Origin of the sequence: Arthrobacter globiformis (assembly GCF_046536215.2) — a bacterium.
Lineage (GTDB): Bacteria > Actinomycetota > Actinomycetes > Actinomycetales > Micrococcaceae > Arthrobacter > Arthrobacter globiformis_E.
The window spans coordinates 2,123,062-2,180,732 of record NZ_CM143421.1 but is presented as its reverse complement, the minus strand read 5'-3'; the positions used below and the strand labels follow the sequence as shown (position 1 = coordinate 2,180,732).

Sequence of the window (57,671 nt, the reverse complement as noted above, 5' to 3'; positions counted from 1 at the left end):
GTCTCACCCGGTGTTGCAGTGTGCTCACCCGGCGTTGCAGTGTGGCTCGGAGTGGCGGACTCGGTGGGCGCGCCGCCCGGCAGGTAGGCGGCGTATTCCTTCAGCGTGCCGTCCACGACAGGAATCTTCACGGTCTTGTTGACGTTGGTTCCGCTCTCGGTCACCTGGACGTCCACGAGGGTTCCGGGCTTGCCGCCGGACGTGCTCAGGGTGGCGGCGTCCGTGGACTGGTTCAGCAGGGTGTAGGAGTTCTGCTTGACCGGAACTTCGGTCTGTGCGCCCTCGGCTCCCTTGAGGGTGACCTTGACGTCCTTCGAGGAGGAGTTGTAGACGGCGCCAATGACGCGGCCGGGCTGGTTCTCGCCGGCGGAAACGATCAGCATGTTGCGGAGCTGGACCGGTCCGACGTCGGCGCGGATTCCGTCCGAAGAAGAGTACTGGTGAGAGGTCTGCTGGGCGTTGACGTAGCCGCAGCCCGTCAGGCCCAGCAGGCCGATGCTCAGGGCGGCTGCTGCCATCGCCATCTTGCCGCTCTGGCCCCGGTTCATCGCAGTGAAACGCACGTCACGCACTCCTAGAAAAGTCTCTGAAACAGTTTTCAGGCATAGCCTATCGGCAAAGAGGGTCAAACAAGGATTCGGCCCCTCCACATGACTGCCCCCTCGGACGCCTGCCGGGGTGCTGGGCAGGCCGTCCCCAGGGGCCGCAACTACCCGGGCGTAACGCTTGTGGGGGCGTGGGCGATGCACTATTGTTCGCATTCGTCAAGGGGTCTGAGCCGCTGATTTTGGCCATTTTCCGCGGATTTACGGGGTTCCCGGGCCGTATCCATGCCAGTCATATGCCTTAATCGTGATAAACTGGTCTGCGGGAAAGGGGAAAGTCCACATGGTTTTTGAGGTCGGCGAGACAGTAGTTTACCCTCACCACGGTGCAGCAAAAATTGAAGAGATCAAGATGCGCACTGTCAAGGGCGAAGAGAAGATGTATCTCAAGCTCAAGGTGGCTCAGGGTGATCTGACCATTGAAGTTCCAGCAGAGAACGTTGACCTTGTTGGGGTTCGCGACGTAGTGGGCAAAGACGGTTTGGAGCATGTTTTTGACGTGCTTCGTGCCGAGTTCACTGAAGAGCCCACCAACTGGTCGCGTCGTTATAAGGCAAATCTGGAGAAGCTTGCTTCCGGTGACGTCATCAAGGTTGCAGAGGTCGTCCGCGACCTGTGGCGCCGGGATCACGACCGCGGCCTTTCCGCAGGCGAGAAGCGTATGCTGGCCAAGGCCCGGCAGATTCTGATCTCAGAATTGGCTCTGGCTGAAAAGACCGACGAAGAGAAGGCCGCGAGCGTTCTCGACGAGGTCCTGGCTTCCTAAGTAAAGGAGCTTCCTAAGCAGTAGGAGCTTCCAAACAAGAATTGAACCCCGGTGGCAAAGTGCCGCCGGGGTTTCTTCTTGCCCAAAATCGGCCAGCCCGGGTTCCCATGTAGGTAGCAGCTGAGGGCGTTCCCGGCGCTGGGAACGCCCTCAGCTGCTACTGGGTTGGGAGATGGAGGGGGAGTGCGGCTGGGACGTAGGCTAGAGCGCATGAACACTGCACCCAAGCGCCCCGTGACCGCCGTGATCCTCGTCGCCGCCGGTTCCGGGCAGAGGCTGGGGTATGGCATGCCGAAGGCCGCGGTGCCGCTGGGCGGTGAGCCCATCCTGATGCATGCACTCCGCGGGATCGTCGCGGCAGGCATCGCCAGCCAGGTATGCATCGCGCTGCCGGCCGGCGATGAGGAGCTCCGCCGGCTCTGTGAAGACTTTCGGGTGGAACTGGTCGACGGCGGCCCGCTCCTGACCATGGTCGACGGCGGTGCCTCCCGGGCGGATTCCGTCCGTTCCGCACTGGCCGCCGTGGAGGACGGCACGGAGGCGGTCCTGGTCCATGACGCCGCGCGTGCCCTGACGCCCGAACCGGTCTTCCATCGGGTGGCCCAGGCCCTGGCGGCCGGCGCCGATGCGGTGATCCCGGTGATCCCGGTGGTCGACACGGTCAAGACGGTTGCCGCGACCGAGGGCCCAGGCGCGGACATCGCACCGGAACTCGTTACCGGGACCGCGCCCCGCGAGGAGCTCCGAGCTGTCCAGACCCCGCAGGGCTTCAAGCTCTCCGTGCTGCGGCAGGCACACCAGGCAGCTGAGGGCTTCGACGAGCGCCAGGCCGCCACCGTCACCGATGACGCCATGCTGGTGGAGCTTCTGGGCGTGCCGGTACATGCCGTCCGCGGAGCCAGCCAGTCACTGAAGATCACCACACCGCTGGACGTCATCATCGCCGAGGGCCTGCTCGAAGGCCCCCTCGGCGCCCGCTGGGTGGAGGGCTGACAACCCACATGACGGAAGGCGCCATGACAGACAACGCTTCGCGGACCCCGGTGCTCCTGCCCCGGACGGGCATTGGCATCGACGTGCACGCGTTTGCCCCGGACAGCGACCCCCAGCCGCTCTGGCTCGGCGGTCTTTTCTGGGAGGGAGAGCGGGGCCTCGCCGGCCACTCCGACGGCGATCCCGTGGCCCACGCCGCGGCCGACGCGCTGTTCTCCGCCTGCGGGATCGGCGACCTGGGCACCCACTTCGGCACGGACCGGCCAGAGTTCGCCGGAGCCTCCGGGGTCACGCTGCTGGCCGAAGCCGCCCGGATCGTTCGGGCAGCCGGCTTCGAGATCGGCAATGTCGCGGTGCAGTTCGTGGGCAACCGGCCCAAGTTCGGCCCGCGCAGGGAAGAGTCCCAGCGCGTGCTCACCGAGGCCGCGGGTGCCCCGGTCAGCGTTACCGCCACCACCAGCGACGGGCTCGGCTTCACCGGCCGCGGCGAAGGCATCTCCGCGGTGGCCACTGCCCTGGTCTACCCCGCCGGGTAGCTGCCCGGGCGTAACAGGCCAGCGCCCCGCAGATCGGGCTCCGCAGCCGAATCGCCTAGGCTGGAATATGCATCAGTACCGCAATCCCAGGAGACCTTCCGTGAAAAAGCTGCTTCCCGCCGTCGTGATCGCAGGGATGCTTCTGGCCGGCTGCGCCGGCAGCCCCCGCATGAGTGTGGAGGAGAGCTGCAAGTTCCTGCAGGGCGACACGTTCAAGCCCACGGGCAACCAGCAGCAGCAGGCAGACCAGATCGCCAAGCACTACCAGGAGGTCGCCGACAAGGTGGCCCAGGACGTCGCCGACCCCATCCAGAAGATGGCCGACATCATGAAGCAGGTGGCCAGCACCTCCCTGGGCACCAAGAGTTCGGAGCAGACAGCGGAACTGGCCAAACAGAACAACCGGATCGGCGAGGTCTGCAAGTAAGCGGGGACAATGGCATCGGCTAATCTGGAGCGGTGACCCTGCGCTTTTACGACACTGCATCCGCCGAAGTCCGCGACTTCGTTCCCCTGGTACCGGGCAAGGTAAGCCTGTATTACTGCGGTGCCACGGTGCAGGGCATGCCGCACGTGGGGCACATCCGCTCTGCCATCGCCTTCGACCAGCTCACCCGCTGGCTCGAGTACCGCGGCTTCCGCGTCACGGTGGTCCGCAACGTCACCGACATCGACGACAAGATCCTCGCCAAGTCCGAGGCCTCCTTCCACCCCGATTTCGAGCAGGAGCCCGGCTCCGTGCCGGAAGAGGAATGGTGGGCACTGGCCTACCGGTATGAGCAGGAGTTCCTCAAGGCGTACGACACCCTCGGCGTCTCCCGTCCCACCTACGAGCCGCGGGCAACCGGCCACATCCCGGAGATGCACGCGCTCATCCAGCTCCTGATCGACCGCGGGCACGCCTATCCCGCCCTCGACGGGTCAGGGGACGTCTACTTCGACGTGCGCTCGTGGAACAAGTACGGCGCCCTGACGCGGCAGAAGATCGACGACATGCAGGGTGCCGCCGACGCCGACCCGCGCGGCAAGAAGGACCCCCGCGACTTTGCCCTCTGGAAGGGCTACAAGGAAGGGGAGCCGACGACGGCGAGCTGGGTTTCGCCGTGGGGCACCGGCCGTCCGGGCTGGCACCTCGAATGCTCGGCGATGGTCACGAAGTACCTCGGCACCGAGTTCGACATCCATGGCGGCGGACTTGACCTGCGCTTCCCGCACCATGAAAACGAGATGGCGCAGTCACAGGCGGCGGGCCACGGCTTCGCGAACTTCTGGATGCACAACGGCATGGTCACGTACCAGGGCGAAAAAATGTCGAAGTCCGTCGGCAACACGATCAGCCCGGCAGAGATGCTGGAGCTCGCACCGCCGCGCGTGGTCCGCTACTACCTCGGCCAGGCACAGTACCGTTCTGTGCTGGACTACCAGCCGACGTCGCTGCAGGAGGCGGCGGCCGCCGTCGAGCGTATTGACGGCTTCATGGCCCGCGCGGTCCGCGCGCTGTCCTCCGACGGCGCCCTGCTGTTTGGCAGCCACGGCACCGTGCCGGACGCGTTCGCCGCTGCGATGGACGACGACCTCAACGTCCCGCAGGCCCTCGCGGTGCTGCACGACACCGTCCGCGCCGGCAACTCGGCCCTCACCGACGGCGACGCGGAGGCGACGCGGCAGGCGCTGGCCGGCGTGACCGACATGCTGCGGGTCCTGGGCATCAGCGCCGCCGCGCAGCCCGCCGTCGACGACCAGGCCACCAATGCCCTCGGGACGCTGATCGAGGCGCAGCTCGCGGCCCGGGCCGAGGCACGCTCCAGGAAAGACTGGGCCGCTTCGGACGCGATCCGGGACACCCTCGCGGCAGCCGGCGTCCTGGTGGAGGACAACGCCGACGGCGCCACGTGGAGCCTGCAGCGCAGCTAGCTTCCGCGCTTCCTGGCCCGCCCGGTCAACGATTTAACGCCAGTCAGTAGACTGGAGTGCAGACTTACTCATTACAAACAAGGTGGAATCATGGCCAACAACGGTCGCCCGGGCGCAATCCGCAAGAACAAGAAGGGCCCCACCACCGGAACCGGTGGCCACGGCCGTAAGGCACTCGAGGGCAAGGGGCCAACCCCCAAAGCCGAGGACCGTCCGTACCACAAGGCTTACAAGAGCAAGCAGCTTGCCGAGCGCTCGGCGGCCAAGCGCTCCGGCGGTGGTGCCCGCAGTGCCGGTGCCCGCTCGGGCCCGAAGGGGCGCGCCACCGAAGAGGTTGTCACCGGCCGCAACTCCGTCGTCGAGGCGCTCCGTGCCGGCATTCCCGCCAAGGCGCTGCACGTCGCCATCCGCATCGAGATGGACGACCGCGTCAAGGAATCCCTGAAGATCGCCGCCGAACGCGGCATCCCGCTGCTGGAAACCGGCAAGCCCGAGCTGGACCGGATGACCGACGATGCCGTGCACCAGGGACTCGTCCTGCAGATTCCGCCGTACGAGTACCAGGACGCCTACGACCTGGCCGAAGAGACCGTTGAAGGATGGAAGAAGGGGCACATCGCGAATGCCCCGCTCTTCGTTGCGCTCGACGGCATCACCGACCCCCGCAACCTCGGCGCGATCATCCGCTCCGTCTCGGCATTCAGCGGCCACGGCGTCATCGTCCCCGAGCGCCGTTCCGTCGGCGTCACTGCCGCCGCATGGAAGACCAGTGCCGGCGCGGCCGTCCGCGTCCCGGTGGCCCGCGCCTCCAACCTGAACAACGCCCTCAAGCAGTTCAAGGACATGGGCGTCTTCGTGCTGGGGCTCGACGGCGACGGCGACGTCTCGCTGCCGGACCTCACCCTCGCCACCGAGCCCGTCTGCATCGTGGTCGGCTCCGAAGGCAAGGGCCTCAGCCGCCTCGTCCGGGAGAACTGCGACCAGATCGTCTCCATTCCGATCGACTCCGCCATGGAATCCCTGAACGCCTCCATGGCCGTCGGCATCTCCCTCTACGAAGTCTCCCGCCAGCGCTCCGCCAAGTAACCCACCCCAAACGCTCTACCAGTTCCTGCAGGAAATTCCGGAACGCTCCATCAGTTCCTGCAGGAAATTGACCAACGCTCTCTCAGGTTTCGCAGCGAAACGGGAAACGCTCCTTCACTTCGAGTGAAGGAGCGTTTCCATTTTTCCGGCAGGATCTGCAGGAGGGTTGGTGGATTTCCGGCAGGATCTGAGAGAGGGTTTGGTCCCTAGAAGTCGCGGCGGTTGGCCAGGACCGGGAGTTTGGTGCGGGCTTCCTGGACCAGGGCGGGATCCAGGTCGGCGAAGATGAGGCCGGGGGCGCCGTCGAGCTCCTGGAGCACCTCGCCGAAAGGTGAGACGACGGCGCTGTGCCCGACGCCCGTGGGTGCCGCACCGCGGGGCTCGATGCCTTGGGTGGCGGGGTCGCCCTGGCCGCAGGCGAGAACGTAGGTGGTGGTGTCCACGGCGCGGGCCCGGGCCAGGAGCTTCCACTGGTCCACCTTGCCGGGGCCCGAACCCCACGAGGCGCAGACGATGTTGGCGACGGCTCCGCGGTCGGCGTTGGCCGTGAAGAGGGCCGGGAAGCGGATGTCGTAGCAGGTGGCCAGGCCAAAGGTGACGCCGCCGATGTCGAACGTCACGGGACCTGTCCCGGCGTCCACGGTGTCGGACTCCAGGAATCCGAACGCGTCGAAGAGGTGGACCTTGTCGTAGCTGGCGTCAACGCCCGGCCCGGTCACCAGCAGCGTATTGCGGACTTTCGGCTGCCGGTCGGAGGCCGATGAACCCGGAGTGAACATTCCGGCAACAATCACAATCCCCAGTTCGTCGGCAATCGAGCGGACGCGGCTTGCCCAGGGGCCGTCCAACGGCTCGGCGATGTCCAGCAGGGAGTTGCCGAAGGCGCGCATGGTGGCCTCGGGGAAAACGACGATGTCGGCCCCGCCGTCCTTGGCGCGGCGGGCATATTCCTCCACCACGGTGAGGTTCCCGGCAACATCCCTTCCGGTGATGATCTGGGCTAATGCAATTTTCACGAAAACCTCCAGTCGGTGCGTCCTTACAGCATTCAGCAGTGCCGTCACAGCGCCGCACGCGTAACATGCGGGACAAGACTAGCTATTTGGACGTGACGGCTAAGCTTTAATTGATGGTAATGCCCCTTTTAGACACAGCCCTGACGGTGGATGACTCCCAGGCCTTTCCCCTCGGGGTCAGCGAAGCGCGCCAAAGCCCGGGGGGTACATCAGGCAGCCGCGCAAACGTCGCCGTTTACGCTCCCGGCATCGCCACGCTCGAGGTGGCCTATCAGGCTCCCGGCCAGAACTGGCGCCTTCAGACCCTGTCCAGCCTCACGAACGGGGTCCACCACGGGGTGGTCGACGGTTTTCCCGTGGGGTCACGGTACGGCTTCCTCGCGGCCCCGAGCGACGAATCGGCCCCCAAGGGCGATGAGGTGCTGCCGCTTGCGGTTCCCACCGTTGATTTTGACGACGACGGCAGCCGGCAGCCGCTGTTGCTGGACCCTTACGGCCGGGCTGTCGATGAACGCGACGGATTCCTGACCTGCGTCAGGATGTCGTCCGACTTCGACTGGGCGGAGGACCGGAAGCCCGATACGCCGTGGCGCAACACCATCGTCTACGAGGCGCACGTCCGCGGACAGAGCATGCTCCATCCGGACATCCCGGAGGCGCTGCGCGGCACTTACGCCGGCATGGCCCATCCTGCGATGATCGAGCACCTGACCGGGCTGGGCATTACGGCCCTGCAGCTGCTGCCGGTGCATTTCCACCTGGACGAGCCGCACCTCCAGAACCTCGGCCTCACCAACTACTGGGGCTACAACACCGCGGCATTCTTTGCCCCGCATCCCGCGTACGCCACAAAGTCGGCACAGGAAGCCGGGCCCCAGGCGGTCCAGGACGAGTTCAAGGGCATGGTCAAGCTGCTGCACGCGGCCGGCATTGAAGTCATCCTCGACGTCGTCTACAACCACACGGCCGAAGGCGGGCCGGACGGCGCCACCCTGAGCTTCCGGGGCCTGGGCGAGCAGAAGTACTACCGCACCGACGGCAACGGAAAATACGTCGACACCACGGGCTGCGGCAACACACTCAACTTCGCAGAGCCCCGCGTTGTCCAGATGGTGCTGGACTCGCTGCGGTACTGGGTGGACGAGTTCCACATCGATGGCTTCCGCTTCGACCTGGCCGTCACACTCTGCCGGAACGCAGCCAACGAGTTCGATCCCCGCCACCCCTTCCTCGTGGCTCTCGCCGCGGACCCCTTGCTCTCCCGGGTCAAGCTGATCGCCGAACCGTGGGACGTGGGCTACGGCGGCTGGCAGACCGGACGGTTTCCCGGCGGCTGGGTGGACTGGAACGACCACTACCGCGATGCCGTGCGCACCTTCTGGGTAGCCGACCGTGCAGCGCTGGACAACGGCGGCCGGGGCGGGTCCGTGGCCCGGCTGGCGGATGCCCTGTCCGGCTCGGCGAGCCTCTTCGAACCCTCGGGCCGCTCCAGGCTGGCGTCGCTGAACTTCATCACCGCGCACGACGGCTTCACCATGACCGACCTTGTCTCCTACGACCGCAAGCACAACGAGGCGAACGGCGAACAAAACCGGGACGGGCACGGCGACAACCGCAGCTACAACCACGGCTTCGAGGGACGCACCGAGGACGAGGGCATCCTGAGCCGCCGCGCCCAGAGCAAGCGCAACGTCATGGCCTCGCTCATGATTTCCCTCGGCGTCCCCATGATCACGGCAGGCGACGAGCTCGGCCGCACCCAGCAGGGCAACAACAACGCGTACTGCCAGGACAACCCGCTCACGTGGATTGACTGGACCAGCACGCCCGAATCCCACGCCATGCTGCGCAGCACCAAGCGCGTCATCCGGCTCCGGGGGGAGTTCCTGACGGCGCAGCCGCACGACTACCCCATCCGGGACGCCCGCTCCTACCTGTACTGGTACGACCGGGCCGGCCAGCCCATGTCCATGGAACGCTGGAACGACAACGGGAACCGCGTGGTCCAACTGCTGCTCGGCTCCGACGACGGTCACGTGGCCGGGCTCATCGTGGTCAACGGCAGCCCCGAGGACATCGAGGTCACCCTTCCCCAGGTCACCAACGACGACGGCACCGGCAAGCGGCTGTTCGATCTCCGCCTCACCACGTCCGAGCTTCACGACCGCCGCCAGGGCACCCTGGTCGAGTCCGGCGAGCCTGACGAGGTACAGGCCTACTCCATCAACATCTACCGCACATAAACTTCGGGGAATCAGGCATGCGCAGGCGTTGGACCGTCGGAACGCTGCTGCTGGGGCTCGCCGTCGTGGCCCTCGCGGCCTTCAACCTTTTCATCTCGCCGGGCGGCACGCCGCCCGCTGCGGGACCGCAGGGAACAACGGCGGCACCCGGCTTTTCGACGTCGGCACCCTCCTCAGCCCCGACGTCGGCACCCGCCCCGGCTCCGCCGTCGTCGGCCGGCAAGGCCACAGGGGCGCCGAACGCATCCGGCCTTCCCACGATCCGGGAGTCACAGCTGCCGGCCGAAGGCCGGCGCACCCTCTCCCTGATCCGGCAGGGCGGGCCCTACCCGTACACCCGCGACGGCGTGACGTTCGGCAACTTCGAGCGCATCCTGCCGCGCAAGGCCAGCGGGTACTACAAGGAATACACGGTTCCGACCCCGGGCGAGTCGGACAGGGGAGCCCGCAGGATCGTGACAGGACAGGCCGGGGACAAGTACTACACGGCAGACCACTACGCATCGTTCAAGTTCATAGCAGAAGGCAAATAGCACCATGAAGATCTACTCCGGCGACACCTGGACCCTCGAGGAACTGAAGGACCAGGTGGCGGACGCCGGGCGCCGCAGCCTGCTGGTGCCTGCCGCTGACTCGAGGAAGTCCGTGCTCGCCGCATTCGGCGAGGCCCTGGACTTCCCGGAGCACTTCGGCGTGAACCTGGATGCGCTCAACGACTCACTGCATGACTTCGCCGACGCCATTTCCGACGACGGCGCCAAGCCCCTGACCGTGATCTGGCAGGTCCCGGCCGCCTTCCGCGGCGACCGCTCCTTCGGCATAATCTGCGAGATCCTGCAGGACGCCGAAAGCTATGCAGGCAAGGACCTCGCAGTCATCGCGGTGATGCTCTAGGGACACAGCGGCGCAACCCAAGGATTTACGCGTTGACGATCAGCCCCAGCTCGGCCTTGGAGGCGAGGGCGTCGTGCGTGGGGAGGACCCGGACGGTGTAGCCGAAGGATCCGGAGCGGTCGATCACGATGGACCCGGCGAAGAGGTAGCGGCCGTTGCCGAGTTCCTCCTTGGCCTCCAGTTCCACCTTCGTCACGTTGGCCAGCTCGTCATTGTCGGCGGCCTGGCCGTACGCCACCTCCACCGACACGTCCTGCGGGGACAGGTTGTGCAGTCCCACGTAGGCGTGGACCTGGAGGGTGTCGCCGATCTGCGGGTCCTCCGAGACGCCCAGCGAGTCCACGTGCTCCACGTGCAGCTGCGGCCAGGCCGCGCGGACCTTGGCCACCCATGCCGCCAGCGCCTTGGCCTGTGCGTAGGAGCCTGCCACCGTTTCGCGTCCGGCAACCGCTGCGGGCCGGTACAGGACGTTGACGTAGTCCTGCAGCATCCGCTCGGCCGAGACCGCCGGGCCGAGGTGGGACAGCGTGTGCTTGATCATGGACACCCAGTGCGTGGGGATCTTCTCGTGGCCGGACTCCGACGGGCCGGCGGCACCGGCCGCTTCGGAGACGGTGTTGCCATAAAACCGTGGGGCCACCTGGGTCTCGAGCAGCTCGTACAGCGCCGCGGCCTCGATGTCGTCCCGCTCGTCGGCGGACGCGCCGTTGTTGGCGGTGGGGATCGCCCAGCCGTTTTCGCCGTCGTACATCTCATCCCACCAGCCGTCCAGGACCGACAGGTTCAGGGAACCGTTGATCGCGGCCTTCATACCGGAGGTGCCGCAGGCCTCGAGCGGCCGCAGCGGGTTGTTCAGCCAGACGTCGCAGCCGGGGAACAGCGTGCGGGCCATCGCGATGTCGTAGTTCGGCAGGAACACGATGCGGTGCCGGACGGCGGGATCGTCGGTGAAGCGGACCAGGTCCTGGATCATCTTCTTGCCGGCGTCGTCCGCGGGGTGGGACTTGCCGGCGATGACCAGCTGGATGGGGTGTTCCTTGTGCAGCAACAGGGCCTTCAGGCGCTCCGGGTCACGCAGCATGAGCGTCAGCCGCTTGTAGGTGGGCACGCGCCGGGCGAACCCGATGGTCAGGACGTCCGGGTCCAGCACCGAGTCGGTCCATGCCAGCTCGGCATCGGCGGCGCCGCGCTTCTTCCATGCGGCCCGGAGCCGGCGCCGCACGTCCTCAACGAGCGAGACGCGCATCTCGCGCCGGAGCGCCCAGACCTCGGCGTCGGAGACGTTGTACGCGAGGTCCCAGCGGCCCATCACCTCTGCCTCGGGCCCGAACCGCTCCCGGGCCAGCTTGGCGATCCGGGGATCCACCCACGTGGGCACGTGCACGCCGTTGGTCACGGAGGTGATGGGCACCTCCGAGTGGTCGAATCCCGGCCACAGCGCCGAGAACATGCCCCGCGAGACTTCGCCGTGGAGCTTGGCAACGCCGTTGGCGCGCTGCGCGAGGCGCAGGCCCATCACGGCCATGTTGAACACGAAGGGGTTGCCTTCGCTGAAGTTCTCACGGCCCAGGTCGAGGATGCGCGAGGTGGGGACGTCCGGCGCCAGGCCGGCTTCGAAGAAGTGCTGGATCTGTGCGGCTTCGAAACGGTCGATGCCGGCGGGCACGGGCGTGTGCGTGGTGAAAACGGTGGACGAACGTCCGGCGGCGAGGGCCTCGTCGAAGGTGAGCGCCTGCTCGCCGGCCATCAGCTCCTGGATCCGCTCGATGCCGAGGAAGCCGGCGTGGCCCTCATTCGTGTGGAACACCTCGGGCGCCGGCGTGCCGGTGAGCTTCTGGTAGGCGTGCAACGCCTTGACCCCGCCCATGCCCAGCAGCAGTTCCTGCTGCAGCCGGTGGTCGCCGCCGCCGCCGTACAGGCGGTCGGTGATGCTGCGGGCGGCGTCGTCGTTGCCGGGGACGTTGGAGTCCAGCAGCAGAAGGGGGACGCGTCCGACGTCGGCACGCCAGATGTGTGCCGCAAGGCGCCGCCCGTTGGGCAGCGGCAGGGAGATTTCCAGCGGTTTGCCGTTGCCGTCCGCGGCGGGTTCCCGGAGCAGGGTCAGGGGCAGGCCGTCGGGGTCGATGACCGGGTAGGTCTCCTGCTGCCAGGCGTCCCGGGAGAGGGACTGCTTGAAGTAGCCGGCCTGGTAGAGCAGGCCGACGCCGATCAGCGGCACGCCCAGGTCGGAGGCGGCCTTCAGGTGGTCGCCGGCGAGGATGCCGAGGCCGCCGGAGTACTGCGGCAGGACTTCGGTGATGCCGAATTCGGGGGAGAAGTAGGCAATGGAGGCGGGGGCGTCGCTGCCCAGGCCCTGGTACCAGCGGGGTTCGGTGAGGTACCTGTCCAGGTCCGCGGCTGCCGCCTGGACCCTGGACACGACGTCCTGGTCCGTCGCGAGCCGGTGCATCTCCTCGCGGCCCACCAGGCCCAGGAAGCTGACCGGGTCGTTGCCGCACTGGGCCCAGACCCGCGGGTTCAGGCTTTCGAACAGTTCCCGGGTGGGCCGGTGCCAGGACCAGCGGAGGTTGGTCGCCAACCGGGCCAGCGGCCGGATCGGCTCGGGGAGAACGGTACGGACTGTAAATCTGCGGATTGCCTTCACCTGCGCCACACTAACCGACTAGGTGAACGGCAGGAACCGCTTTTGATTACTTTCCGGTAAATGACGAATCGCTTCATTATTTAAGTTCGCAGGCTTAGCAATCCGCCCCATTTCTCGCTAACGTCGAGCCTGTGACGACAAACACGCGAACCAGTGCCCCAGCAAAGCAAACGCCGAAAGTTTCGATCACGGAAGGCCTTCGGTTTGGCCGTTTCCCAATCACGGGCGTTCAGCCTGTTGTCGAAGGGGGGAAGTTCCCGGCCAAGGCGCTGCCCGGTGAAGGAATCGTGGTCAGCGCCAGGTCCTTCCGGGAGGGCCACGACCAGTTGGGCGTCAGTGCGGTCCTGCTTGACCCCCAGGGCAACGAGCGCCAGCGGACCCGGCTCCAGCCGCCGTCAGGTGACCGCGGCAAGGGAACCGACCTGTGGGAAGGCCTGCTCACCCCGGATTCCACCGGTAACTGGTCCTTCGTCATCGAGGCCTGGCACGACCGCTACGGCACGTGGCACCACAACGCCGAGGTCAAGGTGGACGCGGGAATCGACGTTGAACTGATGCTCGCAGAGGGCGCCGCGCTGCTGTCGCAGGCCGCCGAGGAGTCCGCCCGGAACGACGCGGACCGCCAGACGCTTCGCTCCGCAGCCACCATCCTTGCGGACGGCTCGCTGTCGCCCGAGGACCGCCTGGCCGCCGGCTTCAGCCGCGACGTCGCCGCCGTGGTCGACCGCGAACCGATCCGTGAGCTCGTCACCGTCTCCGAGCCGTTCCCCCTGCTGGTTGAGCGGGACCGCGCCGGCCGCGGCTCCTGGTACGAGTTCTTCCCGCGTTCCGAGGGCGCAGTGCGCGACCCCGGCACCGGCGCCTGGACGTCCGGCAACTTCCGGACCGCCGCCAACCGGCTCGACGCCGTGGCCGGCATGGGCTTCGACGTCATCTACATGCCGCCGATCCACCCGATCGGCGTCCAGCACCGCAAGGGCCCCAACAACACCCTGATCGCCGGCCCCAACGATCCAGGGTCGCCGTGGGCCATCGGCGCAAAGGAAGGCGGGCACGACGCGATCCATCCGGACCTCGGAACCTTCGAGGACTTCGACGCCTTCGTGGCACGGGCCAATGAGCTCAACCTCGAGGTGGCCCTCGACCTGGCGCTCCAGGCCGCGCCGGACCACCCCTGGGTCGCCGAGCACCCGGAATGGTTCACCACCCGCGTGGACGGCAGCATCGCGTACGCGGAGAACCCGCCGAAGAAGTACCAGGACATCTACCCGCTCAACTTCGACAACGACCCCGAGGGCCTGTCCAGGGAAATCCTGCGGATCGTCCGGCTGTGGGTCAGCCACGGCGTGAAGATCTTCCGGGTGGACAACCCGCACACCAAGCCGGTGTGGTTCTGGGAATGGCTCATCGCCGAGGTGAACAAGAAGGACCCCGACGTCGTCTTCCTCGCCGAGGCCTTCACCCGCCCCGCCATGATGCACGCGCTCGGCCGGGCAGGATTCCAGCAGTCCTACACCTACTTCACGTGGCGCAACACCAAGAAGGAGCTGGAGGAGTACTTCCACCACGTCAGCCACGAGTCGGCTGCCTTCTTCCGGCCCAACTTCTTCGTCAACACCCCGGACATCCTCACCGAGTACCTGCAGTACGGCGGACCGGCCGCGTTCAAGATCCGCGCGGCCCTGGCGGCAACAGCCAGCCCGCTGTGGGGCGTGTACGCCGGCTACGAACTGTACGAGCACGTGGCCCGGCCCGGTGCCGAGGAGTACATCGACAACGAGAAGTTCGAGTACAAGGCCCGGGACTGGGACGCTGCCAACGCCTCCGGCCGGACCCTCGCCCCGTACCTCACCAAGCTGAACGAGATCCGCAGGGCCCACCCGGCGCTCGGCGACCTGCAGAACCTCACCCTGCACCAGTCCACGGACGACGCCACTGTCGTTTACTCCAAGCACAAGACCCTTCCGGACGGCACCAGGGACACCATCATCGTGGTGGTCAACGTGGACCCGCACAGTGCGCGTGAAGGCATGGTGTCGCTGGACCTGGCCGCGCTGGGACTCGAGCCGGCCGACCTCACCCCCAACGGCGGGTTCTGGGTGGAGGACCTCATCTCCGGCCAGTCGTGGGAATGGGGGGAGTACAACTACGTGAGGCTGGATGCACATGTTGAACCTGCACACATCCTGAGCATCCGGAGGTAGCCGCCCGTGGCCTTCAGTCCGCAGAGCCCCACCCAGCACTTCACCCCCAAGAGCACATTCGAGCTCAATGCGCCGGGTTTGCAGCACGATCCGCTGTGGTACCGGAAAGCAGTGTTCTATGAAGTGCTGGTCCGGGGCTTTGCGGACGCCAACGGCGACGGTTCAGGTGACTTCCACGGCCTGATCGAGAAGCTGGACTACCTGCAATGGCTGGGCGTGGACTGCCTCTGGCTGCCGCCGTTCTTCCAGTCACCCCTGCGGGACGGCGGGTACGACATCTCGGACTACAACTCCGTCCTGGACGAGTTCGGCACCATCAGCGACTTCAAGCGGCTGGTGGCCGAGGCGCATGCCCGCGGCGTGCGGGTCATCATCGACCTGCCGCTGAACCACACGTCGGACCAGCACCCCTGGTTCCAGGAGTCCAGGAAGGACCCCGACGGTCCGTTCGGCGACTTCTACGTGTGGAGCGACACGGACGAGAAATACCAGGACGCGCGCATCATCTTCGTGGACACGGAGGAATCCAACTGGACCTTCGACCCCATCCGGCGGCAGTTCTTCTGGCACCGGTTCTTCAGCCACCAGCCTGACCTGAACTTCGAGAACCCCAAGGTGATCGACGCCGTGTTCGACGTCGTGCGGTTCTGGCTGGACCAGGGGATCGACGGGTTCCGGGCGGACGCCATTCCGTACCTCTTCGAGGAGGAGGGGACCAACTGCGAAAACCTCCCGGCGACACACGAGTTCCTGCGCCAGCTGCGGAAAATGGTGGACGAGAGCTACCCGGGCCGCGTCATCATCGCGGAGGCCAACCAGCCGCCCAACGAGGTGGTGGAGTACTTCGGCACGGTGGAGGAGCCGGAATGCCACATGGCCTTCCACTTTCCGATCATGCCCCGGCTGTACTACGCGCTGCGTGACCAGAAGGCCGCGCCCATCATCGAGACAATGCACGATACCCCGGACATTCCGGAGGGTGCGCAGTGGGGCACGTTCCTGCGCAACCACGACGAGCTGACCCTTGAAATGGTCACTGCGGATGAGCGGGCCGCCATGCTCGGCTGGTACGCGCCGGACCCGCGCATGCGGGCCAACATCGGCATCCGGCGCAGGCTGGCGCCGCTGCTGGACAACTCCCGGGCGGAAATCGAGCTCATCAACGCCCTGCTGCTGTCCCTGCCGGGCAGCCCCTTCCTGTACTACGGGGACGAGATCGGCATGGGCGACAACATCTGGCTCGAGGACCGTGACGCCGTCCGCACCCCCATGCAGTGGAACCCCGACCGCAACGCCGGCTTCTCCAACGCCGACCCGGGCAAGCTGTACCTGCCCGTGATCCAGTCGCTGGTCTACAACTACGCCATGGCCAACGTGGAGGCCGAGGCTGCGCATTCCGGATCGCTGCTGCGCTGGACCAGACAGATCCTGAGCGTGCGGAAGAACCACCCGGCGTTCGGGCTCGGGGCGTTCAAGCATGTGGAGGCCGACCACGAGGTGGTGCTCGCCTATCTCCGCGAACTGCCGGAGGGCAACGCGGCCGGCGAACCGGCGGAATCCATCCTGTGCGTCTTCAACCTCTCCCAGCACCCGGTGTCCTCCACCCTGAGGCTTCCGGACTTCTCCGGCCGGGGCCTGCGGGACGTGTTCGGCGGCCAGCCGTTCCCCGGCGTCAGCGACGACGGGCAGCTGACGCTGACGCTGGGCAGCCATGACTTCTTCTGGCTGCGCCTGCGGTCCGCTGCTTCCAACCCCGCTTCACCCTTTACCCAAGCGATGCCGATATTGTCGATTGAGGGATGAGATGACACAAACCACACTGACACCCACACTCGAGCAACTGCTCCGCGACTGGCTGCCGGCCCAGCGGTGGTTCCCGGTGAAGACCCCGGACTTCACCCTGGCGCCGGTGGGCGGCCTGGTCCTGGACGACGCCACCGGCCAGGCCGGCCTGGAGGTGTTCCTCGCCTCCGTTGAGTCCAAAACGGCCGACGGCGTCTCCCGCACCGACGTCGTGCAGATCCCGCTCAGCTACCGCAGCCAGCCCCTTCCGGGCGCCGAACGGGCCCTCATCGGGGAAAGCGACGACGCCGGGCTCGGGCACCGCTGGGTCTACGACGCCGTCCATGACCCCGCCTTCATTGCCGCCTGGCTGGAGCTCATCCGGTCGCAGGAAACCGCCGGCACTGCCAGCGGCCACCTCTCCGGCGCGGCCCAGCCGCTGCCGCAGGCCACCGGAACAGTCCGGGTCCTGTCCGGCGAACAGTCCAACACCTCGGTGATAGTGGACGACGGCGACTCCGCGGCCATCGTGAAGTTCTTCCGTGTGCTGTCGGCCGGCCGGAACCCGGAGGTGGAGGTCGGGGCCGCGCTGTCCGCCGCCCGCACCGAGGAGGTCCCCGCCACTCTGGGCTGGGTCACGGGCGAGTGGTATCCGCAGGGGCAGCTTTCCCCTGCCCACGGCACAGCCGGGTCCGCCGCGGGCGGACCCGCCCAGGGCGAACTGGCGGTGGCCCACGAATTCCTGGCCGGCGGCAGGGACGCGTGGCGGCTCGCCGTTGACGCCGCCGCCGGGGGAGTGGACTTCACCGCCGAGGCCTATGCCCTTGGCCATGCAACGGCCACTGTCCACCGCAGGCTGGCCGAAACGCTGGGTGTCTCGGCCGAAGCGGTTCCGGGCGCGGAAATTGCCCCCGGAGTAGCCCAGCGCGTGCGCCAGATGTGGGCAGAGGCGGGACCCGCCGTCGGACCCTACGAAGAGGGGCTGGAACGCCTGCTGGGCCGCCTGGAAGGCACCCCCGCCGGTGCGCTTCAGCGCATCCACGGCGACCTTCACCTCGGCCAGATCCTCCAGGTTCCCGGGGCCGAAGGCGGCCACGACCGGTGGGCCATCCTCGACTTCGAGGGGGAGCCGCTCCGGCCAATCTCCGAGCGCAACTTCCCCGACGCCCCGCTCAGGGACGTGACGGGCATGCTGCGCTCCTTCGACTACGCGGCGGGCGCCGCCGAGCGCGAACAGCCGGACGTCCGCGTCCCCGAGTCCTGGGTGGACGACTGCACCGAGGCCTTCCTGGCAGGCTACGCGGAAGTAACTCCCGGAACGGTGGACCGAAATTCGCCGCTCTTTGTGGCATTGTGGCTGGACAAGGCGCTCTACGAAGTCGTGTACGAGTTGCGCAACCGCCCGGGCTGGCTGGCCATCCCGGTGAATGCGGCCAGGCGGCTCCTCAGCACTACAAGCTCCGGCGAACCGGCCGGAGCAGCAGCGGAAGGTAAAAAGATGACAGGCTCTGCACACACCGACAGCCCCCACGCACCGTTGCACGTGGACGCGCACACGCTTTCACGCGTCGCGGCCGGTGAACACCACGCCCCACACTCGGTGCTTGGTGCCCATTTGGACGATTACGGCCACGTGACCATCCGCACCGTCAAGCACCTTGCGGAGGCGGTCAACGTGGTGACCCAGGCCGGAACCGTGCCCATGACCCACGAGGCCGAAGGAGTCTGGGTGGCCGTACTGGAGCCGTTGCAGCACGGCCACGTGCCGGACTACCGGCTCGAGGTGACCTACGAAGGTGCCGAACCCACCACGGTGGACGATCCGTACCGCTACCTTCCCACCGTTGGCGAAGTGGACCTGCACCTGATCGGCGAAGGGCGCCACGAGAAGCTCTGGACCGTGCTCGGCGCCCATTTGCAGCACTACAAGTCGTCGATGGGCGACATTGACGGCGTGTCCTTTGCCGTGTGGGCCCCCAACGCCGAAGCGGTCCGGGTCAAGGGCGACTTCAACGCCTGGGACGGGCGGGAAAACTCGCTGCGGTCCCTCGGCTCCTCGGGTGTCTGGGAGCTGTTCATCCCGGGTGTCCCGTCCGGCGCCTGCTACAAGTACGAAATCAAGACCAAGGGCGGCTACTGGGTGGAGAAGGCCGACCCGCTGGCCTTCGGCACCGAGGTTCCCCCGCTCACCGCGTCGAGGGTGGTCGAGTCCCACTACCAGTTCCAGGACGCGGACTGGATGAAGGAACGCGCCGCACGGGATCCGCACAACTCGCCGATGAGCGTCTACGAGGTCCACCTCGGATCCTGGCGGCTGGGCCTCAGCTACCGCGAGCTGGCCAAGGAACTCGTGGAGTACGTGAAGTGGCTCGGGTTCAGCCATGTGGAGTTCATGCCGGTGGCCGAGCACCCCTTCGGCGGCTCCTGGGGCTACCAGGTCACTTCCTACTACGCGCCGACGTCCCGCTTCGGGCACCCCGACGAGTTCCGCTTCCTCGTGGACTCGCTGCACCAGGCAGGCATCGGCGTGATTCTGGACTGGGTGCCTGCGCACTTCCCGAAGGACAACTGGGCCCTGGCGCAGTTCGACGGGCAGCCGCTCTACGAGCACGCCGACCCGAACCTCGGCGAGCACCCGGACTGGGGCACCCTCATCTTCGACTTCGGGCGCACCGAAGTCCGGAACTTCCTCGTGGCCAACGCGCTCTACTGGCTGGACGAGTTCCACATTGACGGCCTGCGCGTGGACGCCGTCGCCTCCATGCTGTACCTGGATTACTCGCGGGAGCACGGCCAGTGGCAGCCCAACCGCTTCGGCGGCCGCGAAAACCTGGAGGCGATCTCGTTCCTGCAGGAGGCCAACGCCACCGTGTACAAGACCCACCCCGGCGCGGTCATGATCGCCGAGGAATCCACCGCGTTCCCTGGCGTCACCGCGCCCACCAGCCACGGCGGCCTCGGCTTCGGCCTGAAGTGGAACATGGGCTGGATGCACGACTCGCTCAAGTACGCCTCCGAGGACCCGGTCAACCGCAAGTGGCACCACGGCACGGTCACGTTCTCCATGGTCTACGCGTTCACCGAGAACTTCCTGCTGCCCATCAGCCACGATGAGGTTGTCCACGGGAAGGGCTCCATGCTCCGCAAGATGCCCGGTGACCGCTGGCAGCAGCTGGCCAACCTCCGCGCGTTCCTGGGCTACCAGTGGGCGCACCCGGGCAAGCAGCTCATCTTCATGGGCACGGAATTCGGCCAGGAAGCCGAGTGGTCCGAACAGCACGGCCTCGACTGGTGGCTCGCTGACATCCCGGCGCACCGTGGCGTTCAGCTGCTGCTCAAGGACCTGAACGAGCTTTACAAGTCGACGCCGGCGCTGTACTCCCGGGACAACGAACCGGGCGGGTTCCAGTGGATCAACGGAGCCGACGCCGACCGCAACGTCCTCACCTTCGTCCGCTGGGACACCGAGGGCAACCCGCTGGTCTGTGCCGTCAACTTCTCCGGCGGCCCGCACAAGGAATATGCGCTGGGTGTGCCGTCTGGCGGAGCCTGGACCGAGGTGCTGAACACGGACTCCGAGGACTACGGCGGATCGGGCGTCCTCAACGGCGGCACGCTGGCCGCGGAGGACGAGGGGATCGATGGCCAGCCGGCCACCCTTACGGTTACGCTCCCGCCGCTGGGCGTCGCGTACTTCCGGCCGGCGGATCCCAACGTGATCACCACGCCGGCCGCTGCCAGGGCCAAGGCCACCGAGGCCAGCTCCGTCTTCGCCGGGCGCACTGCTGCTGAGAGCCGGGCTGCCGAGACGCGGGCTGCTGAACCAAAGAGTGCCGAACCGGCCGGCAAACCGACAGGCGCAGAACCGGTTGCCGCAGAACCGAATGGTGCTGCGCCGGCGGGTGGGACGGGGAAGTCGGCTCTACCCGGCGGGCCGCTCGTCTAAGGGCTGGCGTACCGCTCCACCCGGCCGGCTGTTTGACTAAGGGGAGGCCCCGGAATCCTTGAGGATTCCGGGCCCTCCCCGGCATTGCGTCGGCACAGTTGGCATTCCGCCGAAGTAGTGGTAAAGTTTATTTCCGCGCCGCTCCCCGGAGCGAGTCGGCAAGGAGATCCGGAAGCCACAGGCTGGGCCGGACGAGAACCGCCGATTTGACTCGGACGAAGCGAGCGGGTAAGTTTGAAAAGTTGCTCCGGAGCGATCCTGAATGTTTGGTTTGGGTGGTGCCGGGTGTGTCTGTTGTTTGAGAACTCAATAGTGTGCCAAGTTTGTTGATACCGATTTTTTTATGAATTGGTTGAATTGCCGGGCCATGTCACCCCCGTGGTGTGGTCTGGTGTTTTTGGCTGGTTTCAAATTTTGTGCAGCCTGGTTCCGCGTTATTTCCGTGGGGCCTGGTTGTGTCTGTTTTGTTTTCAACGGAGAGTTTGATCCTGGCTCAGGATGAACGCTGGCGGCGTGCTTAACACATGCAAGTCGAACGATGATCCGGTGCTTGCGCCGGGGATTAGTGGCGAACGGGTGAGTAACACGTGAGTAACCTGCCCTTGACTCTGGGATAAGCCTGGGAAACTGGGTCTAATACCGGATATGACTCCTCATCGCATGGTGGGGGGTGGAAAGCTTTTGTGGTTTTGGATGGACTCGCGGCCTATCAGCTTGTTGGTGAGGTAATGGCTCACCAAGGCGACGACGGGTAGCCGGCCTGAGAGGGTGACCGGCCACACTGGGACTGAGACACGGCCCAGACTCCTACGGGAGGCAGCAGTGGGGAATATTGCACAATGGGCGGAAGCCTGATGCAGCGACGCCGCGTGAGGGATGACGGCCTTCGGGTTGTAAACCTCTTTCAGTAGGGAAGAAGCGAAAGTGACGGTACCTGCAGAAGAAGTGCCGGCTAACTACGTGCCAGCAGCCGCGGTAATACGTAGGGCGCAAGCGTTATCCGGAATTATTGGGCGTAAAGAGCTCGTAGGCGGTTTGTCGCGTCTGCCGTGAAAGTCCGGGGCTCAACTCCGGATCTGCGGTGGGTACGGGCAGACTAGAGTGATGTAGGGGAGACTGGAATTCCTGGTGTAGCGGTGAAATGCGCAGATATCAGGAGGAACACCGATGGCGAAGGCAGGTCTCTGGGCATTAACTGACGCTGAGGAGCGAAAGCATGGGGAGCGAACAGGATTAGATACCCTGGTAGTCCATGCCGTAAACGTTGGGCACTAGGTGTGGGGGACATTCCACGTTTTCCGCGCCGTAGCTAACGCATTAAGTGCCCCGCCTGGGGAGTACGGCCGCAAGGCTAAAACTCAAAGGAATTGACGGGGGCCCGCACAAGCGGCGGAGCATGCGGATTAATTCGATGCAACGCGAAGAACCTTACCAAGGCTTGACATGGACCGGACCGCCGCAGAAATGTGGTTTCTCCTTTCGGGGCCGGTTCACAGGTGGTGCATGGTTGTCGTCAGCTCGTGTCGTGAGATGTTGGGTTAAGTCCGCAACGAGCGCAACCCTCGTTCCATGTTGCCAGCACGTAGTGGTGGGGACTCATGGGAGACTGCCGGGTCAACTCGGAGGAAGGTGGGGACGACGTCAAATCATCATGCCCCTTATGTCTTGGGCTTCACGCATGCTACAATGGCCGGTACAAAGGGTTGCGATACTGTGAGGTGGAGCTAATCCCAAAAAGCCGGTCTCAGTTCGGATTGGGGTCTGCAACTCGACCCCATGAAGTCGGAGTCGCTAGTAATCGCAGATCAGCAACGCTGCGGTGAATACGTTCCCGGGCCTTGTACACACCGCCCGTCAAGTCACGAAAGTTGGTAACACCCGAAGCCGGTGGCCTAACCCCTTGTGGGAGGGAGCCGTCGAAGGTGGGACTGGCGATTGGGACTAAGTCGTAACAAGGTAGCCGTACCGGAAGGTGCGGCTGGATCACCTCCTTTCTAAGGAGCACCTACAACACTGTTTCCTGGACGTATGTGCCGGGGGTGGGTGTTGTCAGGAGTAAAGGCCCGCAGCACAAACGGATGTTTTGTGGCGGGTGCTCATGGGTGGAATATCAACGGATAGCGGCTGCGTGGTTTTTGTCCTGGTTCAGTACGGTCGGGTTCCCTTTGGGGGTCTGTCCTGGAACGGCGGGGGCGGGGGTTGCGTGGTTTAGTGTTTGGCACACTGTCGGGTCCTGAGGCAACAGGACCGGGGAGGGTAACTCTTTTCCGGGACGTTTGTTTCTGGTTTCCTGGCTGCACCGATCACACGGTTGTCTGCGCTGTTGGCGCGGGGTGTGTGGGGTGTGTGGTACGGGGTTGTTGTTTGAGAACTACATAGTGGACGCGAGCATCTTTTATAAGAAGCAATTTCCAAGATATTTGAACCTGGATCTGGCTGCGCTGGTGGTGCCCTTTGGGGTGTTGTTGGTGTGGTTGGTTTCTGTGGTTCTCTCGAGAAAATGTTTTTGATCTTTTGTGGTCAAGTTTTAAGAGCACACGGTGGATGCCTTGGCATTAGGAGCCGAAGAAGGACGTAGGAATCTGCGATAAGCCTGGGGGAGTCGATAACCGGACTGTGATCCCAGGGTGTCCGAATGGGGAAACCCCGCCAGACGCGCGAGTGATCTGGTGACCCGCATCTGAACACATAGGGTGCGTGGAGGGAACGCGGGGAAGTGAAACATCTCAGTACCCGCAGGAAGAGAAAACAACAGTGATTCCGTTAGTAGTGGCGAGCGAACGCGGATCAGGCTAAACCGTTTCCATGTGTGATAGCCGGCGGGCGTTGCATGGGCGGGGTTGTGGGACTTGTTGTCCTGGTTCTGCCGGACCGGGGAGGTGTGAGTGCTGGTATAGGTGAACGGTCTTGAAAGGCCGGCCGTAGAGGGTGTGAGCCCCGTAACCGTAATGCTGTGCGCCGCCTTTGATGAGTATCCCAAGTAGCACGGGGCCCGAGAAATCCCGTGTGAATCTGTCAGGACCACCTGATAAGCCTAAATACTCCCTAATGACCGATAGCGGACCAGTACCGTGAGGGAAAGGTGAAAAGTACCCCGGGAGGGGAGTGAAACAGTACCTGAAACCGTGTGCTTACAATCCGTCGGAGCAGCCTTGTAGTTGTGACGGCGTGCCTTTTGAAGAATGAGCCTGCGAGTTAGTGTTACGTCGCGAGGTTAACCCGTGTGGGGAAGCCGTAGCGAAAGCGAGTCTGAACAGGGCGTTGCAGTGGCGTGATCTAGACCCGAAGCGAAGTGATCTACCCATGGCCAGGTTGAAGCGACGGTAAGACGTCGTGGAGGACCGAACCCACTTCAGTTGAAAATGGAGGGGATGAGCTGTGGGTAGGGGTGAAAGGCCAATCAAACTTCGTGATAGCTGGTTCTCCCCGAAATGCATTTAGGTGCAGCGTTGCGTGTTTCTTTCCGGAGGTAGAGCTACTGGATGGCTAATGGGCCTGACAAGGTTACTGACGTCAGCCAAACTCCGAATGCCGGTAAGTGAGAGCGCAGCAGTGAGACTGTGGGGGATAAGCTTCATAGTCGAGAGGGAAACAGCCCAGACCACCAACTAAGGCCCCTAAGCGTGTGCTAAGTGGGAAAGGATGTGGAGTTGCGAAGACAACCAGGAGGTTGGCTTAGAAGCAGCCATCCTTAAAGAGTGCGTAATAGCTCACTGGTCAAGTGATTCCGCGCCGACAATGTAGCGGGGCTCAAGTACACCGCCGAAGTTGTGGCATTCACATATTTTCCAAGCCTTTGTGGTTCAGGAGTGTGGATGGGTAGGGGAGCGTCGTGTGGGCGGTGAAGTCGCGGTGTAAACCAGCGGTGGAGCCTACACGAGTGAGAATGCAGGCATGAGTAGCGAAAGACGGGTGAGAAACCCGTCCGCCGGATGATCAAGGGTTCCAGGGTCAAGCTAATCTGCCCTGGGTAAGTCGGGACCTAAGGCGAGGCCGACAGGCGTAGTCGATGGACAACGGGTTGATATTCCCGTACCGGCGAAAAACCGCCCATGTTGAACAGGGGATACTAACCGCCCGAAACCTGCCCGACGCCCCTTGTGGGTGAAGGGTTTTGGTGGAGCGCGGGACCTGATCCTGGGAGGCAAGCGTATTAACAGGTGTGACGCAGGAAGGTAGCCGAGCCGGGCGATGGTTGTCCCGGTCCAAGGATGTAGGGCGAACGGTAGGCAAATCCGCTGTTCATGTGCCTGAGATCTGACGGGACTCCCGTAAAGGGGGGATTCGGTGATCCTATGCTGCCTAGAAAAGCATCGGCGCGAGGTTTTAGCCGCCCGTACCCCAAACCGACACAGGTGATCAGGTAGAGAATACTAAGGCGATCGAGAGAATTATGGTTAAGGAACTCGGCAAAATGCCCCCGTAACTTCGGGAGAAGGGGGGCCCCAACCTTGAACACCACTTGCTGGTGGGAGGGGATCGGGGCCGCAGAGACCAGGGGGAAGCGACTGTTTACTAAAAACACAGGTCCGTGCGAAGTCGCAAGACGATGTATACGGACTGACTCCTGCCCGGTGCTGGAAGGTTAAGAGGACCGGTTAGCCTCACGGCGAAGCTGAGAATTTAAGCCCCAGTAAACGGCGGTGGTAACTATAACCATCCTAAGGTAGCGAAATTCCTTGTCGGGTAAGTTCCGACCTGCACGAATGGAGTAACGACTTCCCCGCTGTCTCAACCATAAACTCGGCGAAATTGCAGTACGAGTAAAGATGCTCGTTACGCGCAGCAGGACGGAAAGACCCCGAGACCTTTACTATAGTTTGGTATTGGTGTTCGGAGTGGCTTGTGTAGGATAGGTGGGAGACGTTGAAGCCCGGACGCCAGTTCGGGTGGAGTCATCGTTGAAATACCACTCTGGTCACTTTGGACATCTAACTTCGGCCCGTAATCCGGGTCAGGGACAGTGCCTGATGGGTAGTTTAACTGGGGCGGTTGCCTCCTAAAAAGTAACGGAGGCGCCCAAAGGTTCCCTCAGCCTGGTTGGCAATCAGGTGTCGAGTGTAAGTGCACAAGGGAGCTTGACTGTGAGAGAGACATCTCGAGCAGGGACGAAAGTCGGGACTAGTGATCCGGCGGTACATTGTGGAATGGCCGTCGCTCAACGGATAAAAGGTACCTCGGGGATAACAGGCTGATCTTGCCCAAGAGTCCATATCGACGGCATGGTTTGGCACCTCGATGTCGGCTCGTCGCATCCTGGGGCTGGAGTAGGTCCCAAGGGTTGGGCTGTTCGCCCATTAAAGCGGTACGCGAGCTGGGTTTAGAACGTCGTGAGACAGTTCGGTCCCTATCCGCTGCGCGCGCAGGAAATTTGAGAAGGGCTGTCCTTAGTACGAGAGGACCGGGACGGACGAACCTCTGGTGTGTCAGTTGTACTGCCAAGTGCACCGCTGATTAGCTACGTTCGGATGGGATAACCGCTGAAAGCATCTAAGCGGGAAGCTCGCTTCGAGATGAGATTTCCATACACCTTGTGTGTGAGAGGCCCCCAGCCAGACCACTGGGTTGATAGGCCGGATGTGGAAGCGAGGACTAACGACTCGTGAAGCTGACCGGTACTAATAGGCCAACAACTTACACCACACAAGAATCAATGCATGCTTGCGTCCACTATGTGGTTCCCAACCAACAAACCCGCCCACGGGTTTCACGGGAACCAAGATAACTGAATACAACACCACAGTTGTAACACCACAGATTTCCCACACCAGGGCCCATCGCCCCACGGTGCCGGGAGCAAGGGTTACGGCGGTCATAGCGTGGGGGAAACGCCCGGTCCCATTCCGAACCCGGAAGCTAAGACCCACAGCGCCGATGGTACTGCACCCGGGAGGGTGTGGGAGAGTAGGTCACCGCCGGACACTATTTACGGCTCAGGCCCCGACGATGAACGTCGGGGCCTGAACCTTTTAAGCCCGGTTGGTCTTTCATGACTCCGACCCGTTTAGCACAGCCCTGCCAAATCCGAAGGCAACCCCCCTCTCACTTCCTGCAGGTTTTCCACCGACGCGCTCTCAGATCCTGCAGGTTTTTACCAGACGCTCGATCACTTCCTGCAGGTCTTTCCCGAACGCTTCCTCAGTCCTGCTGGAGGGAGGGCCACAAGCAGCGGCACAATCAGGGAAGGCGGGAAGTGATAGAGCGTCGGTCCAAAAGCGGTAGGAAGTGATAGAGCGTCGGGGGAAAAGCGGTAGGAAGTGAAAGAGCGTCCCATGGGAGTGTGGGGCCGGTAGAGTTGGTAGCCATGGAAAATCTCTTCAGCCACGCAGCCGGCGGCGACGTGCCTCAGCCCGTTGAGAGCCTGGACCCCGTCATCTGCACTGTGGTGGTCCCCGGTCCGGTGTCCCGGGCGTTCATGGGCTTCACCGACCACACGCACCTCTGGTGGCCCATGGAGACCAACAGCGTCTACGGGCCCGGCTCTTACGTGGAGTTCGAGGAGAACCTCATCCTGGAGAGCTCCGACGACGGCCGGAGCACCACCTGGGGAACCATTGATGACTGGCAGCCCCCGCTGTCCTTCCACGCATCGTGGTACCCCGGCAGCACGGCCCTGTGGTCCACCGAGCTGCGCGTTGTCTTCCGTGGCGTCGAGGAAGGCGCCGAAGTGCGCGTGGTCCATGACGGCTGGGAAGGCGCCGAGGACCCGGCCGGCACCCGCGCCGCCTGGGAGAAGGACTGGCCCGAAGTTCTGGGCCGGTATGTGCGGTTCATGGGCGGCGCGTCAGAGTAAGGCGGCTCTGAGACAGACTCAATGCCACGCCACGTCCGGTCCTATGCCGGAGGTACTGCAGTGCTCCGCCGGATGACAAGCCGCGTTGGGTATTCGGTGTCCGTAACAACCCGGTCCGTGCCGGCGTCGAACCCCTCGAGCAGCAGGCGCACCGCCAGCGCTCCCTGGCCGCACGGATCCTGATCGATCGTGGTCAGGCCGAACAGTTCGCCGAGCTCGTGCCCGTCCAGGCCGATCACCGACAGGTCCTCCGGCACCCGGAGCCCGAAGTCCCGGGCTGCCAGGATGGTCCCGATCGCCATCTCGTCAGAGGCGGCGAAGACTGCTGTGGGCCGTTCCGAAGTTCCGCCGAGAAGCTCGCGTGCCACGGCGTAGGCGCCCTCGACGGTAAAGTCCGCCCGGACCACCCATGAGGGCCGCAGGGGAAGGCGAGCAGCTGTCATGGCCTTCTCATAGCCGGCACGGCGGGTGCTCGGGATTTTGAAGTCCGGGTCATTCAGTGAGTCGCCGGTGATGTGCGCGATGCGTGTGTGGCCGAGCCTGATGAGGTGATTGACGGCGGACACGGCCAGCCCGTGGTCGTCCACGCGGATGGTGGAAGCCCCGGGCAGCGGTCCGCCGATCCCCACGAGCGGGCGGTCGATGGCCAGCATCTGGCTGATCTCTTCTTCCGTCAGCGCCAGCGCCACCGCGATGACCGCGTCCACGCGTTTCCGCAGCAGAAAGTCCTGGAGGATGCTCCGCCGCCGGACCGCGCCCTCCGTGATGTTGTAAAGCGTCAGGTCATAGCCGGCGTCGAGGAGGGCAGCCGAAACGCCCTCCACCACGGACGAGAAGTACCAGCGGCGGACTGTGGGGACCAGGACCCCGACGTTGCGGGTCCGGCCGGAGGCAAGGCTGGACGCCTGATAGGAGGGCACGAAGCCAAGCTCGACGGCGGCTTCCCTGGCACGCTCCCGGCTCGCCGGCGACACATGGCCTTTGCCGCTCAAGGCGCGCGAAACGGTGGCTACGGATAGCCCCGCCCGTTCCGCAACGTCCTTGATCCCGGCCATGGCTTAGCTCTCCGCGCCCTCCGGCGAAATCCGCAGCCAGACGGTTTCCCCGGAGCCCAGGGAAGGGCGCTGGTCATCTTCGCCGCCGTCCGAGGGAGACGAACTGCGGAGCACAACCTCGCCGGCGGGCAGTTCCAGCGGAACCGAACCGATGTTCATGACCACCAGAATGTCGCCGTTGAGGAATGCCAGCGATGACGCGGTGCACCATTCCTCCGCCCACGCGAGAGAACCCCGTCCCAGATCCAGTTCACGGCGGACAGTGAGCATGCGGCGGTACAGGTTCAAGTGCGACGACGGGTCCCCGGCCTGGGCGTCCCGGGCCAGTTTCGCGAAGCTCTCCGGCTGGGGGAGCCAGGGTGTGTCACCTTCGCCGAAGCCGCTGTGGCGTTCTGACGCCTTCCACGGCAGCGGGACACGGCAGCCGTCGCGGCCCAGGCGGGCGCCGCCGGTTCGCGCGAATGTCGGGTCCTGCCGCTGGTGGTCCGGGATGTCGATGCCGTCGGGCAGCCCCAGTTCTTCGCCCTGGTACAGGTAGGCACCGCCGGGGAGTCCCAGCATGAACAGTGATGCCGCGGCGGCCCGGGTCCTGCCCAGCTCCTCGTCCGGCTGGGGATCCCAAGGGCCGATGCCGTCCCCGTCACGCGGTCCGGACCAGTCGTACCCAAACCGGGTGGCGTGCCGGACGACGTCGTGGTTGGACAGCACCCAGGTGCTCGGCGCACCCACGGCGTCCAACGACGTCAGGGACTCGGTGACGATATGGCGGAGGCGCGGGAGGTCCAGCCCGGCATGGAGGTAGGGGAAGTTGAAGGCCTGGTGCATTTCGTCCGGCCGGACCCAGTGGGCCAGCCGCGGCAGCGGGTCCACATTGGCTTCGGCACAGAGAATTCGGTCCGGGCCGTACTCCTCAAGAATCTGGCGCCACCTGCGGTAGATGTCGTGCAGGGCCGGCTGGCCGAACATGGGCGCCTCGTGCCCGGGGAAACCGTCGGAGCTGCTGCCGTCGGCACGTCCGCCCCAGGCGGGCAGGCCGGGGGCCTTGACCAGGGCGTGGGCCACGTCCACTCGGAATCCGGAGACACCGCGGTCCAGCCAGAAGCGCAGGATACGCTCGAACTCGTCATGCACGTCCTGGTTGTCCCAGTTGAAGTCCGGCTGCGAGGAATCGAAGAGGTGCAGGTACCACTGTCCCGCAGTGCCGTCAGGTTCGGTGATGCGGGTCCAAGCAGAGCCGCCGAAGTGCGACTCCCAGTTGTTGGGTGGTTCGTCCCCCGCCGCGCCCTGGCCGTCGCGGAAGATGAACATGTCCCGTTCGGCGCTACCCGGACCGGCAGCCAGCGCCGCCTGGAAGTCGCGGTGCTGGTCGGAGCAGTGGTTCGGGACCAGGTCCACGATGACGCGCAGGCCCAGGCGGTTGGCCTCAGCCACCATGCCGTCGAAGTCTCCGAGCGTGCCGAAGATCGGGTCGACGTCGCAGTAGTCGCTGACGTCGTATCCGGCGTCGCGCTGGGGGGAGCGGTAAAAGGGGGAGAGCCAGACGGCATCCACGCTGAGCTCGGCAAGCTGCGGCATCTCGGCCGTGATCCCTGCCAGGTCACCGATTCCGTCGCCGTTCATGTCCCGGAAGGACCGCGGGTACACCTGGTAAATGACGGCGGACCGCCACCAGCCGTGCGCGTTGTCGGGGGCGTGGATAGGCGTCAGTGCGCCAGCCAGCGGCGACGCCGAGTGCAGAAACGAGTCAACAGACATTGAGCAATCCTAAGGGCCTGCTACCCGCAAATGAAAGCGTTTACATCATCAAATCCCTTGACAGTTGGGGTCAAGCCTGCGGGGTGTCACGTCATTCCCATCACAAAGTTGGAAACGCTTCCAGACCGACCCGAAGGCCGATCTCCGGCAAGGAAGCCGTCAAGGCAAGTGTGGCCCGGGCGACATCTAAACTGAAGCAAAGCGATTGAACGGGAGACCCATGGGCAGCATCGCCGACGAACTGACATCAATCCTGGGGCCGGGGAAAATCCTCCGGAACGAGGCTGCACTCGCCGTGTACGCCGTCGACCAGGCCCCTGTGATGCACTACCGGCTGCCCGCCGCGGTGGTGCTCGCGGAGTCTGTCGACGACGTCCAGGCCACCGTCAAGGCCTGCGCCGCCCGCAACGTGCCGCTGGTGCCCCGCGGCGCCGGGACGGGGGTCTCCGGAGGTGCCCACGCCAGTGAGGGCTGTGTTGTCCTTGGCCTGGAACGGATGAACCGCATTCTGGAGCTTAACGCGGACGACGAGACCGCCGTCGTCGAACCCGGCGTTATCAACGCCGACCTGAACGATGCCGCCGCGGCGCACGGGCTCATGTTTGCTCCGGACCCGGCAAGCTTCCGGATGTCCACCATCGGCGGCAACGTGGCCACCAACGCCGGCGGCCTCCGGTGTGCCAAATACGGCGTGACCCGGGATTCCGTGCTGGCCCTGGACGTCGTCCTCGCGGACGGGTCGCTGCTGCACACCGGACACCAGACCTTCAAGGGCGTGGCCGGCTACGACCTGACTGGGCTGTTCGTGGGGTCGGAGGGCACGCTCGGCATCGTGGTCGGTGCGACCGTCCGGCTGAAGTACCTGCCCCGCGAGGTGCACACCATCGCCGCGTTCTACCCCGGCTTCCGGGAGGCGGCGGCAGGTGTGCTCGCCGTCGGCAAGGCCCGGGTGCAGCCGGCCATCATGGAACTGCTCGACGGCGGGTCGCTGGCCCAGCTGGATGAGCTGCACGGCTCGGACCTCGCAGCCCGGGGGGCCTCGCTGCTCCTGGTCCAGACGGACGGCTTCGGGGCGGCGGCGGAAGCCGACGTGGTGCGGGAGGTCCTGGCGGCCGGCGGTGCCGTGGTGACCACCGAGGCCAGCGCGGAGGCGGAACAGCTGGTGGAACTTCGCCGCAACAGCAGGGGCGTCGAGGTGGACGACCAGTACCGCGTGGGCGAGGACGTGGCCGTGCCGCGCTCCCGGCTGGTGGACTACGTGGCGGCGCTGGAGGCGATGGCCGAGGCCCACGATGTGAAGCTGAAGGTCGTGGCCCACGCAGGCGACGGGAACCTGCATCCGACCTTCTGGATTGACCGTGTCAACGATGAGGTGGACGCCGGCGCGATGCGCCGCCTGAACACGGCGTTGGACGCGTCCATCGTCGCGGCACTGGAGATGGGCGGGACTATCACCGGGGAGCACGGCGTGGGGCAGTACAAGCTGCGCTGGCTGGGCCTGGAACAGCCCGAGCCGCTGCGTGAACTGCAGCGCCGGGTCAAGGACCTCTTCGATCCCGCCGGCATCCTGAACCCCGGCAAAGCGATCTAAGACACCGTTAGATCCGTGGACAGGACTCAGTCGTCGGCGTCGGGATACTCGTCTTCGGTCTCATCGGCCCCGTACCGCGACTCCTCGGTTTCCACAGCGAGGATCTTCAGCATCTCCGTGTCCGGGTTCAGCATGATGGCTGCCTCGTCGCGGCGGTGGCGCAGGATGGAGTCGATGTAGGACTGGACGGCCTCGGCCAGCGGGATGTGGCGTTCCTGCTTTTCGGACATGTACCAGCGGTGCTCCAGCACCTCGTGCACGGCTTCGGCGGGTTCGAGCTTTCCGGACAGGTCGCGGGGGATGGACCGGACGATCGGCTCGAAGATCTGGCTGACCCACAGGTGGGCGCTGTATTCCTCGTCCATCTCCGGGTTGTTGTCGGCCCGGAAGGAGTCCATGTCGTTGAGCAGGCGGCGGGCCTGGTTTTCCTGGGCGTCGAGTCCGGTCAGGCGCAGCAAGCGGCGCATGTGGTGGCCGGCGTCGACCACCTTCGGCTGCAGCTGGATGGTGGAGCCGTTCTGGGTGGTCTTGATCGCATACTCTTCGACGTCGAAGCCGAGCTCGTTGAGACGCCGGATGCGGGCGCCGACGCGCCAGCGCTCACCCAGTTCGAAGGATTCCTTGGCGGTCAGCTCCGTCCACAGGCGGCGGTAGCTTTCCATGATGAGTTCGCTGGTGGCCACGGGGTCCACCTTCTCCTCAATCAGTCCGCCGTCCAGTAGGTCCATGAGCTCGCCGGCGATGTTGACGCGGGCGATCTCCAGGTCATACTCGCGCTGGCCGGTGGAAAGGTCCGGGTAGAGTTCGCCGGTTTCGGCGTCCACCAGGTAGGCGGCGAAGGCGCCGGCGTCGCGGCGGAACAGGGTGTTGGAGAGCGAGACGTCGCCCCAGTAGAAGCCGATGAGGTGCAGCCGGACCATCAGCAGCGCCTGGGCGTCGATGAGCCTGGTGAGCGTGTCCTTGCGCAGCATCTGCGAGAAGAGCGCGCGGTACGGCATGGAGAACTTCAGGTGCCGGGTCACGAGGACCGGGTTCAGGGGCCGGCCGTCGGGAGTGGTGCGGCCGGTGATGACGGCGACGGGCTCCACACAGGGCACGTCCAGCCGCGCGAGCTTGCGGAGCATGTGGTATTCGTGGCGGGCCACGTGCTCGGATGTTTCCTTGATGGCGATGACGGAGCCGCCCAAGTGCGCGAACCGGACGATGTGCCGGGAGATACCGCGGGGGAGCGCGGCCAGGTTTTCCGCCGGCCAGTCTTCGAGCGCGATGTGCCAGGGCAGGTCGAGGAGCTCGGGGTCGGCGGCTGCGGCCGTGATGTTGAGGTTGCTTGCGACCGAGGCTGCCTTGTCGTCATTGGCGCTGGCCGCTTCGAACCGCGGCAACTTGCCGATCTGGCCGTAGTCGGTGGGTTCGTCGTGCCACTGCGCGCTGTGTTCCTCGGTCATGGGTCAATTCTTCCGTATTTTGCAGGGGGTGCCTAAAAGGGGACTGCGGTTAACGCCCGACGGCGGCCCTCCGGTTGGGGAGGACCGCCGCCTAAGGTTTTGGCTGGGTTTCGACAGGCTCAACCAGCGGAGCCGGTGGGGAGGATTAGTCGCCCAGGCGCTCACCGGTCTTGGTGTCGAACAGGTGCACGTGGCCGGACTGCGGACGGACCCAGATGGACTCGCCCTTCATCGGAGGACGGCGGCCGTCGACGCGTGCCACGATGTCGTGGGTCTTGCCGTCCAGCGTGGTGTGGCCGTAGACGTAAGCGTCGGCACCGAGCTCTTCGACGACGTCCACCTCAACCTGGATGCCTTCGCCCTGGGCTGCGGTCTCGAGGTCTTCGGGGCGGCTGCCCAGCGTAACGGTGCGGCCGTGGGCCTCATCGAGGATCTCGTGCGGCACGGGGTAAACGGTGCCGCCGAACTGGACACCGCCGTCGACCACGGGAAGTTCCAGCAGGTTCATGGCGGGGGAGCCGATGAAACCGGCCACGAAGACGTTCTTGGGGCGGTCGTATAGGTTGCGCGGGGTGTCCACCTGCATCAGCAGGCCGTCCTTGAGCACCGCAACGCGGTCGCCCATGGTCATGGCCTCGACCTGGTCGTGGGTCACGTACACGGTGGTGACGCCCAGGCGGCGGGTGAGGGAAGCGATCTGGGTACGGGTCTGGACGCGGAGCTTGGCGTCGAGGTTGGAGAGCGGCTCGTCCATGAGGAAGACCTGCGGGTTACGCACGATGGCGCGTCCCATGGCAACACGCTGGCGCTGACCGCCGGAGAGTGCCTTCGGCTTGCGGTCGAGGTACTGCTCAAGGTCGAGGAGCTTTGCGGCTTCGCGGACGCGCTCCGCACGTTCTTCCTTGGAGACGCCGGCGATCTTGAGGGCGAAGCCCATGTTGTCCGCCACGGTCATGTGCGGGTACAGCGCGTAGTTCTGGAATACCATCGCGATGTCGCGGTCCTTCGGTGGAACGTCGGTGACATCGCGGTCGCCAATGAGGATCCGGCCGGCGTTGACGTCCTCGAGGCCTGCGAGCATGCGCAGGGAGGTGGACTTACCGCAACCGGAGGGTCCGACGAGGACCAGGAATTCGCCGTCGGCGATTTCGATGTTGAGCTTGTCAACAGCGGGCTTTTCAGTGCCCGGGTACAGACGCGTAGCGTTGTCAAAAGTAACTGTTGCCACAGTTATCAATCCCTTCACCGGCAGGTACGTGCCGGACGATCCGTAGTGAATGGTTCATGTAATTCAGTTGTGCCCTACATGATGACTCCCCGGCCGGGGCCGAGGAGCATCCAGTGACGCCGCACGGTTCTGTGCGCCACATCACAGAGAAGAGTATGTCAGACTTATCGCGAATCGGACAAAATGTTACGGGCGTCACATATGAGATGCCGCACAGGGCGGCTACGGGGCGGTGACGGCCTTCCGGCGTTCCCGCAGCAGTGCCTCGAGGAGTTCGGCGATATGCACCGGTGCCTCCACCCGGAACTGTGCCTGGGTGAAGTCGAGCCCCACCTTCACGCCGACGTCGTCCTTCCCCAGGCGGGCCAGGGCGTCCTCGTCGGTGGTGTCGTCGCCGGCGAACAGAACCCCGGTGGCTCCGGTGGCCTGGCGGAGGAAGTCGACGCCCTCGCCCTTGGATGCGTGCACCACGGAGGTTTCCAGGACGCGCTTGCCGTTCTTGAGATAGACACCCGGGCGGTCCTGCAGCGCTGAGCGGGCGGCCGCGACTGCATCCTCGGCAACGTCGTCCGCCGCCAGCCGCGTGTGGAGCACGACGCCGGCGGGCTTCTCCTCCAGGACGGTTCCGGGGGCCAGTTCAGCGATCTCCGCCAGGATGCCCCGGACTTCCTCGAGGAGTGACAGCTGCTCCGGGTCGAGCGTCAGCGGCGCCGAGCCCGGGCCCAGCCATGCCTCGGCGCCGTGGCTTCCGATCAGCAGGGTCTCCTCCGGCGGGGAGGCGACCGCCCGCAGACTGTCCAGTGCCCGCCCGGAGATGAGTGCCGTCGTCGTACGCGGCAGTGCGGTCAGTTCGGCGAAGGCGGCAGCCGAGCGGGGGAGCGGGCGCGCGTCCCCGGCGTGGTCCACGATGGGGGAGATGGTGCCGTCGAAGTCCATGGCCACCAGCAGGTGGTCCGTGCCGGCGATGCGGCGCAGCGCCTCGAGCAGTTCGGGGGCCAGGGTCAGTTGGGTGCTGCCGGTGTGGTCTGCCTCAGGAGTCATCGCGGATTACCTTTTCGTTGAGGGCGTTCAGGAAGTCGGCTGACCAGTGGTCGACGTCGTGGTCCAGGATCTGCTTGCGCATGGAGCGCATGCGGCGGGCGGCTTCCTTGGGGGCCATCCTGACCGCCCGCATCACGGCGTCCTTGAGGCCGTCGATGTCGTGCGGGTTCATGAGCAGCGCCTGCTTGAGCTGGTCTGCGGCACCGGCGAACTCGCTGAGCACCAAGGCGCCGTCGTTGTTGGTGCGGGCTGTGACGTACTCTTTGGCGACCAGGTTCATGCCGTCACGGAGCGCGGTGACCAGCATGACGTCCGCCGCGAGGTAGAGCGCCACCATTTCCTCCACCGGGTAGCTGTGGTGCAGGTAGCGGACCGCCGTGTTCTCGATGGTGTCGTAGGTGCCGTTGATGTGGCCCACGGTGCCCTCAACCTCTTCACGCAGGAGCCGGTACTGCTCCACGCGCTCGCGGCTGGGGCTGGCAACCTGGATCAGCGTCGCGTCTCCCACCTGGAGTTTGCCCTCGTTCAGGAGCTCCTCGTAGGCCTTGAGGCGGTGGCCGATGCCCTTGGTGTAGTCCAGCCGGTCCACGCCGAGCAGGATGGTCTTGGGGTTGCCGAGGTCCTGCCGGATCTGTCGGGCGCGTTCGATGATTTCCGGCTTCTGCGCCAGTTCGGTGATGTGCTGGACATCGATGGAGATGGGGAAGGCCTGGGCGCGGGCGATGTGGGTGAGATCGCCGTCGGCGTCCTTGACGTGGACCTGCTGCTGCTTGACGCTGGCGCCCAGGAAGCGCCGGGCCGACCGCATGAAGTTGCCGGCGTCGCTGCTGCGCTGGAAGCCCACCAGGTCGGCGCCGAGCAGCCCGTCGATGATGGCCTGGCGCCAGGGGAGCTGGGCGAAGATTTCCGGCGGCGGGAAGGGAATGTGGTTGAAGAACCCGATCTTCAGGTCCGGCCGTGCCTGGCGCAGCATCCGCGGCACCAGCTGAAGCTGGTAGTCCTGCACCCAGACGGTTGCGCCCTCGTCGGCAGTGCGTACGACGGCGTCGGCGAACCTTCTGTTCACCGTGCGGTAGGCGTCCCACCAGGTTCTGTGGAACTCCGGCGGGGCGATGACATCGTGGTACAGGGGCCACAGCGTCGCATTGGAGAAACCTTCGTAATACAACTCAACGTCATCGCTGCTGAGCTGCACCGGGACGAGGTCCATGCCGCCGTGGCTGAACGGTTCGACGGTCTCATCGGCGGCACCGTGCCAGCCGACCCAGGCGCCGTCGGTCCGGGTCATCATGGGGGCGAGGGCAGTGACGAGGCCGCCGGGGGAGCGGCGCCAGCCGGAGCCGTCATCGCCGGGCTCTCCCGGGGCGCAACGGTCAACGGGCAAGCGGTTGGAGACCACCATGAAGTCGTACTTCGTGGCGTCCTTCGAGGGGCCGTTCGTGGCGTCCGAGCTGCCGCCGGGCACAGCCGAGCTTTCCGTTTTTGTGTCGGATTTGTCGCTTACGGCTCCGTGCATGGGGGCTCCCTAAGGTTGCTTGTGACTCTCATCAACCCTATCGGGCCGGAATCTTAGGGGCCATTCGTCCGTTGGTCAGGCTGAAACGAATACTTGAAAGCGCAAGCTCCAGGGTTCTCCCCTAAACTGGGGGAGTTGCCCCTGGTGGCCCGCACTTGTCCGTACGACACGAGGAACTAATGAGCCCCGCAAACGAACCCCGCAAGTCCAAAGCAGAACGCACGGCCGAGGCCCGCGAGAAGGCCCGCGAAATCCGGGAGGCGCAGCTTAAAAAGGACAAGCGGAACAAACTGCTCATTGGCTGGGGCATCGTGGTGGCCGTCGTGGCCATCCTCGCCGTCGTCGCGCTGGTGGTGACCACCAGCCTGAAGAACAACGCCCCGGTGGCGGACCAGGGCCCCACCCCGGCCAACGGCAACGTCCACGGCGGCATCACCCTGCTCAAGGGCACCGAGGTGGCAAAGTCCCCCGCTGCGAATGTGAACGTTGCGGACATCCCGTCGCCGGCAGCCTCGGCACCGGCCACCGTCACGGCGCCGGGCGCGGAGGCCGAAAAGGGCAAGCCGGTGAAGGTGGTCCTTTACATCGACTTCATCTGCCCTGTCTGCAAGAACTTCGAGGCGACGTACAACGAGACCCTGACGAAGCTGCGTGACGAAGGCAAGATCACCGTGGAGTACCGGGCCCTGGGCTTCCTGGACAGCCGCTCCACCACCAACTACTCCTCCCGCGCAGCCAACGCCGCCGCCTGCGTGGTGAACGAATCGCCTGAGAAGTACTCCGACTTCGTGAATGCGCTCTTCGACAAGCAGCCGGCCGAAGGCAGCGCCGGCCTCTCCGACGACGAGCTGAAGAAGCTGGCCAAGGACGTCGGGGCCAAGAGCATCGACTCCTGCGTGGAGAACAAGACCTACCGCCCGTGGGTCAAGTACACCACCCAGGAAGCCGCGGCCATCGGTGTGACCGGTACACCGACGGTCCTCGTGGACGGCAAGCAGTGGGGCAAGGGCGACAGCGCCCAGACCGAGTTCCCGGCCTTCGTCGACGCGGCCATCAAGGCCAAGGCCTAAGCGTTCATTCCTGGCAGTGGCCCGGCTCCCCGGATTTTTCCGGGGGCCGGGCCACTGCCCGTTAAACCCTTGGGCCCGTTTTTACGGGCGGGCGGTCCTTGGGCTAACCTTATCTAGCGCCATAGCGGCGCCCGCCCTGACGGGCACGCCTCCTTAGCTCAGTTGGCCAGAGCACCGCTCTTGTAAAGCGGGGGTCGTCGGTTCGAATCCGACAGGGGGCTCGTTCTTTTGGCTTTGGCCTGCAGTGTTAGTTCGATGCGGCCAAACATCATCGCTAGCCAGCCGGTGCCGGCTCTAACGCGTTGAGGATCAACTCCAGCCCGTAGGCGAATTCGTTTCCGTAGTCGTAGCCGGGCTGCATGACCACCTCCGTGGCGATCTCCACCATATGCGGGTATTCCCCGGTCGCGAACCGTTCCATTATGGGGCCGGCCACCTCCGCCATCGGTCCACTTCCTGCTAGGGGCAGCGAGGCTTCCTGGAGGGCGAATCCGTAGATGTAGCTGTCCAGCAGCGAGTAGGCCCGGGCGGTCTGTTGCACGGTAAAGCCCGCTGCACGCAATGTCGCCAGCGTTGCCTCGTGGTGTTTGAGGGTCGCCGGGCCGGGAGCTTTGCGGGATTCGAGAAGCCCGATCGCCCAGGGATGCCGCCGCAGCACTTTGCGCGCCGAATGGGCCCTGCGATGCATCTGTTCCTTCCAGTCCCCTCCAGCCTCCGGTGTTTCGATTTCGGTGAAAACCAGGTCCACGAGGCCGTCAAGGATCTCGTCCTTGTTGGCCACGTAGTAGTACAGGGTCATCGGCTTGGTGCCCATCTTCTGGGCGAGAGAACGTATTGACAGGGCGGCGATACCCTCCCGGTCCGCTAACTCCAGAGCCTTCTGCAGGACCTTCTCCCTGCTGAGCCCCGGCCGGTCCCCGTTGCCCGCGGCTGCGTCCTTCATTATTCGCCCTTCCCAAGTCTTCCACTTCCGTACACTGTACGATACCCTTTTCGTACAGCGTACGAAAACACCTGCAAGGAACAGAAGGGAACGTCATGAAAACGCAGGAGCGCTCTGAACAACAGGGCACCGAAACCGTGGAGGACATGCGCGCTATCGTTCGGGACACCTACGGAGGGCCGGAGGTGCTGCGCCTGGCGCGCGTGCCCCGTCCCGTTGTCAAAGGCGGCGACGTGCTCGTCCGGGTCAGGGCTGCCGGCGTCGACCGCGGGGTCTGGCACATGATGACCGGCCTGCCGTACCTGGGCCGTCTCGCGTTTGGCTTCCGGAAGCCGAGGGACCCGGTTCAGGGCCTGGATCTCGCAGGAACCGTAGAGGCCGTGGGTCCCGGCGTCACACAGTTCGCCGTCGGCGACGCGGTGTACGGCAGCGGCCGTGGTTCCTACGCGGAATACGCAGTTTCGTCCGAGGCCAAACTGGCCGCGAAGCCCCAGTCACTCTCCTTCGAGCAGGCTGCGGCGGTGCCGGTCTCCGCTGTCACTGCACTCCAGGGCCTGCGCGCCGGGAAACTCAGGGAGGGGCAAAAGGTGCTGGTGACCGGCGCGTCCGGCGGCGTGGGCAGCTACGCGGTCCAGCTGGCCAAGGCCTACGGGGCGCAGGTCACCGGAGTCTGCAGTACCGGCAAGGTCGAGTTTGTCCGCACCCTCGGCGCGGACCATGTCATCGACTACACCCGTGAGGACTTCGCCGACTCCGGCCCGTACGACCTCATCCTGGACATCGCGGGAAACCCGCCGATCCGACGCCTGCGCCGCGCCCTAACGACTACCGGAACGGCCGTCATCACCGGCGGTGAGGGCGGCGGGAAACTGACCGGAGGCCTGCACCGCCAGCTAGGCGCCCTGGCGCTCTCACCCTTCATCCGCCAACGGCTGACCACGTTCCTCGGCCTGGTCCGTGCCGCCGAACTCCAGGAACTCACCCCTCTCATCGAGGACGGCAAAGTAGCGCCGGCCCTCGACCGGACCTTTACGCTAGCTGAGGCGAAGGACGCGCTCCGCTTGCTGGAAGATGGGCAGGTGTCCGGCAAGCTGGTGCTCACCATCTGACGGCTCCAAGCCGACGGGCATGCCGTCCCCGGCATGGGAGGCCATTCACGGCCCCGCGAACGCCAAGTAACGCGCCGGGACCTCCGCTTGGTTCGAGGCATTCGTGATGGACGTACGCTTCATCCTGCCGGACCATGAAAGGGGGTCCTCGTGGTCTGGATGCTCCGGGGACACCGCCAAAGAAGCAGACGGACCGGAGCTATTCCCTTCCCGAACCGTCAGGAGTGACCAGTGCCAAACATGCGCAATGCAACTTCCCGTCGGAACGAGGCCTCACCGGCAAGCAAACGACGCTTCCTGATCAGAATGGTCACCGTGCTGGTCGGCGGCATGTTCCTTGACGGCTACGTGCTCGGCATCCTGGGGCCGGTGACCGGCAGGATGACCGAGGACCTGCAGCTCACCGCGGTCTGGCAGGGTCTGATCGCGGCGGCAGCCCTGATCGGGATCCTGGTCGGCTCCCCTCTGGGTGGCTGGGCGGCGGACAAGTGGGGCCGGAAGCCCATCTTCATGTTCGACGTCGGCCTGTTCGCCATCGCGTCCGGCATGCAGTTCTTCATCGACTCACCGGTCTGGCTCATCGTGGTCCGGCTGCTGATGGGCATCGCGATCGGCGCCGAGTATGCCGTCGGGTGGCCGCTGATGGGTGAGTTCTCACCGACCCATCTGCGGGGCCGCCTCCTGGGCGCAATGCAGATCGCCTGGTACGGCGGTTTCATGCTGGCATTCCTCATCGGGCATCTGCTGAGCGAGTACACGAACCTGAGCTGGCACTTCATCCTGGGAACGAGCACGTTCATCGCGGTGGCCCTGTTCCTCGGGCGGATCGGCCTGCCGGAGTCGCCACGCTGGCTGTGGAGCGTTGGCCGCAAGGACGAGGCCCGCGCCCTGGCCTACAAGTACATGCCGGAGGACGCGCTGGACGATGTGCAGCACGAGGATGTCCGGAAGGGCAGCTTCAGGATGCTCTTTTCCAGGCAGTACTGGCGGGCCACGCTGTTCATCTCCGGGTTCTGGTTCTGCGCCGTGACACCGTACTTCGCCATCGCGACCTTCGCCGACAGCGTCCTGAACCAGTACGGCCTCGCGGGCGGGCTCGCCGGCGGCGTCGGACTCTCGGCCCTCGCCCTGGCCGGGGTCATCATCACCTTCCTGCTGATCGACAAAGCCGGACGCCGCATCCTGACCGTCCCCACACAATGGCTGTGCGGCGTCGTGCTGGCGGTCATCGGGCTGTGGGCGGGCGCGCCTGCGCCCGTCGTGCTCATCCTCTTCCTGATCTTCTCGTTCTTCAACGCGATGTACAACGCGTTGACGGGCGTGTACCCGAGCGAGGTCCTTCCGACAGAGATCCGGGGGATCGGAACCGGCTTCGCGGCCGCTTTTAGCCGCATCGGTGCCGGAATCGGCATCTTCCTGATGCCGATATCGATGGAGAACTTCGGCCCCGGCCCGACCATGCTGATAGCCGCCGTCGTCGCACTCGCCGGCGCGGGACTGTCCCAATGGCTGGCTCCGGAAACCAAGGGCCTGAGCCTGACCGAGGCGGCAGCAGGATACTCGCACTAAGACCCGACCTACCCCGGGAGGCGCTGCATCTTCGGAAGGAGTTTTCGTCCACGTATCGCGACTTCCGGGGGCCTTAGCGGCCAATATCTGGACAAAAACTCGAGAGATTTAAGGGACGGACGACGCCGGCCGGCCATTGCGGGTGGCCGGCCGGCGTCGTTGTGGGTCAGGTCGGTCGACGCGTCCGCAATAAAGCTATTGCATTAATCATACAATGATGTATCTTTAAGTTGTGACTCGAGCCACACTCGACTCGCCGAGGCGCCCAGCCCCGCGCCCCTCATCTGCCGGCCAAACCCGCCGCAGAATAAAACCAAATCCACTCTTTCCTCCCCAACACGCAGGAGTGACGACGATGTCATCCATGAAGAATCCAACAGCCCAACGTGGCCTGGCCACGACGGCCAGCAAGCGACGCTTCCTCATCAGAATGGTCACGGTCCTGATCGGCGGCATGTTCCTGGACGGCTACGTCCTCGGCATCATCGGCCCGGTAAGCGGCACGATGGCCAAGGACCTGCAGCTCACGGCGCTGTGGCAGGGACTCATCGCCGCAGCCGCGCTGATCGGCATCCTGGTCGGTTCGCCTGTGGGCGGCTGGATCTCCGATAAGTGGGGCCGCAAGCCGATCTTCATGTTCGACATCGCCCTGTTCGCCGTTGCGTCGGGCATGCAGTTCTTCATCGACTCGCCGGCATGGCTGCTCGTTGTGCGGCTGCTGATGGGCATCGCCATCGGCACCGAATACGCCGTGGGCTGGCCCCTGATGGCGGAGTTCTCACCCACCCACCTGCGGGGCCGGCTCATGGGTGCCATGGGCATCGCCTGGTACGCCGGGTTCATGATCGCGTTCCTGATCGGCCATCTGCTCACCGAATTTACCAACCTGAGCTGGCACTTCATCCTGGGAACGAGCACCTTCATTGCAGTCGCCCTGTTCCTGGCACGGCTCGGCATGCCGGAGTCACCCCGCTGGCTCTGGAGCGTGGGCCGCAAGGACGAAGCCCGTGCCCTTGCCTACAAGTACATGCCGGAGGACGCGCTTGACGACGTCCAGCACGAGGACGTCCGCAAGGGCAGCTTCGGGATGCTGTTCTCCAAGGAATACTGGCGCTCCACGCTCTTCATCTCAGGCTTCTGGTTCTGCGCCGTGACGCCGTACTTCGCCATCGCCACCTTCGCCGACAGCGTCCTGGACCAGTACGGCCTCGCCGGCGGCCTGGCCGGCGGCGTCGGACTCTCCGCCGTCGCCCTGGCCGGTGTGGTCATCACGTTCCTGCTGATCGACAAGGCCGGCCGCCGGGTCCTGACCGTTCCCACGCAGTGGCTGTGCGCCGTCGTCCTCGCCGTCATCGGCCTGTGGGCCGGAGCGCCGGCGCCGGTGGTGCTCGTCCTGTTCCTGGTCTTCTCGTTCTTCAACGCCGGGTACAACACGCTGACCAACGTCTACCCGGGCGAGGTTCTCCCCACCGAGATCCGGGGCATCGGTACGGGCTTCGCGGCCGCCGTCAGCCGGATCGGGGCGGGCATCGGAACGTTCCTGATGCCGCTGTCGATGGAGAACCTCGGTCCCGGCCCCACCATGCTGATCGCCGCCTTCGTCGCCCTGGCCGGCGCCGCGCTGTCCCAGTGGCTCGCGCCGGAGACCAAGGGCAAGTCGCTCACCGAAGCGGCCGCCGGGTACGCACACTAACGACGGCGGCGCCCGCCCATATGAATTGAACCAGCCTTCGGGAGGAGTTTTTGTCCACGTATCGCGACTTCCGGGCGGTTTAGCGGCCATTATCTGGACAAAAACTCGGGAGAGGGCCAAGGGAAGTACGACGCCGGCCGGTCACCTCGTGAGGTGACCGGCCGGCGTCGTACTGGTGAGCTCAGCCGACGTGCCTGGCAGGGCCTCCCGTTTGGTCCTCCGTAGCACTTTTGTGCGGCCGCATAAACCGTTGACAAGGCTGGAAGGGGGCTGTTTAGCTTGCCGCCAGAAGACACCGACGTCGAAGGAGTGGCACGTGACCTCCGCTTTGCAGGCCGGGCGCGACATCCGCCCCCTATCCGAGTCCGACGCCGAAGTGTATGTGGCCTCCGTGTGCTTCAAGACCGGACCGCCGGGTGCTGCCGGCGTGGAGGTCGAGCGGCTGGTCCACGACGCAGCTGATCCACAGACCCCCGTTACGGTGGCGCGTGTTCGTGAGGCCATGGCGGCCTCGGCGGAGGAGCTGCCCGGCGGGGGAGTGATCACCTTCGAACCCGGCGGCCAGCTGGAGGTGAGCTCCGCCTGCGCCCCCGGTCTTGCCGCTCTCGTCGAAGCCACACGGAAAGACCTCGCGGCCGTTGAGACCCGGCTTTCGGATGCCGGCCTGTTCTTCGGTTCGGCCGCCCTGGATGCCGGACGCCCGGCTGTGCGGTCACTGGAGCATCCGCGGTACGCCGCGATGGAGCGGCACTTTGACGGTTTCGGTCCCGCCGGACGCACGATGATGTGCTCCACAGCTTCACTTCAGATTTCCCTGGAAGCCGGATTCGATAGTCCCGCATCCACGGGCGCCGCGCAACGCTGGGCACGGTTGCACAATCTCCTGCCGGTCCTCGTCGCCATGTTTGCCAACTCGCCCTTCCTGCACGGCGTCCCCAACGGATGGCAGAGCAACCGCCAGCGCACCTGGCTGGCCATTGACCCGACCCGGACCGCAGCGGTCCCAAGCTCGGCGGATCCCCGGTGGGCGTGGGCGCGCTACGCGCTCGACGCGCTGGTCCTCTGCATCCCGTCACAGGGGCCCTGCTGGGACCCGCCGCAGGGGCTGACGATGCGGGACTGGCTTGGCGGGCGAGGGCCCAGGCCTGCCACACTGGGCGATCTGCAATACCACCTCACAACGCTTTTCCCGCCCGTCCGGCCACGCGGATTTCTGGAACTCCGCGTGATCGATGCACAGGCGGGCCAGGACTGGGAGCCCGTCGCTGCGATAGTCGCCGCGCTCATGGACGACGAACACGCCGCCGACCTCGCCGCAGACGCCTGCGCACCCCTGACGTCGCTGCCCGACCCGATGCGGACGGCCGCCCGCGAAGGGTTGACGAATCCGGGGCTTGCCGGGGCCGCCCGGCTTTGCGCCGAGGCGGCACTCAACGCGCTGCCGCGCCTGGGGGCGGACGCCACCACCCGGAACCTGGCCGAAGACTTCGTCGAGCGCAATACGGCGAGGGGCCGGTGCCCGGGCCAGGAGCGACTGGACCTGTGGGAACGAACCGGCAACTGGTTTGCCGAACCGGAGCCAAGGGAGGCTTTCGCCGATGCCAAATGACCTGCCCGGGGCCCCTGCCGACCCCGAAACGCTCAGGACCTTCATCGCCGAAGGGCTGGAACGTGCCCGGAACCGCACCCATGCGCTGACCGACTGCGACGACGAGGATCTTCTGAAGCAGCACTCGCCGCTGATGTCACCGCTGGTGTGGGACCTGGCTCATGTAGGGAGCCAGGAGGAAATCTGGCTGGTACGCGATGTGGGCAAAATGGAACCGCTGCGGTGCGATATCGACGAGATGTACGACGCGTTCCAGCACTCCCGCAGCAGCCGGCCCTCGCTGCCGCTGCTCTCACCGGCGGAGTCCCGCAGGTACATCGCCCAGGTCCGGGACAAGGCGCTCGACATCCTGGACCGTACGCCCCTCGAGGGCGCACCGCTGGTGCACCGGGGCTTCGCGTTCGGAATGATCATCCAGCACGAGCAGCAGCACGACGAAACGATGCTCGCCACGCACCAGCTCCGGACCGGCGCGCCGGTCCTCCACGGCCGGCCCCTGGACGCCGGCAGCCGCCCCTCGGACCTGCATGCCTTGGCCAGGGAGGTGCTGGTCCCTGCAGGGGAATTCACCATGGGGACGTCGGTGGAACCATGGGCGCTGGACAATGAACGGCCGGCACATACCGTGGAGGTGCCTGGCTACTGGATCGATACCGTCCCGGTGACCAACGGCGCGTACCGGCACTTCATCGAGGACGGCGGCTACCGGAACCCCCGCTGGTGGAGCCAGGATGGCTGGAAGCATTGCGTGGAGGCCGGCTTGGTGGCTCCCAAGTACTGGGAACGCGACGGCGACGGGTGGTGCCGGACCAGATTCGGCGTCGTGGAACGCGTGCCGGACGATGAGCCGGTGCAGCACGTGAGCTGGTTCGAAGCGGACGCGTACGCACGCTGGGCGGGGCGCCGGCTCCCGACCGAAGCCGAATGGGAAAAAGCAGCGCGCTACGATCCCCGGTCAGGGCGGTCGAGGCGCTATCCCTGGGGAGACGACGATCCTGCACCACATCACGCCAACCTTGGCGGGGCAGCCCTCCGGCCGGCCCCGGCCGGTTCCTTTCCCGCGGGGGCCTCCCCGATGGGGGTGCGGCAGCTTATCGGCGACGTCTGGGAATGGGTGTCCAGCGACTTCGGCCCGTATCCGGGATTCAGCGCATTCCCCTATCCGGAATACAGCGAGGTGTTCTTCGGGTCCGACTACAAGGTGCTCCGGGGCGGGTCCTGGGCCGTGGATCCTGCCGCCTGCAGGGGTACCTTCCGGAACTGGGACTACCCGATCCGCCGGCAGATCTTTACCGGATTCCGCACGGCGCGCGACGCGTCGCCGGCGGAGGATTGCTAGCCCATGTGCCGCCATCTCGCCTACATCGGGACGCCGGTGCCGCTGGCCGAGCTGCTGCTTGTCCCCGACCATGGACTTTTGGCGCAGTCGTGGGCACCGCGCCGCCAGCGGTACGGGACTGTCAACGCCGACGGTTTCGGCGTCGGATGGTACGCCCCGGGCGATCCCGTGCCCGCCCGCTACCGCCGTTCCGTCCCGATCTGGGCGGACAGGTCCTTTGCCGACGTCGCCCGGGTCACCTCCAGTGCGGCGGTACTGGCAGCGGTGAGGTCGGCGACGCCGGGGATGCCGCCGGACGAGTCAGCGGCAGCGCCGTACGCGCACGGCCCCTGGCTCTTTAGCCACAACGGCCGGGTGGAGGACTGGCCGCATGCGCTGGAGGAACTGGCTGCTTCGCTCCCGCCCGCACGCCTGCTGGCCATGGAAGCGCAGGTCGATTCGGCGTTGCTCTGGGCCCTCGTCCAGGAGCGGCTTGCCGCCGGCGCCTCCGCCGGAGAGGCTCTGATGCAGGTGGTCAGCGCTGTCTCCTCAGTTGCCGGTGGAAGATTCAACTTTCTGCTCACCGACGGAACAGCCATCGCGGCCACAGCCGCCGGGGACAGCCTCTTTTGGCGGGCCGGTCCGGGAGGCGTGGTCGTCGCCAGCGAGCCTTCCGATGAGGGCCCAGGGTGGCAGGAGGTCCCGGACAATTCCCTCCTGACAGCCACCCCCGGCCACGTCGAAGTTTGTCCCATTCCGACTCTTACGAAGGAGCACGCAGCCACATGAGCCTCTCCGCCGACCGCAGCGACATCGTCCACCACCTGCCCCCGGACCACCTGGAGCGAACCCTGCGCGCCGATGTGTGTGCCGGGCTCGGCACGTCACCCAAAACGCTGCCGCCCAAGTGGTTCTATGACAAACTCGGCAGCGCATTGTTCGAGCGCATCACGGACCTGCCGGAGTACTATCCGACACGGGCCGAACGTGAAGTGCTGGAGCTTTTCGCCGCTGAGATGGCGGCCGCGAGCCCGGCGGAAACGCTGATCGAACTAGGTTCCGGATCGTCCAGGAAGACCCCGCTGCTGCTGGATGCGCTGCGGAAGGCGGGGCCTCTTCGCCGCTACGTCGCGGTGGACGTCAGCGACAGCGCACTGCTGGATGCGCGGAACGAACTGGCGCCCGCCTTCCCAGACCTTCGGCTGGAGGCAGTGGCAGCGGACTTCGAAACCCAGCTGCACGTGCTGCCGCACAACGGGCGCCGCATGGTGGCGTTTCTGGGCGGCACCATCGGCAATTTTGAGCCGGCGGCCAGGGCGCGCTTTCTCGTGGGGATCCGCGAGCTGCTCGGCGAAGAGGGCGGTTCGCTGCTTCTCGGAACGGACCTGGTGAAGTCACCGCACATCCTGGTTCCGGCATACGCCGACGCCGAGGGGGTCACCGCCGAGTTCAACCGGAACGTGCTCCGCGTCCTCAACGCCCAGCTGGGTGCCGATTTCGAGGTGATGGCGTTTGATCATGTCGCAGTGTGGATGCCCGAGGAAGAGTGGATTGAAATGCGGCTGCGGGCGACGAAGCCGATGCTCGTGCGCCTGCCGGGTGTGGGCCTGGAGGTCAGGTTCGACGAAGGCGAGGAACTCCGCACCGAGATTTCGGCGAAGTTCCGGCTCGAGGGAGTGGCGCGCGAGCTCGAATCGGCCGGTTTCTCCATCGCAGGGCAGTGGACCGACAGCCAGAACCGCTACGCCATGACGCTCGCGGAAGCCGTCTAGGCTGTCCGGCTGCGCAGACACCATGCGGCGGAGCGGACCTGCTCACCGGGGGAGGAGTTCCACCAGCTGCAGGATCTCGTTCTCGGTGTTGTAGTAGTGCACTGAGGCGCGGACCACCGTTTCCGCCACGTGGGAGCTTCCGGTGAGGATGGACTGGACCTCGCCTGAGGGCCGGGGAGCCACCGAGACATTTATTTGGTGCTCGCCCAACAGTGCCCTGATGTTCCCCGCCTCGTGTCCGTTCACGGAGAACGTCACGATGCCGCACCGGGTGATGCCGTGGTCGTGGACGGTAACCGCCGGAACCGCTGCCAGCTCGGTCCGCAGTTGCTCCGCCAGGGAGCCCACGCGCTCCTGCACAGCCTCCAGACCCAGGTCCAAGGCGTAGTCGACGGCGCGGCCCAGGCCCAGCCTTCCGGCGATGCTGGCCTCCCAGCTCTCAAAACGCCGGGCATCGCCGCGGATTTCAAAACCCTCGGCGCCGGAGGAATAGGCAGACAGCCCGTCCAGGGCGAGCGGGTCAAACCGCTCCAGAACCGAGGCGCGCACATACAGGAACGCGGTGCCGCGCGGGCCCCGGAGGAACTTCCGACCCGTTCCGGCCAGCACATCACAGCCCAAGGTCTCCACGTCCAACGGCATCTGGCCCACAGACTGGCACGCGTCGAGCACAAACAGCACCCCGGCGGCGCGGCAACGCCGGCCCACCTCCGCTGCCGGATTGACCAGGCCGTCCGCCATGGGCACATGCGTCAACGCGACCATGGTCACGTTTCCGCGCTCAAGCTCCCGCTGAAGATGTTCCACATCGACCTGCCCGTAGGGATCGTCGTCGAGAACCTCAATCTGCAGGTCGTTCCTGCGCGCAAGTTGCCGCAGCGCCATGGCGTTGCCTGAATACTCCGAGCGGCCTATCAGCAGCCGTGAGCCGGGGACAAACGGAAAGCTGTGCATCGCCACGGCCCACGCCCGGCTGCCGCTCTCGGCAAGGGCGATCTCTTCCGGCCGTGCGCCGATCAGCCGCGCCACGGAGGAATACACGTTCTGCAGCCGGCCGGCCGCCTCCTCCGCCGCTTCATAACCGCCGATTGCCTCCTCGCGTCGCAGATGCCCCACCACGGTCTCCGCCACGGGGCGGGGGACGAGCGCGCTTCCCGCGTTGTTCAGGTGGGCCACGTTGAGGACCCCGCGGGTCTGCTCGCGCACCGCGCGCACGTCAATCGCCATGAGTCACATCCTGCCCCAAGGGGAGGAGTTTTTGTCCACGTATCGCGACTTCCGGGCGGCTTAGCGGCCATTATCTGGACAAAAACTCGGGAGGGCTAAGGGGAGCACGACGGCGGCCCGGTCACCTTGTGAGGTGACCGGCCGCCGTCGTTCTGGTGAGGCCGGCGGACGTTCCGCGGTGGCGGTGATTCCGTCTTCTCCTCCGTAGCACTTTCGCGCATCCGCAAAAAAGCTATTGCATTAATCATACAATGATGTATCTTTAATTTGTGACTAGGGGCACACCCCGCTCCAGGACCCACATTGCCACCCACATACTTTCCCACCGCCGGACGGCAGCCGAAGTCGGCAGCCCCGGCCCCCTGGATACCTGAGTAAGAAAGTTCAAAATCATGAAAGATGTAGTCATCGTCGGCGCTGGACTCGCTGGCCTGTCAGCAGCATGGCGGCTGCGGCACTGGGACACTGTTGTTCTGGAGTCGGAGCACCGCGTCGGCGGACGGATCCGCTCGGAGCGCCGCGGTGCCTACTGGCTGAACTGGGGCGGGCACGTTTTCGCCGGCGCAGGATCCTCCACGGACGCACTGCTCAACGAGGTCGGAGTGACGGCCGTGAACATTCCGGGCTCGCTCCAGGCCCTGTCCATGAACGGCAAGTTCATCCGCAAGGGGCACATCGCCACGTACCCGTTCCGCATCCCGATGTCCCTGTCGTCCCGCATCGACACGCTGAAGGCCGGCATGAAGGTTGTCAGCGGCGTCGCCAAGTACACGGGCGTCGTCCGGAAGCGCACCGGGGAGTCCGGTGCCATGCGGCAGCAGCGCATCTACGACTTCGAGAACACCAGCTCGTTCCAGGACTTCATCGGAGACCTGTCAGAGGATGCAGCCGCGCTGTTCAAGACCACCGTCACCCGCTCGGCCGGTGACATGGACGAGATCTCCGCCGGCGCCGGCATCGGATATTTCAGCCTGGTGCTGGGCATCGGCCAGGGCCTCAGCCAGGGCATCGTCGGCGGCCCGTCCACCCTCACCGAATCGGTCGCAGCATCCCTCGGCAACCGCATCCAGCTCGGTGCCGTCGTGCAGGAAGTCGTGCACAAGAAGGATTCCGTCGTTGTCCGGTACACCCAGGGCGGAGTCGACCACGAGGTGGAGGCCCGCACTGTTGTCCTCGCGACCACCGCCGACGTGTCGCACCGGATCGGCGTGGACCTTCCGGAGGAACTGCGCGGCGCGCTCAGCCAGATCAAGTACGGCCCGCACGTCAGCACGGCGTTCCTGACCAACGAGACCTCGGCACGGCCCTGGGACGACATCTACGCCATCGCGGCGCCGAAGCGCTCGTTTGCGATCGCCCTGAACCAGGCAAGCATCGTCCGCGGCACCGAGTCCGTGCGGAAGCCCGGCGGCAGCTTCATGACGTTCTCGCCGGCCAGCCTCGGAAAGGCCCTGCTGGACAAGAGCGACGAGGAAGTCATCAAGACCCACCTCACCGACCTCGACCAGGTCCTCGGCCACGGGTTCGCCGACAGCGTCGTCGAAGCCAAGACCGACCGCTGGAAGGTTGCTTCCCCCTACTGCTTCCCGGGCCGGGCCAAGATCCAGTCCACCCTCATGCGGGGCACCGACCGGGTGTTCCTGGCCGGCGACTACCTCGGAACCCTCTACACCGAAAGCTCCATCACCACAGGGTTCTCGGCAGCGCAGGAGGCCGCCAGCCTGCTGGCCACGCACCGCCAGGCCCCGCCGCAGTCCGGCCTCTCGATCGTCGCCTGACAGCGGCCGTCGCGCGAACCAACCCCCGTTTTTCACCCGTACCTAAACCCCGTACTTAAGAAGAGGAATCTCATGTCCAACGACCTCCGCGGTGTCCTGACCGCCCTGTCCACCCCCTTCGCCCAGGATGGCGCCATCGACGTCGACACCCTGCGCCGCATCGTTGACCGCTCCATCGAGGCCGGCGTCGACGGCGTCGTCGCAGCCGGTTCCACGGGTGAGGTCGGTGCCCTCTCCTCCGAGGAGCGGCTGCTGCTCATCAACACCGTCATCGAACAGGCGAACGGCCGCGTCCCGGTCATCGCCAACACGGGCGCCACCTCCACCGACGAAGCCATTCGTCTGTCCCAGGCCGCCGAGAAGGCCGGCGCGGACGTGCTCATGCTCATCACGCCGTACTACGAGCCGCTGTCCCTGGAGGAAACGGTTTCGTACATCAAGGACGTCGCCCGCTCCGTCAGCATCCCGGTCATGCTCTACAACATCCCGGCAGTCACCGGCGTGAACCTGGACCCCGCCACCGTCCGCGCGCTCGCCGAAGAAGTGGACAACATCAAGTACATCAAGGACTCCAGCGCCAACTGGGAACAGGCACTGCAGCTGATCCACCACCACTCGGACGTCATCGGGACCTTCATCGGCTGGGACGTCTACCTCTACAGCGCACTGGTGGAAGGCGCAGCAGGCGTCATGGCCGGCACCGCCAACGTGGTCCCCAACGAGATCGTCGCCGTCAGCCGCCTGATTGCCGAAGGCGACCTGGCGGGAGCCCTGGAACTGTGGAATGGCGTGTACCCGGTCATTGACGCGCTCCTCTCCGTGCCGTTCATCCCGGCCGTCAAGGCCGGCCTGACCCTGCAGGGCCTGCCTGCCGGCTCGCCCCGTCGCCCCACCGCCGATCTCAACGCCGAGGACCTCGCACGCATTGAGCAGGCCCTTTCCTCGCTCAAGCAGACGGTGGGATAAGGGATGGGTGACTTCGCGGAGCTCCTGTCCGGCATTTCCGACGCGATCTGGGCGCCCATGGCCTACGTCGTGCTGGGGCTCGGCGTCGCCTACTCGGTTGCCACCAAGGGCGTGCAGTTCAGGAGAATCCCCGACATGCTCCGGCAGTTGAGGGACAGCGAAGGCGGCGAGGGAGGCCTGTCCTCCTTCCAGGCCCTCGTGCTGGCGCTGGCCAGCCGGGTCGGCGTCGGCAGCATCGCCGGTGTTGCCACCGCCGTCAGTGCCGGCGGCCCGGGCGCCCTCGTCTGGATGGCCGTCACCGGCCTCGTCGGATGCACCGTCGGCTACGCGGAGGCCGCCCTGTCGCAGACGTTCAAGCGCCAGGTCCAGGACGAGGACCGCCGCAATGCCAACGAGGACATCGGCGGCATGCCGTACTACATCAAGTACGGCCTGAAGCTGCCCAAGGTGGGCGCGCTCGTCGCAGTCCTGGGTGTGATCGGGTACGGGTTCGTCTTCCCCGGCCTCCAGGTCAACACCATCGCCGCCAGCGCCAAACTGGCCTTCGGCCTGGACAGCTGGATCCCCGCCGTGCTCGTCACGGTGCTGATCGCGCTGGTCATCTTTGGCGGCACCACCCGCCTGGTGAAGGTCACCCAGGCGCTGGTCCCGGTGCTCGCCATCGGCTACCTGGTCCTGGCGCTCGCCGTCATCGGCATCAACATCGGCAGTGTTCCGGCCGCTGTGGCGCTGATCTTCCAGTCCGCAGTGGGCATCCACCCGGTCCTCGGCGGCATCGCCGGTGCCGCCGTCGCCTGGGGCGTACGCCGGGCAGTGTTCGCCTCCTCCAACGGTCTTGGTGAAGCAACGTTCGCGGCTGCGGCAGCACGGACCTCACACCCCGGAAAGCAGGGCCTGGTCCAGACCTTCAGCATCTACATCGACGTGCTGCTGATCTGCATGGCCACCGGCCTCATGATGGTGGTTTCCGGCAAGTACAACGTCTCGGACGGTTCAGGCGGCTTCATCATCAACAACATGCCGGGCGTGCCGGTCGGCGCCAACTGGGTCCAGGAAGCCATCGACACGCTGGTCCCGGGCTGGGGAGCCGGGTTCGTTGCAGTCGCCGTGCTGCTCTTCGGCTTCACCTGCCTGCTGGCCTACTTCTACGTTGCCAACTCCAACCTCCTCTACCTGCTGGACGGGAAGAGCGGGCACGGCTGGAAGACCCTCCTCAAGGTCGGCACCATGGCCATCGTGTTCTTCGGATCCGTGGTGAACGCGAAGCTGGTCTGGGCGGCCGGAGACATCGGGCTCGGCCTGATCGCCTGGGTCAACCTCATCTGCCTGGCCTTCCTGTTCCCGCTGGTCCGGAAGATCTACCGCGACTACGAACACCAGCGGAAGCTGGGCCTGAACCCCGTCTTCGATCCCAAAGCCCTGGGCATCGAAGGAGCCGAGTTCTGGGAACACGAGACCGAAAAGTCGCCCGCCGCCGTCAAGTAGGCACATCGCTTAGCTAAGAAAGGACTGAAGGAAAAATCATGACCACGACAGAAACATCCTCGTTCACCGTCCGCAGGGCCGGAGACGCACCCACGCCGTCCCTGCCGCCTTTCGGCCAGTTCATCGGCGGAAAGTTCGTCGCCCCGGTTTCGGACGCCACCGCCGATGTGGTGAATCCGGCCACCGAGGAAACCATCATGCAGGTTCCCTCCGGCTCCGTTGAGGACGTCGACGCGGCCGTCGCCGCAGCCGTGGCGGCCAAGGCCGACTGGGCAGCGAAGACCCCCAAGGACAGGTCCGCGGTCCTGCTGCGCATCGCCGACATCATCGAGGACAACCGCGAACTGCTCGAAACCCTGGAAGCCGTCAACACCGGCAAGCCCGCGGCCGTGGCCGAGGACGACATCTCGAGCGCGGTCGACACGTTCCGGTTCTCGGCCGGCGCCGCCCGGGCCTTCACCACGCTCGGCGCGGACGACTACGCAGAGAACCACACCTCCGTGGTCTTCCGCGAGCCCGTCGGCGTCGTCGGCGTGATCACCCCGTGGAACTACCCGCTGCTGATGGCTGCGTGGAAGATCGCCCCGATCCTGGCCGCCGGCAACACCCTGGTGCTCAAGCCGTCGGAGCAGACGCCGCTGACCACGCTCAAGCTGGCAGAACTCATCGCCGCCGAGGTTCCCGCCGGTGTCCTGAACATCGTCACCGGCTCGGGCCGGGTGGTGGGCAACCGGATTTCGGAGCACCCGGACGTGGACCTCGTCGCCATCACCGGAAGCGTCGGCAGCGGCCAGAAGGTCGCCGAAAGCGCGGCCGCCACGGTCAAGCGCGTCCACCTGGAACTGGGCGGCAAGGCACCCGTCGTCGTGTTCGAGGATGCCGACCTGGAAGCCGCCGCCAAGGGCGTGCGCTCCGCGGGGTTCTGGAACGGCGGCCAGGAGTGCGGCGCAGCGTGCCGTGTCCTGGTCCACGAGTCCGTCGCCGAGAAGTTCACCGAGCTGCTGGTCCGTGAGGTGAGCGAGATTTCGGTCGGCGCCCCCGGTGCGGGTGACGACGTCGAGATCGGTTCCATGATCTCCAAGGCCCACTACGAGCGGGTCCTGGCGGCGCTGGAGGACATCCGCAAGGACGGGCTGACCATCGCCGTCGGCGGCAACGCCCTGGAGGGGCCGGGCTACTTCGTCGAGCCCACCGTCGTGACCGATGTGCCCGCCGGCGCTCCCATCACGAGCAACGAGATCTTCGGCCCGGTGGTGTCGGTGGAAACCTTCAGCACCGACGAGGAGGCCATCACCCGGTCCAACGAAACCGTCTACGGGCTCGCCGCGTCGGTGTGGACCACCAACTCCGCCCGTTCGCTGTCCGTGCCCCGCCGGCTCGACTTCGGCACCGTCTGGGTCAACTCGCACCTGGTCATCGCCAACGAAGTGCCCTGGGGCGGCTTCAAGGGCTCCGGCTACGGCCGCGACCTCTCCATCTATGCCCTGGAGGACTTCTCCCGCACCAAGCACGTCATGTACAACCGCGGCTGAAACCAGACCCGCGTACAACTGGAAGGGAAGATGCAGGTTGAATAGCAGCCGCACGGCGAAGTGGTTGTCGCTCGCCCAGGGGGACGTCATTACTTTCAGCCGCCAGGGACTGGATCTTTGGGGCGGCGTCATCGATGACCGCACCGAAGACGGCCACATCATCTGGGTGACTGACGAGGTGGGCACCCGCCGGCTGGTCCACTCGCAGGACGAATACGACTTCGCCGTCACCGGCAACGTCTATTTCAGGGACCCCCGGGCGGCTGAGGCACTGACCGGCTGAACCCTTACGGCTGAGCTTCAGGGCCGCAAACCCCTCCGTTCCGGCTCCTCGCCGGAACGGAGGGGTTTCCTTCGTGCAGGCCGCCGGGACGTCGGCAGCCACGCCGCTAGTCGGCGTCGATCTCCTCCAGCAGGTCCTTGGCGGCCTTGCGGATATCGTCATGGTCATACTGTGCCGCCCTGCTCTCCAGCGAAATAATGGCGCAGCGGTGGACCTTCTTGAGGTCCCCGAAAGGAAAGCTCACGCTGCCTTTCGTGCCCTCTGATTTCTCGCTGTCAATCCCGAGGTGCCACTTCGAGAACTCATCGAAGCCGTGTTTGTCGATGAAGGAATTCTCGTCGTCGGCCGAGGGAGCATGTTCGCTCCAGTCGTCACGGACGTCCTTCTGCACCTTCCCCTTCTTAATGAGGCTGCGCGCGTGGTCCAGTGCCTTGCGGTTCAGTTTCGTAGCCATGTGCCCTCCGCTGCTGGGTGGTTAGATCCAGGATGGTCAGATGCAGGAACAGATCAAGGCTAAGACCGACGACGGCGGCCCGCCAGACCGCGCCCCCAAGGACCGGCGTAAATGCCGCCGCCAACGCCGCGGAACGGCGGAAAAGACCCATTAGTGTCGCGTTGCCCACACTATTCTTGACGTTGCCGCTTAATGACCTAAACTGCTTCACTGAGGTGCCTGAATGGCGCTGTGCAGCAACGAAAGTGAACAACGCTATGGCTACCGATTACGACGCCCCACGCAAGACAGAAGAAGAGTCTCCCTCCGAATCGCTGGAGGCACTCCAGGCGTCCCGCGGCGGCGGTGCCCAGACCGCCGTTATCGACGTCGACGAGAATGACACCGCCGAGGGAATCGACCTTCCGGGCGCCGACCTTTCCAACGAGGAACTGACGGTCATCGTCGTTCCCGAGCAGTCCGACGAGTTCACCTGTGGCTCCTGCTTCCTGGTCCGCCACCGGTCCCAGGTGGCCAAAGAAAAGAACGGCATGAAGTACTGCCACGACTGCGAAGGCTAAGAGACAGCCCTCCTAGCATGTCCCGCTTTGCAGCCAGGCAGCCTTCATAGCCAGGCAGCCGACAGAGCAAAGCCACGCGAGGCGCCGGCTCCCCACTGGGGAGGCTGGCGCCTCGCTTTTGTTGTGCCCGCGTTCCCGCCCGCTTCGACGGGCTGCAAAGGCCCCGTTATCTGCGGTAACGGAAGCATGGAGAAAGGGCCACGAACGCCTCTCGATGCCCTAAAAAGGCCGCCCGGAATTACGGCCCCGTGACCCTTATTTTGCGAGATTAACAGTTGCGCCCCGAACCGGCCACATCCCTCGTTTCGGGCTTTTGGCGCTCCTACTCTGGAGCTATCCAAACACTCACTCGAAAGGGGTGGCCAAATGAAAAAAATTCCCGCCTGGCTCACAGTCATCCTCCTGGCTGTTGGACTGGGCCTGCTGGCTCCGGGCTCCGCCTCGGCAGCCTCCTACTGCGGGCAGGTGTGGGGCTCGCTGGCGAAGGCAGACAAGACCATGAGCACCGCAGCCATCACCAACGTCCGTACCGGGCAGCATTACTGCTTCGACCGCCTCGTGATCGACCTCAAGGGCAAAGCCAAGGGCTACAACGTCCGTTACGTTTCCGAGGTGGCCCAGGAGGGCTCCGGCCTGCCGCTCAAGCTGCGCGGCGGCGCGTTCCTGCAGCTCACCATCAACTCGCCGGCCTATGACAATGCCACGGGCAAGGCCACCTTCACCCCGGCCAACCGGTCGGAGGTCACCAACGTTTCCGGCTACCACACGTTCCGGCAGGTGGCGTGGGCCGGCAGCTTTGAGGGTTACACCACCCTTGGACTGGGCGTCCGTGCCCGGCTGCCGTTCAAGGTGTACACGCTGGACGGTCCCGGCTCCGGTTCCCGGCTCGTCGTCGACGTCGCCCACTACTGGTGAGCCCACTGCCGGTGAGATGCCCCCAGTAGGGGAGCAGAGTTAAAAGCAACGATGCCCCGCCTCCCGGTCCGGGAGGCGGGGCATCGCTGTACGTGGATGGGGCTATTCGGGAACCACCAGCGCGGGGGTGTCCTGGCGGATGGTGTCGCCGCGGAAGTAGCCCGGCCGCAGCCGCGACATCACCAGCATGATGACGACTCCGAGGGCCAGGATCCCCACCCCGAGCACGAACACGAGCCCCACGCCGAAGATCTCCGAGCCGCTGCCGAACTCCGGCGCCCAGCTGTCGACGGCGGTCTGGATGAAGACGACGGTGAGGACCAGCCCGCCCAGCA

42 protein-coding genes, 1 tRNA gene and 3 rRNA genes (2 of these 46 only partly in view) are annotated in these 57,671 nt (G+C 65.4%); 33 read left to right on the top strand and 13 right to left on the bottom strand.

From position 1 onward, the window contains the following. A protein-coding gene (locus tag R5O87_RS09675; protein ID WP_410555248.1) for a hypothetical protein crosses the window boundary here: on the bottom strand, positions 1-548 show its 5' portion. It extends 49 nt beyond the left edge of the window; the window shows 548 of its 597 coding nt (coding positions 1-548); it begins with the start codon at positions 546-548; the stop codon falls past the left edge of the window. Between the two features lie 340 nt (positions 549-888). On the opposite strand from R5O87_RS09675, the gene R5O87_RS09670 reads away from it, so the two are divergent. The 6 genes from R5O87_RS09670 (at position 889) to rlmB (ending at position 5,900) form a co-directional block, all read left to right on the top strand. Then, complete coding sequence (locus R5O87_RS09670; RefSeq protein ID WP_003801164.1) at positions 889-1,371, top strand: CarD family transcriptional regulator; 483 nt, start codon at positions 889-891, stop codon at positions 1,369-1,371. Between the two features lie 210 nt (positions 1,372-1,581). Continuing rightward, entirely contained in the window at positions 1,582-2,364 is a 783-nt protein-coding gene (gene ispD / locus R5O87_RS09665; protein WP_410555108.1) for a 2-C-methyl-D-erythritol 4-phosphate cytidylyltransferase, read from the top strand. A gap of 23 nt (positions 2,365-2,387) precedes the next feature. Further along, positions 2,388-2,900 carry a 2-C-methyl-D-erythritol 2,4-cyclodiphosphate synthase gene (ispF, locus tag R5O87_RS09660; RefSeq protein ID WP_410555107.1) on the top strand — a complete coding sequence of 171 codons (513 nt, stop codon included), beginning with the start codon at positions 2,388-2,390 and terminating at the stop codon, positions 2,898-2,900. A gap of 100 nt (positions 2,901-3,000) precedes the next feature. Next, positions 3,001-3,327 carry a hypothetical protein gene (locus tag R5O87_RS09655; protein WP_410555106.1) on the top strand — a complete coding sequence of 109 codons (327 nt, stop codon included), beginning with the start codon at positions 3,001-3,003 and terminating at the stop codon, positions 3,325-3,327. Positions 3,328-3,359: 32 nt separating this feature from the next. Further along, on the top strand, positions 3,360-4,814 hold the full coding sequence (gene cysS / locus R5O87_RS09650; protein ID WP_410555105.1) for a cysteine--tRNA ligase: 1,455 nt from the start codon (positions 3,360-3,362) through the stop codon (positions 4,812-4,814). A 90-nt stretch (positions 4,815-4,904) separates the two neighbouring features. Continuing rightward, entirely contained in the window at positions 4,905-5,900 is a 996-nt protein-coding gene (rlmB, locus tag R5O87_RS09645; protein ID WP_410555104.1) for a 23S rRNA (guanosine(2251)-2'-O)-methyltransferase RlmB, read from the top strand. Positions 5,901-6,106: 206 nt separating this feature from the next. Here the strand turns inward: rlmB and R5O87_RS09640 are convergent, their stop codons facing one another. Then, positions 6,107-6,916, bottom strand: a complete 810-nt coding sequence (locus R5O87_RS09640; RefSeq protein WP_410555103.1) for a carbon-nitrogen hydrolase family protein — start codon at positions 6,914-6,916, stop codon at positions 6,107-6,109. A gap of 113 nt (positions 6,917-7,029) precedes the next feature. Between R5O87_RS09640 and glgX the strand changes: the two genes are divergently transcribed. The 3 genes from glgX to R5O87_RS09625 are packed head-to-tail and all read left to right on the top strand — an operon-like array spanning position 7,030 to position 10,053. Further along, positions 7,030-9,159, top strand: a complete 2,130-nt coding sequence (gene glgX / locus R5O87_RS09635) for a glycogen debranching protein GlgX (protein ID WP_410555102.1) — start codon at positions 7,030-7,032, stop codon at positions 9,157-9,159. 17 nt (positions 9,160-9,176) lie between these two features. Continuing rightward, positions 9,177-9,692: a guanyl-specific ribonuclease gene (locus R5O87_RS09630; protein ID WP_410555101.1), complete on the top strand. Its 516-nt coding sequence runs from the start codon at positions 9,177-9,179 to the stop codon at positions 9,690-9,692. Between the two features lie 4 nt (positions 9,693-9,696). Further along, positions 9,697-10,053: a barstar family protein gene (locus R5O87_RS09625; RefSeq protein WP_377952041.1), complete on the top strand. Its 357-nt coding sequence runs from the start codon at positions 9,697-9,699 to the stop codon at positions 10,051-10,053. Between the two features lie 25 nt (positions 10,054-10,078). Here the strand turns inward: R5O87_RS09625 and glgP are convergent, their stop codons facing one another. Then, a complete protein-coding gene (gene glgP / locus R5O87_RS09620) occupies positions 10,079-12,697 on the bottom strand; it encodes an alpha-glucan family phosphorylase (protein WP_410555100.1) in 2,619 nt (872 codons plus the stop codon). A gap of 131 nt (positions 12,698-12,828) precedes the next feature. Here glgP and R5O87_RS09615 point away from each other — a divergent pair, with 131 nt between their 5' ends. The 7 genes from R5O87_RS09615 (at position 12,829) to R5O87_RS09585 (ending at position 27,422) form a co-directional block, all read left to right on the top strand. Next, complete coding sequence (locus R5O87_RS09615) at positions 12,829-14,901, top strand: alpha-1,4-glucan--maltose-1-phosphate maltosyltransferase (RefSeq protein ID WP_410555099.1); 2,073 nt, start codon at positions 12,829-12,831, stop codon at positions 14,899-14,901. 6 nt (positions 14,902-14,907) lie between these two features. Next, on the top strand, positions 14,908-16,704 hold the full coding sequence (gene treS, locus R5O87_RS09610) for a maltose alpha-D-glucosyltransferase (RefSeq protein ID WP_410555098.1): 1,797 nt from the start codon (positions 14,908-14,910) through the stop codon (positions 16,702-16,704). A 1-nt stretch (position 16,705) separates the two neighbouring features. Continuing rightward, complete coding sequence (locus R5O87_RS09605) at positions 16,706-20,629, top strand: 1,4-alpha-glucan branching enzyme (RefSeq protein WP_410555097.1); 3,924 nt, start codon at positions 16,706-16,708, stop codon at positions 20,627-20,629. A 470-nt stretch (positions 20,630-21,099) separates the two neighbouring features. After that, positions 21,100-22,623 (top strand): 16S ribosomal RNA (locus R5O87_RS09600). A gap of 523 nt (positions 22,624-23,146) precedes the next feature. After that, positions 23,147-26,273, top strand: a 23S ribosomal RNA gene (locus tag R5O87_RS09595). Between the two features lie 160 nt (positions 26,274-26,433). After that, positions 26,434-26,550 (top strand): 5S ribosomal RNA (gene rrf / locus R5O87_RS09590). The 16S, 23S and 5S rRNA genes sit together here, the layout of an rRNA operon. 383 nt (positions 26,551-26,933) lie before the next feature. Then, on the top strand, positions 26,934-27,422 hold the full coding sequence (locus tag R5O87_RS09585; protein ID WP_410555256.1) for an SRPBCC family protein: 489 nt from the start codon (positions 26,934-26,936) through the stop codon (positions 27,420-27,422). 41 nt (positions 27,423-27,463) lie between these two features. On the opposite strand, the gene R5O87_RS09580 is transcribed toward R5O87_RS09585, so the two are convergent. After that, on the bottom strand, positions 27,464-28,477 hold the full coding sequence (locus R5O87_RS09580) for a LacI family DNA-binding transcriptional regulator (protein ID WP_410555257.1): 1,014 nt from the start codon (positions 28,475-28,477) through the stop codon (positions 27,464-27,466). A 3-nt stretch (positions 28,478-28,480) separates the two neighbouring features. Next, positions 28,481-30,232 (bottom strand): glycoside hydrolase family 13 protein, encoded by a 1,752-nt coding sequence (locus R5O87_RS09575; protein ID WP_410555258.1) that lies wholly within the window; start codon positions 30,230-30,232, stop codon positions 28,481-28,483. A gap of 220 nt (positions 30,233-30,452) precedes the next feature. Between R5O87_RS09575 and R5O87_RS09570 the strand changes: the two genes are divergently transcribed. Then, positions 30,453-31,823 carry an FAD-binding oxidoreductase gene (locus R5O87_RS09570; RefSeq protein WP_410555259.1) on the top strand — a complete coding sequence of 457 codons (1,371 nt, stop codon included), beginning with the start codon at positions 30,453-30,455 and terminating at the stop codon, positions 31,821-31,823. A 26-nt stretch (positions 31,824-31,849) separates the two neighbouring features. Here R5O87_RS09570 and R5O87_RS09565 read toward each other — a convergent pair whose 3' ends face one another. From R5O87_RS09565 to otsA, 4 genes are all read right to left on the bottom strand, one after another. Next, on the bottom strand, positions 31,850-33,268 hold the full coding sequence (locus R5O87_RS09565; protein WP_410555260.1) for a DUF4032 domain-containing protein: 1,419 nt from the start codon (positions 33,266-33,268) through the stop codon (positions 31,850-31,852). Between the two features lie 145 nt (positions 33,269-33,413). Then, positions 33,414-34,496: an ABC transporter ATP-binding protein gene (locus tag R5O87_RS09560; RefSeq protein WP_410555261.1), complete on the bottom strand. Its 1,083-nt coding sequence runs from the start codon at positions 34,494-34,496 to the stop codon at positions 33,414-33,416. 222 nt (positions 34,497-34,718) lie between these two features. Beyond that, a complete protein-coding gene (gene otsB / locus R5O87_RS09555) occupies positions 34,719-35,537 on the bottom strand; it encodes a trehalose-phosphatase (protein ID WP_410555262.1) in 819 nt (272 codons plus the stop codon). Beyond that, the gene (gene otsA / locus R5O87_RS09550; protein WP_410555263.1) at positions 35,527-37,053 is read right to left on the bottom strand and encodes an alpha,alpha-trehalose-phosphate synthase (UDP-forming); all 1,527 of its coding nucleotides are present in this window, start codon (positions 37,051-37,053) and stop codon (positions 35,527-35,529) included. The genes otsB and otsA overlap by 11 nt, the downstream gene beginning before the upstream one ends. Before the next feature lie 179 nt (positions 37,054-37,232). Here otsA and R5O87_RS09545 point away from each other — a divergent pair, with 179 nt between their 5' ends. Then, positions 37,233-38,123: a DsbA family protein gene (locus R5O87_RS09545; protein ID WP_410555264.1), complete on the top strand. Its 891-nt coding sequence runs from the start codon at positions 37,233-37,235 to the stop codon at positions 38,121-38,123. Positions 38,124-38,270: 147 nt separating this feature from the next. Next, positions 38,271-38,344: transfer RNA gene (locus R5O87_RS09540), tRNA-Thr, on the top strand. Between the two features lie 53 nt (positions 38,345-38,397). Here the strand turns inward: R5O87_RS09540 and R5O87_RS09535 are convergent. Further along, a complete protein-coding gene (locus tag R5O87_RS09535) occupies positions 38,398-39,066 on the bottom strand; it encodes a TetR/AcrR family transcriptional regulator (protein WP_410555265.1) in 669 nt (222 codons plus the stop codon). 95 nt (positions 39,067-39,161) lie between these two features. Between R5O87_RS09535 and R5O87_RS09530 the strand changes: the two genes are divergently transcribed. The 7 genes from R5O87_RS09530 to egtD all read left to right on the top strand — a co-directional run bounded on the left by R5O87_RS09530 (position 39,162) and on the right by egtD (position 48,136). Next, positions 39,162-40,175, top strand: coding sequence for an NAD(P)-dependent alcohol dehydrogenase (locus tag R5O87_RS09530; protein WP_410555266.1), 1,014 nt, complete (start codon positions 39,162-39,164; stop codon positions 40,173-40,175). A 240-nt stretch (positions 40,176-40,415) separates the two neighbouring features. Then, positions 40,416-41,744, top strand: coding sequence for an MFS transporter (locus tag R5O87_RS09525; protein ID WP_410555415.1), 1,329 nt, complete (start codon positions 40,416-40,418; stop codon positions 41,742-41,744). A gap of 364 nt (positions 41,745-42,108) precedes the next feature. Then, the gene (locus tag R5O87_RS09520; RefSeq protein ID WP_410555267.1) at positions 42,109-43,437 is read left to right on the top strand and encodes an MFS transporter; all 1,329 of its coding nucleotides are present in this window, start codon (positions 42,109-42,111) and stop codon (positions 43,435-43,437) included. Between the two features lie 316 nt (positions 43,438-43,753). After that, positions 43,754-45,046, top strand: coding sequence for an ergothioneine biosynthesis glutamate--cysteine ligase EgtA (gene egtA, locus R5O87_RS09515; protein WP_462836420.1), 1,293 nt, complete (start codon positions 43,754-43,756; stop codon positions 45,044-45,046). Further along, complete coding sequence (gene egtB, locus R5O87_RS09510; protein ID WP_410555269.1) at positions 45,036-46,385, top strand: ergothioneine biosynthesis protein EgtB; 1,350 nt, start codon at positions 45,036-45,038, stop codon at positions 46,383-46,385. The genes egtA and egtB overlap by 11 nt, the downstream gene beginning before the upstream one ends. A 3-nt stretch (positions 46,386-46,388) precedes the next feature. Continuing rightward, entirely contained in the window at positions 46,389-47,153 is a 765-nt protein-coding gene (egtC, locus tag R5O87_RS09505; protein ID WP_410555271.1) for an ergothioneine biosynthesis protein EgtC, read from the top strand. Next, on the top strand, positions 47,150-48,136 hold the full coding sequence (gene egtD, locus R5O87_RS09500) for an L-histidine N(alpha)-methyltransferase (protein WP_410555272.1): 987 nt from the start codon (positions 47,150-47,152) through the stop codon (positions 48,134-48,136). Before egtC ends, egtD begins: the two co-directional genes overlap by 4 nt. Before the next feature lie 42 nt (positions 48,137-48,178). On the opposite strand, the gene R5O87_RS09495 is transcribed toward egtD, so the two are convergent. Continuing rightward, entirely contained in the window at positions 48,179-49,363 is a 1,185-nt protein-coding gene (locus tag R5O87_RS09495) for an aminotransferase class V-fold PLP-dependent enzyme (protein ID WP_410555273.1), read from the bottom strand. Between the two features lie 392 nt (positions 49,364-49,755). On the opposite strand from R5O87_RS09495, the gene R5O87_RS09490 reads away from it, so the two are divergent. The 5 genes from R5O87_RS09490 to R5O87_RS09470 all read left to right on the top strand — a co-directional run bounded on the left by R5O87_RS09490 (position 49,756) and on the right by R5O87_RS09470 (position 55,407). After that, positions 49,756-51,141 carry a protoporphyrinogen/coproporphyrinogen oxidase gene (locus tag R5O87_RS09490; protein ID WP_410555274.1) on the top strand — a complete coding sequence of 462 codons (1,386 nt, stop codon included), beginning with the start codon at positions 49,756-49,758 and terminating at the stop codon, positions 51,139-51,141. A gap of 72 nt (positions 51,142-51,213) precedes the next feature. Then, the gene (dapA, locus tag R5O87_RS09485; protein WP_410555275.1) at positions 51,214-52,107 is read left to right on the top strand and encodes a 4-hydroxy-tetrahydrodipicolinate synthase; all 894 of its coding nucleotides are present in this window, start codon (positions 51,214-51,216) and stop codon (positions 52,105-52,107) included. A gap of 3 nt (positions 52,108-52,110) precedes the next feature. After that, on the top strand, positions 52,111-53,592 hold the full coding sequence (locus R5O87_RS09480) for an alanine/glycine:cation symporter family protein (protein WP_410555276.1): 1,482 nt from the start codon (positions 52,111-52,113) through the stop codon (positions 53,590-53,592). 38 nt (positions 53,593-53,630) lie between these two features. Beyond that, entirely contained in the window at positions 53,631-55,124 is a 1,494-nt protein-coding gene (locus R5O87_RS09475; RefSeq protein WP_410555277.1) for an aldehyde dehydrogenase family protein, read from the top strand. A 37-nt stretch (positions 55,125-55,161) separates the two neighbouring features. Then, positions 55,162-55,407 carry a hypothetical protein gene (locus R5O87_RS09470; protein WP_410555278.1) on the top strand — a complete coding sequence of 82 codons (246 nt, stop codon included), beginning with the start codon at positions 55,162-55,164 and terminating at the stop codon, positions 55,405-55,407. A 106-nt stretch (positions 55,408-55,513) separates the two neighbouring features. Here R5O87_RS09470 and R5O87_RS09465 read toward each other — a convergent pair whose 3' ends face one another. Continuing rightward, a complete protein-coding gene (locus R5O87_RS09465) occupies positions 55,514-55,861 on the bottom strand; it encodes a hypothetical protein (protein WP_410555279.1) in 348 nt (115 codons plus the stop codon). Positions 55,862-56,118: 257 nt separating this feature from the next. On the opposite strand from R5O87_RS09465, the gene R5O87_RS09460 reads away from it, so the two are divergent. Further along, on the top strand, positions 56,119-56,421 hold the full coding sequence (locus R5O87_RS09460; RefSeq protein WP_076798765.1) for a DUF4193 domain-containing protein: 303 nt from the start codon (positions 56,119-56,121) through the stop codon (positions 56,419-56,421). A gap of 366 nt (positions 56,422-56,787) precedes the next feature. Beyond that, the gene (locus tag R5O87_RS09455) at positions 56,788-57,336 is read left to right on the top strand and encodes an AMIN-like domain-containing (lipo)protein (RefSeq protein WP_410555280.1); all 549 of its coding nucleotides are present in this window, start codon (positions 56,788-56,790) and stop codon (positions 57,334-57,336) included. Positions 57,337-57,438: 102 nt separating this feature from the next. Here R5O87_RS09455 and R5O87_RS09450 read toward each other — a convergent pair whose 3' ends face one another. Beyond that, positions 57,439-57,671: the final stretch of an APC family permease gene (locus R5O87_RS09450; RefSeq protein WP_410555281.1), read on the bottom strand. It continues 1,330 nt past the right edge of the window; the window shows 233 of its 1,563 coding nt (coding positions 1,331-1,563); its start codon lies beyond the right edge, outside the window; it ends in the stop codon at positions 57,439-57,441.

What these genes read in the sequence shown, in the direction of transcription:
- R5O87_RS09670 (WP_003801164.1), top strand. Translation starts at nt 889, where the DNA reads ATGGTTTTTGAGGTCGGCGAGACAGTAGTTTACCCTCACCACGGTGCA.
- ispD (WP_410555108.1), top strand. Translation starts at nt 1,582, where the DNA reads ATGAACACTGCACCCAAGCGCCCCGTGACCGCCGTGATCCTCGTCGCC.
- ispF (WP_410555107.1), top strand. Translation starts at nt 2,388, where the DNA reads ATGACAGACAACGCTTCGCGGACCCCGGTGCTCCTGCCCCGGACGGGC.
- rlmB (WP_410555104.1), top strand. Translation starts at nt 4,905, where the DNA reads ATGGCCAACAACGGTCGCCCGGGCGCAATCCGCAAGAACAAGAAGGGC.
- glgX (WP_410555102.1), top strand. Translation starts at nt 7,030, where the DNA reads ATGGTAATGCCCCTTTTAGACACAGCCCTGACGGTGGATGACTCCCAG.
- R5O87_RS09630 (WP_410555101.1), top strand. Translation starts at nt 9,177, where the DNA reads ATGCGCAGGCGTTGGACCGTCGGAACGCTGCTGCTGGGGCTCGCCGTC.
- R5O87_RS09625 (WP_377952041.1), top strand. Translation starts at nt 9,697, where the DNA reads ATGAAGATCTACTCCGGCGACACCTGGACCCTCGAGGAACTGAAGGAC.
- R5O87_RS09605 (WP_410555097.1), top strand. Translation starts at nt 16,706, where the DNA reads ATGACACAAACCACACTGACACCCACACTCGAGCAACTGCTCCGCGAC.
- R5O87_RS09585 (WP_410555256.1), top strand. Translation starts at nt 26,934, where the DNA reads ATGGAAAATCTCTTCAGCCACGCAGCCGGCGGCGACGTGCCTCAGCCC.
- R5O87_RS09580 (WP_410555257.1), bottom strand. Translation starts at nt 28,477, where the DNA reads ATGGCCGGGATCAAGGACGTTGCGGAACGGGCGGGGCTATCCGTAGCC.
- R5O87_RS09575 (WP_410555258.1), bottom strand. Translation starts at nt 30,232, where the DNA reads ATGTCTGTTGACTCGTTTCTGCACTCGGCGTCGCCGCTGGCTGGCGCA.
- R5O87_RS09570 (WP_410555259.1), top strand. Translation starts at nt 30,453, where the DNA reads ATGGGCAGCATCGCCGACGAACTGACATCAATCCTGGGGCCGGGGAAA.
- R5O87_RS09565 (WP_410555260.1), bottom strand. Translation starts at nt 33,268, where the DNA reads ATGACCGAGGAACACAGCGCGCAGTGGCACGACGAACCCACCGACTAC.
- otsB (WP_410555262.1), bottom strand. Translation starts at nt 35,537, where the DNA reads ATGACTCCTGAGGCAGACCACACCGGCAGCACCCAACTGACCCTGGCC.
- otsA (WP_410555263.1), bottom strand. Translation starts at nt 37,053, where the DNA reads ATGCACGGAGCCGTAAGCGACAAATCCGACACAAAAACGGAAAGCTCG.
- R5O87_RS09545 (WP_410555264.1), top strand. Translation starts at nt 37,233, where the DNA reads ATGAGCCCCGCAAACGAACCCCGCAAGTCCAAAGCAGAACGCACGGCC.
- R5O87_RS09535 (WP_410555265.1), bottom strand. Translation starts at nt 39,066, where the DNA reads ATGAAGGACGCAGCCGCGGGCAACGGGGACCGGCCGGGGCTCAGCAGG.
- R5O87_RS09530 (WP_410555266.1), top strand. Translation starts at nt 39,162, where the DNA reads ATGAAAACGCAGGAGCGCTCTGAACAACAGGGCACCGAAACCGTGGAG.
- R5O87_RS09525 (WP_410555415.1), top strand. Translation starts at nt 40,416, where the DNA reads ATGCGCAATGCAACTTCCCGTCGGAACGAGGCCTCACCGGCAAGCAAA.
- R5O87_RS09520 (WP_410555267.1), top strand. Translation starts at nt 42,109, where the DNA reads ATGAAGAATCCAACAGCCCAACGTGGCCTGGCCACGACGGCCAGCAAG.
- egtB (WP_410555269.1), top strand. Translation starts at nt 45,036, where the DNA reads ATGCCAAATGACCTGCCCGGGGCCCCTGCCGACCCCGAAACGCTCAGG.
- egtC (WP_410555271.1), top strand. Translation starts at nt 46,389, where the DNA reads ATGTGCCGCCATCTCGCCTACATCGGGACGCCGGTGCCGCTGGCCGAG.
- egtD (WP_410555272.1), top strand. Translation starts at nt 47,150, where the DNA reads ATGAGCCTCTCCGCCGACCGCAGCGACATCGTCCACCACCTGCCCCCG.
- R5O87_RS09495 (WP_410555273.1), bottom strand. Translation starts at nt 49,363, where the DNA reads ATGGCGATTGACGTGCGCGCGGTGCGCGAGCAGACCCGCGGGGTCCTC.
- R5O87_RS09490 (WP_410555274.1), top strand. Translation starts at nt 49,756, where the DNA reads ATGAAAGATGTAGTCATCGTCGGCGCTGGACTCGCTGGCCTGTCAGCA.
- dapA (WP_410555275.1), top strand. Translation starts at nt 51,214, where the DNA reads ATGTCCAACGACCTCCGCGGTGTCCTGACCGCCCTGTCCACCCCCTTC.
- R5O87_RS09480 (WP_410555276.1), top strand. Translation starts at nt 52,111, where the DNA reads ATGGGTGACTTCGCGGAGCTCCTGTCCGGCATTTCCGACGCGATCTGG.
- R5O87_RS09475 (WP_410555277.1), top strand. Translation starts at nt 53,631, where the DNA reads ATGACCACGACAGAAACATCCTCGTTCACCGTCCGCAGGGCCGGAGAC.
- R5O87_RS09465 (WP_410555279.1), bottom strand. Translation starts at nt 55,861, where the DNA reads ATGGCTACGAAACTGAACCGCAAGGCACTGGACCACGCGCGCAGCCTC.
- R5O87_RS09460 (WP_076798765.1), top strand. Translation starts at nt 56,119, where the DNA reads ATGGCTACCGATTACGACGCCCCACGCAAGACAGAAGAAGAGTCTCCC.
- R5O87_RS09455 (WP_410555280.1), top strand. Translation starts at nt 56,788, where the DNA reads ATGAAAAAAATTCCCGCCTGGCTCACAGTCATCCTCCTGGCTGTTGGA.